Consider the following 41,105-nt stretch of genomic DNA (forward strand, 5'->3'; position numbering starts at 1 on the left):
TGCGGAGGACGGCGGGCTCGGCGCGTCCCTTGTGGACGCCGTGCGGATCCACCGCCTGCTCGGCGTGCACTCGCCATCGCTGGCCATCGCGGTCAACATGCACACCTGCACCGTCGCCGCCATCCCACCCGGCCCGACGACGGAGGACCTGCTGAGAACGGTGGCCAAGGGCGGTCTGTTCATGGCCTCCGCCTTCGCCGAGGGCAGACCGGGCACCACGGTGCTGGAACCGGCAGTGCGTGGTGAACGTGTCGATGGCGGCTGGCGGCTGAGCGGCAGCAAGAAACCGTGCAGCCTGTCGAACTCGATGGACATCCTCACCGCCAGCGTGCTGCTCGCGCGGCGTGCCGGGGACGAACGGGAGCTGGCGCTGGCGGTGATTCCCGCGTCGGCACCCGGGATCGAGGTGCTGCCGCTCGGCAACGGGCTGGTCTTCCCGGGCTCGGAGACCAACGAGGTCAGGCTGACCGACGTCGACGTACCCGAGGAGGCCGTGACGTTCTTCGGCCAGACCGAGGAGCTCAACGCCGCACTGTCCTCGGTCTGGCTCGTCTTCGAACTGCTGGTCTCGGCGTGCTATCTCGGCATGGCGAGCGGTCTGGTGCGGCGGGTGCTCGACGCGCACCGCGGTACCAGCTCCGACCGGACGCTGCTGGTCGGTGAGCTGGAGGCGGCCATGGCGGCGATCGAGGCGGTGGCGGCCGAGATCACCGGCGGCGCCGCCGACCCGGCGACCGTGGCCCGCACACTGCACGTGCGGTTCGCCGCGCAGCGCTCGGTCGAACGCACGTCGGCGCTGGCCACCGAACTGCTCGGCGGTGTCGGTTTCATGATCGGATCGACCGCGCAGCGGTACGCGGCGTGCCGTGCCCTCGCCTTCCACCCGCCGTCGCGGATCGCGGTCGCGGACCCACTGGACCGGTTCGTCGCCGGCGAGCCACTGATCGTCGCGTGACGCCATGACCATCGAGAGCACAGGACCGGTCGTCGTCCAGATCGGCCGAGGACCGACCGGAACGGCACTGGCGAGGCACCTGCTGCCCGCACTGCCCCCGGGTGCGCGATACCTGGTGATCGACCGGGACCCCGGCGCCGCCCGGCTCGCGTTCGGCACCCCGGAGCCGACCCACCTGCTCAACACCAGAGCCGGGAATTCGAGCCTGAACCGCGACGACCCCGACGAGTTCCAGCGTTGGCTGACCACGCGGGCCGAGTCGGACCCCGCACCCGAGTTCCCGCCCCGCGCGCTCTACGGCCGGTATGTGCGCGATGTCTTCGACCACGCGGTGCGCGAGGCGCGGGCGGCAGGAGTCGTGGTCGAGCTGGTGTCCGACTCCGCCGTCCGGATCGGCCGGGACGGTGCCCGCACCCAGGTGCACTGCGCCAGTGGCAGGGTGCTCGACGCCGACCGTGTGGTCACCTGCCTCGGCATGATGGCGGCATCCGAGCCCTACCCCGAGCTCGTCGGCCATCCCTCCTACTTCGCCAACGCCTGGCCACTGCCCGCGCTGCCGAAGGGCGCGACGGTCGCGGTGATCGGCACGCGGCTCACCGCGGTCGACGTCCACCTGACCCTGGCCGCCCGCTGGCACACCGGCCGGGTGCTGTTGGCGTCGCGTTCCGGTCGGCTGCCGAGGGTCCGTGGCGCCGAAACCACCGCCGCCGTGCCGCACCTGCAGCGGTGCGTACAGCTGGCGGTCGCGGCCGGCACGCTGTCACTGGCCGACTTCGGCCGGGCCCTGGTGGCCGACGTCGAGGCCGCCTCCGTGGCGCCGCCGGACTGGGAGCGGATCCTCGCGGGCGGTCCCACCACCCGGGGGATGCTGGCCGCCGATCTGGCCGAGGTCGACACCGGCGTCAAACGCGGCTGGCAGCAGGTGCTCAACGCGGCCGGGCCGCTGTGCGCACTGGCATGGCAGCTACTGGGCGACCGCGACCGCGACGAGGTCCTCACGAGATGGATGACCCCGATTCTCGTGCACGGCGCACCCATGCCGCCGCCCACCGCACGGCGGGTGCTGGCCGGCATGGACTCCGGGCGGCTCGGTGTGCTCGCGGGACTGCGTTCGGTGCGGCCGCTCGGCAGGAGGTTCGAGCTGGTGACCGGCCACGGCAGGCAGGAGGTCGACGTGGTGGTCAACGCGACGGGTGGGGGTACCGACGTCGCGGCCATGCGTTCCCAGCCGCTGGTGGCCGCCATGCTCGACGACGGCCTGCTCACCGCCCACCCGCTCGGTGGGGCCCGCATCGACGTCGGCACGTTCGAACCGCTGGACGCCTCGGGTGCGCCGGTGCGCGGGATCCACCTGGTCGGCGACCTCGCCCGCGGCGCGATGTTGATCACCAACGACGTCGGCGCGCTGGTCGCTCAGGCCGCTCAGGCCGCGGGCGCGATCCGGGCCGGGATGGCAGCAACCGTACTCAGCCGAACAGGACGACCATGACGAGCTCGAAGAAGAGGCACCGGCCGCTGCTCTACAGCACGTGTGACGAGGACTCCCGGTCGGAGGCCCGGGCCATGGGCATCACCGAGGGCGACGACGTGCTCAGCGTCACCGGCAGCGCCTGCCGCACGCTGAGCCTGCTGGTGAACAACCCGCGCTCGGTGACGTCCGTGGACAGCTCCGCCGGGCAGAACCACCTGCTGGAGCTGAAACTCGCCGCGATCCGCCATTTCTCCTACGACACCCTGCTCGAATTCCTCGGCGTCGACCATTCCAGTGACCGGTTGGCGTTGTTCGAGGAACTGGTCCCGGCACTCTCACCCGGGGCCGTCGGGTACTTCAGGCACTACCGGCGAGCGGTCCGGAACGGTGTGATCCTCGCCGGGCGCCATGAGCGGCTGTACCGCGGGATCGTCGCACCGGTGTTGCGCGTGTTGTACGGGTCCGCGATCCGCGAGCTGTTCGCCGCCCGGGACCTGGACCGCCAGCGCTCGGTCTACCGGCAGCGGATCGACGGTCCGCTGTGGCGGTCGCTGGTCCGCAACGGGTTCTCCGAGCGAGCGCTGCGACTCGTGCTCAACGACCACTCCTACAACGTGGTCGTCGACGTGGGGCACTGTGGCGAGTACGTGCTCGACCGCCTCGACCACACCCTCACCAACCACCTGGTGAGCGACAACGACTGGGTCTCGTTCATGTTCCACGGCAGGTACCCGGACCGGGAGGTGCTGCCACATTACCTGCGGCGCGAGAACGTCACGGCCATCCGCGCGGCGACGACCCTGGTCACCCCGGTCCACGCCGATCTGACCGGCTACCTGCGCGGCCTGCCCGACAGGTCCCTCGACAAGTTCTCCCTGTCCGATGTCACCAGCTGCATCGACCACGGGCAGTTCACGACCCTGATGTCGGAGGTCGTCCGGACGGCACGCCCCGGCGCGCGCATCTGCTACCGCAACTGCTTCGCCCGCCACCGGCCGGGCCCCGAACTGCTCGACACGCTCGAACGCGACGACGAACTGTGCGCCGCACTGGATTTCGACGACTACGCCTTCGTCTACGTGTTCGAGATCTTCAGCGTGCGGGACAGGGCCGGCCCGGTCGCCGACGGACAGGAGGCGGTCGCGTGTGAGCCGGCGACCTGAGCGACGTTCGTCGCACGAGGACAAGGAGAGTCATGGACAGGTACGGCGGCAGGAAGGCCGTGATCGTCGGTGGCACCCACGGTGTGGGGCTGGCCATCGTCAAGGCGTTGCTCGATGGGGGCGCCGAAGTGGTCCTCACCGGCAACAACGAGCACAATGCCGACGCCGCGCGGCGGGGGCTGGGGCGTGGGGCGCACGTGCTCCGCTCGGACGCCACTGATCCGGCCGACATCGAGGCGCTGGGCACGTTCGTCGAGGAGGAACTGGGGCAGGTCGACTACGTCCACGTCAACGCCGGGTTCTCGGAGCTGGCGCCGTTCGGCACGGTCACCGAGGCCGGCTATGACAGGACCTTCGCGGTGAACACCAAGGGCGCCTTCTTCACGGTGCAGCGGTTGCTGCCGCTGATCGCGGTGGGCGGGTCCGTGTTGTTCACCGCCGCAGCGGGCGCCGGGGTTCCCGGGCTGGCCGCCTTCGCGGGCGCCAAGGCGGCGCTCCGGGCGTTCGCCCAGGTGCTGGCCGTGGAACTGCTGCCAAGGCAGGTGCGGGTCAACGTGGTCAGCCCCGGCTTCATCGCGACCCCCACCCTGGGCGAGGGGAACGCCAGCCCGGAGTACCGGGAGCGGTTCGAAGCCCACGGCGCGGCGCTCACCCCGCTCGGCCGCGTCGGAACCGCCGAGGAGGTGGCCCGTGCCGCGCTCTTCCTGGCGTTCGACGCGACGTTCACCACCGCGGTCGAGGTGCCCGTCGACGGCGGTCTCGCGCAGCGCCTGATCCCGGTCGACCGATGAGCGGGCCGAGGTGGTCGTGACAGCACGGAGACGACAACGCAACGTCGCGTTGCGCGCGCTGATCGAGGAGGCGGGCTGGACGAACCACAGCTTCGCGAGCGCGGTCAACCGGGTGGGGGCGGAGGCCGGCGTCGCCCTCCACTACGACCGGACCACCGTGTCGCACTGGCTGGCGGGCAGCCGCCCACGGCCCCCGGTTCGCGGTTTCATCGCCGAGGCCCTGTCGCGCCGGCTCGGACGACCCGTTCTCGTCGCGGACGCCGGGCTCGGGGACACCTCGGCGGCGGCACCGCCGCACCCCGATGAGGACGGCGCCTCGGCATTGCTGCTGCTGGCCAAGGCAGACCTCGACCCCACCCGGCAGAGCGACCTGCGCAGGCAGCCCTACCAGCTGGACTGGACCGTGATGTTCGGGCCACCGGCCTCCCGCGACGGCTCGCCCGTGCCCGCCGGCCACGGTCAGCTCGACGCGATCAGGATGATGACCACCGCGTTCGCCACGGCCTTCGGGCTGTTCGGGGGCGGGCACGCCCGGTCCGCGCTCACCGCTTATCTCGCTGTGGACCTTCCCACCTGGCTGTACACCAGGACGGCCATGAGACGGGCGGTGCTCGGGGAGGCGGCGGTCCTGACCCACCTCGACGGCCTCATGTGCCTGGACAGCCTGCACCACAGTCTCGCGCAGCGTTACTTCCAGGTGGCGCGGCGACTCGCCGTGGAGGCGGGCGATCCCACCGCGCACGCGACCGTCCTGCGTTCGATGAGCGCGCAGGCCTGCTTCCTCGGCCATCATCAGTACGCCATCAGCATGGCCGAGCACGCGGTGGCCCAGGCCGGTGCCGCGACCTCGCCCGCGACCAGGGCGGCGCTGCTGGGACAGGCCGCCGTCGCGCACGGTGCCGTTGCCCACCGGCGCGCGGCCATGTCCTGCCTGCACGAGGCCGAGAAGTGTCTCGACGGCGCGGCCACGGCGAGCGCGAACGGGGAGCTGGCCGACCTCGCCGACCACACCGGCCGGGTACTCACCGACCTCGGTGACCTCGCGGGCGCCGAGACCGCGCTGCGCGACTCGTTGCGGCTGCGGCCTGGCACGGGCCGCCGGTCCAGGATGCTGACCACCCATCGACTGGCCGAAGTGCAACTGCGCCGGGGACAGCTGGACGCCGCGTGCGCGAGCTGGCAGCGGTTTCTCACCGACTATCCCGCCGTCTCCTCCGCCCGTCTGGAAGCCGCCGTGGCCGCCATGCGCAGACGGCTCCTGCCGTACTCGCGGAACCCGATCGTCCGAGCGACACTGCGGCAGGTCGGCCACAACACTGCCGACCTCCCGGAAACCGAGGCGCACCAACAGATGTGGCCAGACGGTATCGCCACGGCACGGGCGGACCAGGACGAATGCCTCGCCTCGAGCGAGGCTGGTTAGCTGCTGGCCGATACTGGACATGGCGACAACGCGCCATCACATAGCCGTTCCGCTCACCCGCCACTGTCCAGTAGGAACAGTACAACGCGGACAACGACCGGCCTCGGCACCGGACAGGCGCAAGGGAGACGAATGCGACGGCCATTGGCGATCGTGGCGGCCATCACGGCCGTGGCGCTCACGACAACCGTAGGAGCGACGAGCGCACCCATCTCGGCCGCTCCCCGGCACCAGCAGGAGGCGCCGGCATCCGACACGGTGACCCTGCTGACCGGCGACGTGGTGACCGTCACGAACGGACCCGGCGGCGGCGCCCAGATCGACGTCGAGCCAGGGCCGGGGCGCGACGGGGTGCGGTTCTCGACCACGCGGCACGACGGGCAGCTGTCCGTCCTCCCGTCGGACGTCGAGGCCATGGTCGTGGACGGTGGGCTGGATCCCCGGCTCTTCAACGTGACCCAGCTGATCGAGTGGGGTTACGACGACGCCGGGACGAACGAGATCCCCCTGATCGTCCGGCAGGCGGACGCGGGAAGGCGCATCGCGGCGACCGAGTCGGCCCGGCCGCTGGCGGGTCTCGGGATGACGGCGATGCGGGTGCCCAAGGACACGGCCACCACCGCGTGGCGTGACATGACCGGCCCGAGCACGCTCAGCAGCGGCATCTCCCGCGTCTGGCTCGACGGCAGGGTCGAGGCGAGTCTCGACCGCAGCACCGCGCAGATCGGGGCGCCCGCCGCGTGGCGGCACGGCTACGACGGCAGCGGCGTGACCGTCGCCGTCCTCGACACCGGGTACGACCCCGGCCACCCGGACATCAGGAACGCGGTCACCGCCGCGAAGAGCTTCACCGGCACCACCTCGGCGTCGGACGGGCACGGGCACGGCACGCACGTCGCGTCGATCATCGCGGGCTCCGGCGAAGCCTCCGGGGGCCGGTACCGGGGCGTGGCTCCCGGCGCCCGGCTCGCGGTCGGCAAGGTGCTCGACGACGGCGGCTCCGGCGCCGAGTCCTGGGTTCTGCAGGGCATGGAGTGGGCCGCGAGGCAGACCGGGGCGGAGATCGTCAACATGAGCCTCGGTATCGCGGACGGTCCCGGCACCGACCCGATCGAGGAAGCCGTCAACCGGCTCACCGAGGAGACCGGGACGCTGTTCGTCGTGGCCGCTGGCAACGACGGCGACCAGCCGGGCAGTGTCGACTCGCCGGGAACCGCCGACGCGGCACTGACCGTCGGGGCCGTCGACCGGTCCGACCAGCTCGCGGACTTCTCCTCCCGCGGCCCGCGCCAGGACGACAACGCGATCAAGCCGGACATCACCGCGCCGGGGGTGTCCATCGTGGCGGCCCGCGCCGAGGGCACCGAAATGGGGCAGCCCACCGACGAGAGCTACACGGCCGCCAGCGGCACGTCCATGGCGACCCCGCACGTCGCGGGGGCGGCCGCCGTGCTCGCACAGCGGTACGAGTCACGGCGCGAGACGCTGTCGCCGGACGAGCTGAAGGCCGCGCTGATGAGCACCGCGGAGCCGACGGACGGCGCAGGCGTGCACGACCAGGGAACCGGCCGGGTCGACCTCGGCAGGGCGATCCGGGGAGTCCGCTCGGACACCGGGAGCATCTCCGAGTTCCTGGAGTGGCCGCACGGCCCCCGGCAGCGGGTCACCCGGACGGTCACCTACCACAACGACACGGACCGGCCGGTCTTCCTGCGGCTCCGGACCGAACTGACCGCGGCGGACGGCGGACGGGCCCCCGGCAGGCTGCTCGACGTGCGACACCGGGACCTGGTCGTGCCGCCGCGCCGCCATCGGGAGGTGCCGGTCACCATCAACGGCGACGTCCCGCCCGGCGCGTACACCGGTGCTCTCACCGCCACCTCACGCGACGGCCGGACCAAGCTGCGCACCGCGATCGCCGTCACCGTGGACACCGAACGCTACCGGGTCACCGTCGACCTGATCGACCGCGACGGCAAGCCGTCGTCCACGAGCAACGTGGTCTCCTTCAACAACCTCGCCACCGGGGAGTTCGTGCAGGCCCGCTCCAACCAGGGGGCCGCGGTCCTGCGGCTGCCGCCGGGGGACTGGCACCTGCAGACCCAGCTCCTCACCCCTGGCGACGGGCCGAGCGCGTTGACCATCGCTTCCGCCACCGTCAAGGTGGCCGGGGCGGCGCAGACGGTCACCGTCGACGCGCGACAGGCAAAGCACCTCAGGGTCGACGTCGGTGAGCCGGACGCCAAGCACCGCGGTCACTGGATCGTCTACAAGTTCCCGGCAGGCGAGAGCGACTTCAGCTACGGCTATCTCGGCTACAACTGGGACGAGGGCTCCGTCCCGGAGGAGCTTCCCTACGTGCTGCCGATCAAGCGCGACGGGCTCACGTTCTTCCACCAGTCGGTCTGGGTCAAGGCGGACACCGAACCGACCCCGTACGCCTACCAGGTCGTCCGGAACAACTCCGACGGCGTGCCGGACGACCCGTCCGTCCGGGCCGACCGGGCCGAGATGGCCAAGATCAGGGCGACCTACCGAGCGGGCAACACCGACATCCCGTGGTACTCCTACTTCGGCATGGGACCACTCGTCCCGGGGCTGGACACCGCCACTCCGCAGTTCCACTTCGCCACACCCGCGGTGATCGACCAGTACGTCACGGCGGGGTACACGTGGCGGCGCTCGATGACCGCGCCGTACCCGGCGGACTTCGGTGGCAGCGCGACCATCGGCCCCGACATCACCCTGGCGGCCGGTGACGAACGGGAGGAGGTGTGGAACGGCGGCGTGATCGGGCCTTCGCTGCAGAACCCCGAAAAGGTCGCCACCCGTGACGGGAACGGCCTGAGCTACTCGCCGATGGACTACTTCGCGGACTCGACGCGAGGCCACTGGGGCAACGCGCACGCCAACGGCACGGTGACGCTCACCCGCGGCGACGCACGCGGCGAGGAGATCGCCAGCGCCGCCTACAACCGGTTCCTGAACCTCGGTGCCGAGCTGCCGCCGGAGGACGGGGAGTACACGCTCACCGTGCACGCCGACCGGTCCGGCTCCTTCCCCGCCGGGGCCACCGGCAACAGAGTGGACACCGAGTGGCGCTTCCGGTCCGCGCGGACGGAGGAGGCGACCGCCCTGCCACTGCTCGCCGTACGGCTGGTGCCACGCGGGCTGGACCCGATGAACCGTGCCGAGGCCGGGACCACCACCGAGATCCCGGTCCGGATCGAAGGCACCCCGGCAGGCAAGGAGCTCACGTCGGTCGAGGCGTCGTTCGACGACGGCCGGACCTGGCAGGAGATCCCGGTCCGGGCCGACGGCGACGGCTGGCTCGCGACCGTGGACAACCCCGGTTCCGGGTTCGTCTCGTTGCGTGCCAAGGCCACCGCGGCCGGCGGCAGCGCGGTCACCCACACCTTCGTCCGCGCCTACGCCGTGGTCGGCTGATCACCGCGGCGGTGGGCCGTTGTCGGCCCACCGCCGCCGGTCGTCGGTGCGGCGAGCGCGGCGAGGTGGTGCAGCGAGTTGACGAGATGCTTCGGGCCGAACGGCGGGAACTGGAGGTACTCCCGGATGTACCCCGGCACGGCCGACCAGTCGTAGGTGAGCGTGACCTCGGTCCCGGACCGACCGAGCGGCACCAGGTCGTACCGCCATACCCAGCCGCCGAACTCCAGCCGGCCGTCGTCCTTCTCCTGCCCCGTCAGCCAGCCGATGGCATGAGGCGGGTCGAGCACCTCGACCTTGTTGACGACCTGGTAGTCACCGTCGGGGTGGTCGGGGTGATGCATGTCCATCCGGAAGATCTGCCCCGCCTCGGTCAGCGGTACCCGGTCGGGAGATTCCTGGACCCAGCCGGTGCCGTCGATCGCGGCGTGGGTCGTCGGGTCGGCCAGCACCTCGAACAACCGCGCGGCGGTCGCGGCCACGGTCAGGGTGGCGCTCACGTTCTCCTTGGCCACCGCGGGAGCGGTAGTGGTGTCGGACATCATGATCCTCCGGTGAGCTGCGACCGGCGCATCGCCGGTCTCTCACCTTGGCCACGAACGCGTCCGCCGTCATTCGACACCATCGCGGAACCGGTTCTGGTCCTGTGGGTTCGTCCTCGCCGGACGGACAGGTCTCCCGGGGCGATGCGGTGAAAGGCGCGTTCACGGCACAACCGGTGCCGTCAATGGCACATTGACGGCGCTGAGTGCTGTGAATGGCCCATTGACGGCATCCCGAATGCCGTCAACGCGCCTTTCACAGCACCAAAAGCCGGGCGCGCAGCGCCCAGCCCGCGAACGGGCCCTGCGGAGCAGGGCATTGCCAAAGTACCCCTGACGGTGGCGCAAGCCCACCCCCAAAGGGGCTCCCTGCCATCCCGTCGACCTGGCGAAGCCCGATCACGCCGTGTCAAGGGGGCCAGAAGCCCGAATCACAACATGCGGAAATCGGCCCCCTTGGCGCGGTGTGATAGCCCCTGGGAGGTCGACGGGATGGCAGGCAGACCCGAACCCAACCGCAGCCAACCTCCCCCTCCGCCACCCCCGAGACCTGCCCGTCCGGCGAGGACAACCCACAACGCGAACCGGAACCAGGCAACGCACCCGACCGAAAACCGATCCGACGCGACCAGCACACGACGACCGACCGCCCACTCACACCGACTTCACGGAATGACAGTGCGGCGCGCATCCTTCTGGTGTCTCACCGTGCCGTGCTCCGGTGCGAGGGGCGGCCATCTGCCGACCGGTGGCCACTGAATCGGACTACTCGGGCAGACTCTGACCGGCCTATCGACGTTGCTCGGTTCGTCCTGAAGTGTCCGTGCTCGACCCCGCCGGCAGGCAACCTGTGCGACCTTGGTGGCCACCTCGCCGTCGAGCCCACCGGGAGCGCCGTTGACAGGCCCGCCACGCAACTTCCTGGTGCTGGTGTTCGGCTACTCGTGCTCCGCCTACGGCAACTACCTCAACCTCGTCGCTCTGAGCCTGTACACGCTGGCCGTGACCGGTGGCCCGCTCGGTGTCGGCATCGTCATGGCCCTGCGGCTGGGCGCCGGGTTCGGCGCCGGTCTCGTCGCCGGCCGGCTGGTGAACCGGTTCGACCGCAGGCGTCTGATGATCGGCACGGACCTCGTCCAGGCCACCGCCATGGTGGTCCTCGCGGCTGGCCAGGGGAACGTCCCCCTCCTGGTCGCCGCCGCCGTCGTGCTCGGCGCGGGCAACACCCTCTTCACCGTCGCGCTGCGCAGCAGCGTGCCGGCGATGGTCGGGCAGGAGCAGCGGGTCAAGGCCAACGGCAGGCTCGTCACCGGCCGCTCCCTCGGCACCGTCCTCGGCTTCGCGAGCGCCGGGATCGTCGTGGCGGCAGGCGGGTTCGACGCCGCCTTCTACGTCAATGCCGCGTCGTTCGTGGTCTCCGCGGCGGCGCTGGCCGCGCTCCGCCTGCCCACCCGCACCGAGGACCACCCGGCCACCACGCAGGCACATCCGGTGAAGGGCAGGCTCCTGGCGATCGCCGGTCCGGTCATCGTGCTGATGGTCGCCGTGCGCGGCGCCGACGCGTTCGGGTCCGCGTCGCACAACATGGCCATCCCGCTGTACGCGAACCAGCTCGATCCCGCCGACCCGGCGTTCGTGATGAGCCAGTTCTGGGCGTCCTGGGCGATCGGCACGCTGCTCGCGCACCAGGTCGTCCGCCGCGTGGCGCTGGGGGAGCGGGCGTTCGCGCTCGGAACGTGCCTGATGGCGGTGAGCTTCGTGCTCGCCTTCGCCGTGCCGGCCGGGCCCGCGCTGATCGGGGTGGCGCTGCTGGCCGGTCTCGCCGACGGCTTCACCGAGATCGTCTACACCTCCCGGCTGCAGGAGGCCCCCGACGAGCAGCGCGGCCGCCTGTTCGGCATGTCCGCGACCGCGGAGACCGCGGGCTTCGCGGTCGGGATGGTGACCAGTTCCGCCGTGCTGGAGGTCGCCCCCGCCCTGACCGTCGTCACGATGTTCCACGGCGTGGCGGTGCTCGCCGCGATCGGCCTGCTGGCCGTCACGTTCACCCGACGCCGCACCGCGGCACCCGTCGTCCAGGAGTCGTGATGTCCGCAAGACCGATGGCGTTGTCCGTCGGCGCCCCGTTGACCCACACCGACGACGACCCGCCGGACGCCTGCGCCGCGTTGCTGCTGGCCGCCGCACGCCACCCGGACAGCGCGGTGATCACGGTGACCGCGGCCGGCCACCCGGACCGCGTCGCCTACCCGGAGCTGCTGCGGCGGGCACGGCACCTGCTCGGCGGCCTGCGTGCCCGCGGCTGCCGCCCCGGGGACGCGGTGGTGCTGCACGGGCTGGCACTGCCGGACTTCTTCCCCGCACTGTGGGCGTGTCTGCTCGGCGGCCTCACCCCGGCCGTGATCGCCGAGCCGATGCCCGAGGACCCGCCGCCCGCCGCGGTCGAGCGGTTCGCGCACCTCCTCGGGCTGCTCGGCGGCCCCCTCGTGCTCACCGGTCCGGACGCCGTGACCCGGCTGCGCGCGCTGACCGGCGAGGACGGCACGGTCGTCGGCGTCGGCGAGTGCGCGGCGGCGGAACCCGCCGACCCGCACCGGCCGGACCAGGACGACGTCGCACTGCTCATGCTGTCCTCCGGCAGCACCGGCCCGCCGAAGGCGGTGCGGCTGACCCACCGCGGGCTGGCCGAGTTCGCAGCCGCCACCCGCCGCGTGTTCGACGTGCGGCCAGAACACACCAGCGTCAACTGGATGCCGCTCGACCACAGCGGCGCGCTGCTGATCTACCACGTGCTGGAGGTGTTCGTCGGGGCCACGAACGTGCACGCCCCCACCGACCTCGTCCTCGGCGACCCGCTGCTGTGGCTGGACCTGCTCGCCGAGTACCGCGCGCAGCACAGTTGGGCACCCAACTTCGCCTACCAGCTGATCGCCGACGCGCTCGACGGCGTACCCGTCGACGGGGACCGCACATGGGACCTGACGCCGGTGCGCACCCTGCTCAACGGCGGCGAACAGGTGACCGTGGCGGTCGTGTCCCGTTTCCTCGACGCGACGCGGAGGTTCGGCATCCGCGACGACTGCGTGCGGCCCGCGTGGGGGATGGCCGAGACCACCACCGCGATCACCCTCGGCCGGTACACCCCGGCCGCGGTGCACCGGGTGCTGAAGTCGAGCATGCGGGGCGAGTTGGTGTGGCCGGGTGAGGACACGCCGGACCGGGACTGCGTCACCCTCGTCGCGGTCGGGCCGCCCGCGCCGGGTGCGGAGCTGCGGGTGGTGGACGAGCACGGCGAGGTGCTGCCGGAAGGCCGCATCGGCAGGCTGCAGGTGCGGTCGTGCCGGGTCACGCCCGGCTACCTCGGCGACGAGGACGGCACGCGCGCGTTGTTCCCCGACCACGAACGCACCGGCCGGGCCTGGCTCGACTCCGGCGACCTCGCGTTCATCGCGGATGGCGAGGTGGTGATCACCGGGCGCGCGAAGGAGGTGATCGTCCTCAACGGCCACAACTACTTCTGCCACGAGATCGAGGACGTCGCCGCGGGCGTGACCGGTGTCGTGACGGGGTGGGTCGGCGCGTGCGGTGTGCCCGACGACCGCACCGGCAGCGAACGGCTGCACGTGTTCGTCGGCACCGACGAGCCCGGCCCAGGCCGGCTGGTCGCCGAGGTCCGCGCGGCGCTGTTCGAACGGTTGCGCCTGACCGGCGAGGTCGTGGTGGTGCCGAGGCGGGACTTCCCGAGGACACCGAGTGGCAAGGTGCGCAGGACGGCGCTGCGCGACCTGGCCCGCACCGAACCACCGGTGTCCGACGAGGGACTGGTCGCCCGGGTGGCCGCGGCGTTCGGGTCCGTCCTCGGTCGCGAGGTCGACGCCGACACCCCGTTCTACGAGCTGGGGCTGACGTCGGTGACGTTGATGCGGGCACGTGCCGTGCTGTCCCGCGAGCTGGACCGCGAGATCGAGCAGACCGCGTTGTTCCGCCACCCGACCGTGGCCGCGCTCGCCGCCCACCTCGCGGGCAGGCCGGTCGCGGCACCGGCGACCGGCGGTGCCGCGGCGGCCAGTGGCCGCATCGCGATCATCGGGATGGCGCTGCGGTTCCCCGGCGCGCGGACACCGGAGGAGTACTGGGGCAACCTGCGCGACGGTGTGGACAGCGTGCGGCGCTTCACGCGGGAGGAGGTCGCCGCCGCCGGGGTGCCTGCCAGGATCGCGCACGCCGCGACGTTCCAGCCGGTCGCGGGCGCGCTCGAGGACGTGGCGGGGTTCGACCCCGCGTTCTTCGGGATCAGTCCGCGCGAGGCCGAGCTGACCGACCCGGCGCACCGGCTGTTCCTCCAGTGCTGCTACGAGGCGCTCGAGCAATCCGGGTACGCGGCGCCGGGGCAGCGGGTCGGGGTGTTCGCCGGTGACGGCATGAACCTGTACGGCCACCAGGACAGCCCGGGCGGCACCGGCGCCGAGGACGGCACCACGGCCCTGCAGCGGACGATCGGTGGCGAGCCGGACTTCCTCGCGTCGCGGGTCGCGTACCGCCTCGGGCTGACCGGGCCCGCGGTGGGCGTGCGCACGGCCTGTTCGACGTCGCTGGTGGCGGTGCACCTCGCGGCGCGGGCCGTGTTGTCGGGGGACGCCGACATGGCCGTCGCGGGTGCGGCCGCGGTCCGCCTGCCGCAGGAGGCCGGCTACCGCCACCACCCGGGGTCGATCCTGTCGCCGACCGGGCGGTGCCGCGCGTTCGACGCGGCCGCGGACGGCACCGTCGGCGGGAACGGGGTGGCCGCGGTGGTGCTGAAGCCGCTCGAAGCGGCCTTGGCGGACGGTGACACGGTGCACGCGGTGATCCTGGGCTCCGCGATCAACAACGACGGGACGAGCAAGGTCGGGTTCACGGCGCCGAGCGTGTCCGGTCAGGTGGCGGTGATCCGGGAGGCGCTGCGCCGCGCCGGGGCGCCCGCGGCGACGGTGTCGTACGTGGAGGCGCACGGCACGGGCACCGCCGTCGGCGACCCGGTGGAGTTCGACGCGCTGTGCGAGGCGTTCGCGGGCGCACCACCCGGTTCGTGCGCGGTCGGTTCGGTGAAGCCGAACATCGGGCACCTGGACAGCTGCGCGGGCATGGCCGGGCTGCTGAAGGTCGTGCTGATGCTGCGGCACCGGGAGCTGGTGCCGACCGTCCACCTGCGCACCCCGAACCCCGCGCTGCGGCTGGCGGACAGCCCGTTCACGCTGGCGACCGAACGTCGCGAATGGACGGTCGAGGGCAGGCCGCGCCGGGCCGGGGTGACCGCGCTCGGGGTGGGCGGCACGAACGCGCACGTCGTGCTGGAGGAGCCGCCGAGAGTGCCGGAACGCGAACCGTCGCGGGAGGCCGTCCTGGTACCGGTGTCGGCACCGGACCACGAGTCGCTGACGGTGCTCGCGGGCAGGCTGGCCGAGCACCTGCGGGCGCACCCGGGACTGTCCCCTGTGGACGTGGCGACGACGCTCGCTCTGGGGCGCAGGCATTTCCCGCACCGGATGGCGGTGGCCGGTCGTTCGGCCGCGGAACTGGCGGACGCGCTGGACCGGGTGCGGGCGCCCGCCGACGCCCTCGGCCCGCTGGTGTTCGCGTTCTCCGGTCAGGACGGCGTGCGCACCGGCATGGCGACCGAGCTGTACGAGGCGTTCCCGGTGGTGCGCCGGGTGCTGGACGAGTGCGAACGGGTGCGGCCGGGACTGTTGGCGCAGCTGTGCGGGGGTGAGGTGCGCGAGACGCAGCCGGTGCTGTTCGCGTTCCAGGCGGCGCTGGTGGAGCTGTGGCGGTCGCTCGGGGTGACACCCGCGCTGGTGGCGGGGCACAGCCAGGGCGAGTACGCGGCGATGTACGCGGCGGGCGCACTGTCCCTTGTGGACGGGGTGCGGCTGACGGCGGCCCGCGGCGAGGCGATGGCGGCGACGGAGCCGGGCTCGATGCTGGTGGTCAACGCGGACGGGGTGGTCGCGGCTGAGCTGGCGGCGGGGAGCGGCACGGAGATCGCCGCGGTGAACGGCGCCGGGGTGCACGTGCTGAGCGGCCCGCCGGACCCGGTGGCGGTGGCCGCCGGCCTGGCGCGGCGGCGGCGGATCGCGTGCGTGCGGCTCGACGTGGACACGGCGTTCCACTCGCGGCTCGTGGAGCCCGCGCTGGAGAAGCTCGCCCGGCACGCCGCCTCGGTCGAATGGCGGCCGCTGCGGGTGCCGATGGTGAGCGGTCTGGACGGGCACGTGCTGCCCGCGGGACACGTGGTGGACGGCGACTACCTGTGCCGCCACGCCCGGGGCGCGGTCCGTTTCGACCTGGTGCTGTCCGCCGTGGCGGGCCGGGACGTGCTGGAGGTCGGCCCTGGTGCGGCGCTGTCCCGGCTGGCCAGGCGCGCGGGCGGGCGGTGGCTGTCCACCCTGCCGGGAAACCGGGACCTGCCGGTGGCGTTCCTGCACACGGTGGGCGAGACGTACCGGCGGGGCCAGAAGATCGAGTGGAGTGCGATGACGACATCAGGGCGCCGGATCCCCTTGCCCGGCCACCCGTTCGGCACGAACGGCGCGGCCCCCGCGGCGGGCCGCCTCCCGCGGGTACGGGCGCTGACCGCGCGGACGCTCGGCATGGCCACCGAGGAGGTGGACCCGGACAGGACGTTCGTCGAACTGGGCGGCGACTCCCTGTCGTTGATGAACCTGACCAGGGACCTGGACGAGCAGTTCGGGGTGCGGGTCCCGATCAGAGCGCTGTTCGGGGACGCGGACACACCACGCAAACTGGCGGACCTGCTCGGCCCTGGCCCGGCGGCGGAGCCGGTAGCGGCCAACGGAAGCCAACCGCCACCGGCGACCGGGGCACCGGCCGCCGAACCGGAGCCGGAACCGGTCGACCGAAGCGAACCGCCACCGGCGATCGAGGCACCGGCCGCCGAACCGGAGCCGGTGACCGGCGGCGCCGCCGCTGCCGACCTGCGGGCGCTGGTCGAGCGGCAGCTGGCCGTTGCCGAGCAGATGGTGGACCGGGTCACCGCACTGATGTCCGAACAGCTCGCCGCGCTCAGCCCCCACCCGGCCACGACACCCGCGCCGCCGCGGCAGACCGCCCCGCCGGCAACGGCCCCGGCGGCCCGGCCGGCACCGCCGCCTTCGGCCGCTCCGCCGCCGCACACGCGGCGACCGGGCCCGGCGGCGCCGGGCCGGGCCGCGGCGAGCACACGGCGGCCGAACACCGCCGATTTCAGCCTCTACTTCTTCGGGGACTACCCCGACGAGCAGCAGACCGACAAGTACGCGCTCATCACCGCCGCCGCGCGGTTCGCCGACCAGCGCGGGTTTCACGCGCTCTGGTTACCCGAACGGCACTTCCACTCCTTCGGTGCGCTCTTCCCCAACCCGTCCGTGCTCGCCGCGGCGCTCGCCGCGCAGACCGAGCGCATCCGGTTGCACGCCGGTTCGGTGGTACTCCCGTTGCACCACCCCGTTCGCGTCGCCGAGGAGTGGTCCGTCGTGGACAACCTCTCCGGCGGCCGGGCCGGGCTCTGCGTGGCGAGCGGCTGGCACGCCACCGACTTCGCGCTCGCGCCGGACAACTTCGGCAGGCACCGCGACCTCATGTACACCCACCTCGACACCGTCCGCAGGCTGTGGGCGGGGGAGGCCGTCGAGGCCACCTCCGGTTCCGGTGAGCCCGTCGAGGTCCGCGCCCACCCACGCCCCGTCCAGGCCATGCCGCCGATGTTCGTCGCGGTCGTCGGCAACCCCGACAGCTACCGGCGGGCCGCGGCCGAGAACCTCGGCGTGGTCACCAACCTCATGTCCCAGAGCGTCGACGACCTCGCCGCCAACGTGGCGCTCTACCGCCGCACCCGCGCCGAGCACGGGCTCGACCCCGACGCGGGCCGGGTGGTCGTCCTCGTGCACACCTACCTCGGTGCCGACCTCGACCGCGTGCGCACGGCGGCCTTCGCACCCTTCTGCGCCTACCTGCGCTCCTCCCTCTCGCTGTTCGACCAGGTCACGACGAGCCTCGGCGTCGACATCGACCTCGCGGCCACGCCGGAGGACGACGTCGAGTTCCTCCTCGGCCAGGCCTACCAGCGGTACTGCGAGTCCCGCGCGCTCATCGGCACCGTCGACAGCTGCGCCGGTGTCGTCGCCGACCTCATCGCCGCAGGAGCCGACGAGATCGCCTGCTTCGTCGACTTCGGCGTGGACAAGGACAGCGTGCTCGCCGCACTGCCCGCGCTGGACACGCTGCGTGCCGCGTTCCTGCCGGGGCAGCGCCCGCTCACCGCTGCGCAGCGGCGGATCTGGTTCCTCGACCGGCTCTACCCCCACCAGCGGATCTACCACGAGCCCAAGGCGATCCGCCTCACCGGACCGCTCGACGCGGCCGCTCTCCAGCAGGCGCTGCGGCGCGTCGTCGACCGCCAGCCCGCCCTCCGCACGGTGTTCCGCGAGGACGGTGGCGAGCCGCGGCACGTCGTGCTCCCACACGCCACAGTGGACTGTCCGCTCGTCGAACTCCCCGGCTCGGCCGAGGAGGAGGCGCTGCGCGACGCGTTGCACACCACCGGCCGTGCCGTGTTCGACCTCGCCGAAGGCCCGCTGATCGCCGCCCGGCTCGTGCGCCTCGCCGCCGACCACCACCTGCTCTTCCTGTCCGCGCACCACATCGTGTTCGACTCCGCGTCCACCGCGGTGCTCGTCCGCGACCTCGCCGCCTACTACCGGCCCGGCGGGGACCTCCCCGCGCTGCCCCCGCTCGACCCCCGCGAGGACGCCGCGACCCCGGAGGACGTCGAGTACTGGCGCGCCCGCCTCGACGGGGCGCCGGAGCTGCGCCTGCCTGCCGACCACCCGCGCCCGGCGACCCGCTCCGGCGACGGCGCCGCGCTCACCCGCGAACTCGACGGCACGCTCGTCGACCGTCTCGCGGCGCTCACCCAGGCAAGCGGCAGCACCCTGTTCATGGCCGTGCTCGGCGGTGTCGCCGCCGTCCTCGGGCGGTTCGCCGACCAGGACGACGTGGTCCTCGGCACCGCCGTCGACAACCGGCCCCGGGACGCCGCCGACCACGTCGGCCTGTTCCTCGACACCGTCCCACTGCGTGTCGACCTGTCCGGCGACCCCGCGTTCACCGAGCTGACCCACCGCGTCCGCGAGACCACCATCGACGCCTACGACCACCGCGTGCCGTTCGACGACCTCGTCGGCATCCTCAACCCGGTCCGCGACCCCGGCCGCAACCCGCTGTTCACCGTGATGATCGAGTACGAGAACGAGTCCACTGTGGACTTCACGCCGGAGGTCGCGGCCACGATCCTCGACGTGCCAGCCGACCGGGCGCCGTTCGACCTCTCGCTCTACCTCACCCGGCACGCGCACGGGCTGCGGATCTCCGTCGAGTACGACACCGACCTGTTCACCGCGGACACCGTGCACGGCCTGCTCACCCACCTCGAGACCACGCTGCGGCGCGCGGTCGACGACCCGGCGGCGCCGCTGTCGGCCCTCACCGCCGCCACCGGCGCCGAACAGGCGCGCCTGGCCGCCTGGCAGGGCGAGCCACTGCCCGCGCCACCGTGCCTGCACCACCTCGTCGAGCAGCAGACCGACCGCGGCCCGGACGCCACCGCCCTGATCGAGGGCGACCGCGAGCTGACCTTCCGCGAGCTGGACGAACGGGCCAACCGGCTCGCCAACTGGCTGGCTGCGCAGGGCATCGGCCGGGGAGACCTCGTCGCCGTGCGGCTCGACCGGGGCCCGGATCTCATCGCCGCCCTGCTCGCCGTGCTGAAGTCCGGCGCCGCCTACCTCCCACTCGACCCGTCCCTGCCCCAGGCACGGGTCGACCTCGTCATGGCCGACAGCGCGGCCGCGTTGCTGCTGACCGGGCAGGGCCTGCCCGCCGACGCCGACCTCGGCCCCGCGACCCGGCCGTCGGTTCAGCTCGACGCCGACGACATCGCCTACTGCATCTACACGTCCGGCTCGTCCGGCAGACCCAAGGGTGTGCTCGTGCCGCACCGGGGGCCTGCGAACGTGGTCCGCTGGCAGCTCCGGCACCATCCGCCACTGCGGACACTCCAGTGGACATCACCCGCGTTCGACGTGAGCGTGCAGGAGATCGTCGGGACGCTCGCCGCGGGCGCCTGTCTCGTGCTCGTCGACGACGCGACCCGCCAGGACCCCGCTGCGCTGGCCGCGGTCGCACGCACCCACCGGGTGGAGCGGCTGTTCATGCCGTACACGCCGCTGCGGTACCTGTTGGAGACCCGGCCGAACCTGCCGGACCTGCGGGCCGTGATCTCCGCGGGCGAGCCGATGGTGCTGAGCCAGGGCGTGCGCCGGTTCTTCGCCGAGCACCCGGACTGCCTGCTGTACAACCAGTACGGTCCGACCGAGGGGTCGATCATCGTCACCTCCCACCGAGTGGACCCGGCGCGGGACACCACGCCACCCGTCGGCGCGCCCATCGACGGGGTGACCGTCGACGTGCTCGGCCGCGGAGGCGAACCGGTGCCGGTCGGCGCCGTCGGCGAGATCACCATCGGCGGCCTCGCCGTCGCCGCCGGATACCTGGGCCGGGACGACGAGACCGCCGCGGTGTTCGTCGACGGCCGCTACCGCACCGGCGACCTCGGCCGCTGGCGTGCCGACGGAACCGTCGAGTTCCTCGGCAGGCGCGACGACCAGGTCAAGGTCCGCGGCTTCCGCGTGGAACCGGGGGAGACCCAGCGGGTCCTCGCCGACCTGCCCGGCGTGCGGAACGCGGCCGTCGTCACCAGGTCGGGGCCCTCCGGCGAGCCAGAGCTCGTCGCCTACGTGGTGCTCGACGCGGGCCGCACGCCCGACTCGCTCGCACCCCGCCTCGGCGCCCTGCTGCCGCACTACCTCGTGCCGCACCACTGGGTCGCCATGGACCGGCTTCCGGTCAGCCCCAACGGAAAGCTCGACCGCCGCCGGTTGCCGGACCCCGGTACCGCCGACCAGGCCGGCGCCGCGCCGGACACCGCGACCGAGCGGGCGCTGCACGAGCTGTGGTGCGCTGAGCTGGGGCGCGACGCCGTACCGGCCGACCGGTCGTTCTTCGCGCTCGGCGGGCATTCGCTGTCCGCGGTGCGCCTGCTCAACCGCGTCGGCGAGCGGTTCGGCGCGGCCCCGTCGATGACCGAGTTCTTCCGCGAGCCCACGATCCGCGCGCTCGCCCTGCGGCTCGACACGGCGGCCGTGGTCGACACCGCCCCGCTCGTCACGGTGCAGCGCAGGCTGTGGCGACGGCACCATCAGCGCGTGAACCCGGCCGTCTACAACGTCGCGCACCGGGTCGACCTGACCGGCGACCTCGACGAGGCCGCGCTTCGTCTGGCGGTCGAGGCACTCGTGCACCGGCACGCCGCGCTGCGGACACGCGTCGCCGAACACGACGGCACGCTGGTGCAGGAGGTCCTCGCGCCAACACCGGTCCCGCTCCCGGCCGACGACCTCGACGAACCCGAAGCCGACCGGTGGTGTGCTGACCTCGCCGCGGCACCGTTCGCGCTGGAAGCCGCACCCCTGCACCGGTTCCGGCTCGGCAGGCTGGGCGGGAACCGGTGGGTGCTGGCCGTCGTGCTGCACCACATGGTGTGCGACGGCGTGTCGCTGGGAATCCTGTGGGAGGAGCTCGCCGAGCTGTACGCGGCGGCACGGCAGGGGAGAGACCCGGACCTGCCACCTGCCGTGCCGCACACCGGCTACGCGCGGTGGGAGCACACCGGGCCGTCGCCAGAGCGGCGGGCGGAGCTGGTGCGGTACTGGCGAACCGCACTGTCCGATGTGGACATAGTGTCGTCGCTGCCGGTCGACCGGCAGCGATCGCCGGCCGTGTCCGGTCGTGGCGCGCTGCACGAGTCGGTGCTGCCACGCGAGATCGTCGCGGGCGTCGAGGCCGTCGCCGCCGAGCGGGGCGCCACCCCGTACGCGGTGCTGGCGACGGCGTTCGCGACGTGGCTCGCCGGGGTGTGCGGGACCGAGGCGGTGGTGCTCGCGACGTCCAGCGCGAACCGGGCAGGACCCGAACACGAACGCGTGGTGGGGATGGTCGGCGACGCGGTGCTGGTGCGGGTCCGGCCGGGGCCGGACGCGCTGGAGGAGTTCTCGGCCGCCCTGTTCGGCGGACTGGACCACCAGGACCTGCCGCTGGAGGAGGTGGTCGCGGCCGTGGCACCGGACCACGTCGACCGCCAGTTCCCGACAGTGCTGTTCACCGTGGTCACCACGCCGCCACCCCGGCTGGCGCTGCCCGGCGTCGAGTCGCGGACCACCGGGCTCGTCGTGCCTGGCGTGGCACGCACCGAGCTGTACGTGCGGATCGCCGAGGACCGGATCTACTGGGAGTACTCCACGGACCTGTTCACCGAGGCCACCGTCGTCGGCTGGGACGCCGACCTGCACGCCGTGCTGGCAGGGCTCGTCACGCCGCTGTGAGGGGAACGTGTCAGCTTCAGGGGTACGGAGAGGAAACCGCGGTCCGAGCGCGACCATGCGCCACCCAGCGCCTTGGCGTCCTGCATCTCTGTTCGTTGCCGCAGGCGTTGGCAGGACTCGATCAACATCCGCTGATCGTGACGAAGCTCTGCGGCACAAGGAAATGGGTGGCACGGTCACGCACGTCGAGGTGTGTGCGATGGTTGGCTGCCCCGGAAACGCAGGCGCTGACTCGAACCGAGGAGAACCGGCGAGCCGCGGAAGCTCCACGAGAGTCCAGGGCTGGAAATCGTCCATCACGCCGGCGAAGGTAAACCTTGCGATTTCCTGACGATCCGGATCGGTGAACTCTGCCAGGCGACCGGCAGACGGGCAGATCGGGGCCGGCAAAGCGCTTCGGGCGAGCGCTCGGACCGAGAGATCAGATCGTGTCGTATCCGTGATCGACGTGACCGGGCCGGGTGGCGGGCCGACCGGCCCGCGTCCCGCGTCACCTGGCAATACCCCCGGTACGCAGGTTGTTCTTGCTTACGGGCGGACCTCCGGAGCGCGGGATCCCTCCCTCACTCAGTGAGATCCCCTGACGACCAGGGGTGGTGACACGGGACCCGGACCGGTCCGCGTCCACATCGCACACCCGGGTGTGGGTCCGCCGACTCCGGACTTGTTAGGTTGCGGGACGCGGTTCGCGCCCTCCGGCGCACTCCGACGCCGGTGTGGACCGCGGACAAGGACGCCGGCGTCCGAGGCGGCGTCAACACCGAGAGGTCATTCTGCCTGTGTCATTGATCGAGCTGTCCGAGATCTACAAGGTCTTCGGCCGTCGCCCGCAACGCGCGGTAGCCCGGTTGAGAGAGGGGACCAGTCGCGAGGAGTTGCGCGCGGACGGCCTGACCCCGGCGGTCATCGACGCGTCCTTCTCGGTCGATCCCGGCCAGATCTTCGTCGTGATGGGCCTGTCGGGATCGGGCAAGTCCACCCTGATCCGCATGGTGAACGGTCTGTTGGAGCCCACCTCCGGGGCGGTGCTCATCGACGGCGAGGACATCACGAAGCTCGAGGGGCGCGGTCTGCGGCGCGTCCGGCGCGAGCGGATCAGCATGGTCTTCCAGCACTTCGCACTGCTTCCGCACCGCACCGTCGGTGAGAACGCGGCCTACGGCCTCAAGGTCCGGGGGCTCAACCGCGCGGACCGCGAACAGCGGGCCGACCACGCCCTGGAACTGGTCGGTCTCGGCGGCTGGGGCGGTTCGTACCCGGGTGAGCTCTCCGGCGGCATGCGGCAGCGGGTCGGCCTGGCCCGCGCGCTCGCGGCGGAGACCGACATCATGCTGATGGACGAGGCGTTCAGCGCGCTGGACCCGCTCATCCGGCGCGAGATGCAGGACCAGCTCATCAAGCTCCAGCACGACCTGGGCAAGACCATCCTGTTCATCACCCACGATCTCAACGAGGCGATGCGCCTCGGCGACCGCATCGCGATGATGCGCGACGGCCGGATCGTGCAGCAGGGCACGGCCGAGGAGATCCTCAACGACCCGGCCAACGACTACGTCGCCCAGTTCGTCCAGGACGTCGACCGCACCCGCATCCTCACGGCGGCCTCGGTGATGGAGAACCCGGTCGCGGTGCTCGGCGCGGGCCAGGGGCCGCGCGCGGCCCACAAGCTGATGCGCGAGAACCAGCTCAACGGCATCATGGTGGTGGACCGCAACCACCGGTTGCACGGTGTGGTGAGCGAGTCGGCCGCCGCGGACGCCGTCGCCGCGGGCCGGGACGACCTCGCCGGCGTGCTGGAGCAGCCGGCCAAGGTCACTCCCGACACCGCGGTCGCCGACCTGTTCGCCGCATCGGCGCACAGTGCCACCCCCATCGCCGTCGTCGACGCCGACCAGACCCTGCTCGGCGTCATCGCCCGCGTCACGCTGCTCAGCGCCCTGGGCAGTGTCGCCAGGTCCGCTGCTTCCGATCCCGACATCGGCTCCCCACCCGCTCCCGACTCCGAACTGGTGCACGACGCCACTGTGAAGGGAGCCCGGTGATGGGCGCGGCGAGCGGTTGGGTGCGGGACATGTGGGACGAGCGCGTCGACGGTCTCCCGAGGATCCCCGTCGGGGACTGGATCGACAACGCCTTCGACTGGGTCAAGGACAATCTCGACGCTTTCTTCGACGAGGTCGCCGATCTGTTGCGGGACGCGGTGACCGGCATCGCCGACCTGCTGAACTCGCCCGCGCCACTCGTGCTGGCGTTCGTGTTCGCACTGCTCGCTCTCGCTGTCCGGGACTGGAAGGTCGCCGCAGGCACACTGGTCGGGATGGCGCTGATCATCTCGATGGACCAGTGGGAGAACGCGATGGACACCCTGGCGCTCATCGTGGTCGCCACGTTCGTGGCGCTGGTGATAGCCATCCCCCTCGGTATCCTCGCGGCTCGTTCCGACCGGTTCAGCAGGGTGATCCGTCCGATCATGGACCTGATGCAGACGATGCCTGCCTTCGTGTGGCTCGTCCCGGTGGTCACGCTGTTCAGCATCGGTGTTCCCGCCGGGCTGGTGGCCACCATCATCTTCGCGCTGCCGCCCGGTGTCCGGCTGACCGAGCTGGGCATCCGCCAGGTGGACGCGGAGGTCGTCGAGGCAGGGCACGCGTTCGGCGCGACACCGCGGCAGATCCTCCGGGAGGTCCAGCTTCCGCTCGCCCTGCCGACCGTGATGGCGGGCGTCAACCAGGTGATCATGCTGGCGCTCTCGATGGCGGTCATCGCCGGGCTCGTCGGCGGTGGCGGGCTCGGCAGCGAGGTGACGTCGTCGATCTCGCGGCTGGACATCGGACTCGGGTTCGAGGCAGGCATCTCCGTGGTGATCCTCGCGATCTTCCTCGACCGCGTCACCGCGTCCGCCGGGCAGCGTGGTCCGCGGCGTGGTCTGCTCCGCGGCCTGCGTGCCCGCGTGAGCAGGCCGGCGAGGCCGAAGTCCGCCGGGCGGGCCGACACCACGGCGGCTGCCACCGAGCAGCAGAACGTTCCCGCCGGGACCGGCTGACGGGTGTCGGCCGGACTGACACACCCATCCCCGACCGGGTGGACGCACAGCGTCGGTGCTGTCGCCCACGAACGAGAAGGAGAGGCGCCACGTCCGTCCGCGAACCATCGGAACGGATCGGCGGCGTCGTGATGCCCGCACGAAGAGAGGACGACGAATGACGAGGAAGATGACAGGGAAGCGAGTCGGTGCGGCATTGGCGGCGCTCGGCCTGAGCCTCGGGCTGGTGGCGTGCGGTTCCGACGACGGCGGCGACGGCGGTGACAGCGGTGACAGTGGCGGCGACGGCGGCGACAAGCAGATCACGCTCGGGATCATCCCGTCGTGGACCGACGGCCTGAGCACCGCGTACCTGTGGAAGAACATCCTGGAGGACAGGGGTTTCCAGGTCGACATCCAGGAGCTGTCCGAGGCCGCGCCGCTCTACACCGGCCTTGCCGAGGGTGACGTGGACGTCTACCCGTCCGCGTGGCCGGAGGTCACCCACAAGTCCTACATGGAGAAGTACGGCGACGAGATCGAGGACCTCGGCGCGTACTACGACAACGCGAAGCTCACCATGGCGGTGCCGGAGTACACCGAGATCAGCTCCATCGAGGAGCTCACCGGCAACGCCGACAAGTTCGGCGGCAAGATCATCGGCATCGAGCCGGGAGCCGGTCTCACCGAGGTCACCAAGACGTCCGTGATGCCGGAGTACGGTCTTGACGGCGACTACGAGCTGGTCACCTCGTCGACGACCTCGATGCTCGCCGAGCTGAAGAACGCCGTCGACAGCAATCAGGACATCGTGGTCACCCTGTGGCGCCCGTTCTGGGCCAACAACGCCTTCCCGGTGAAGGACCTGGAGGACCCCAAGGGCGCGCTGGGCGAGGCCGAGGGGCTGCACGAGCTGGCCCGTATGGGCTTCAGCGACGAGTTCCCCGAGGTGGCCGCGATGATGTCGAAGGCCAAGCTCGACGACGAGCAGTACGGCACGCTCGAGGACCTGGTGGTCAACGAGTACGGCGAGGGCAAGGAAGACGAAGCCGTCACCCAGTGGCTCAAGGACAACCCGGACTGGGTGGCGACGCTCAGCTGACCGGAACGGTCAGCCGCCGCGTTCGTCCTCAGTGGAACGGCGGCTGACCACACGACGGTGCTGCGACGAACATCGGCCTCGGCGACTCCGCCGGGGCCGATGTCGCATGTCCGCACCGGGTCGCCACCCCACGGGCGGTCGCCGGAGCGACCCGCGGTCGTGGGCGCCGGTTCCAGGTGGGGTCAGGCGGTGGGTTCGGCCGCGTAGGCGGCGAGGAAGACCCGCACCGCTTCGTCCGCGTAGTGGTTCAGCTCGCGGCGGGGGAACCTGTGGTCGGGGTGGAACATGGCCTTGTTGAGCGGGATCGAGAGAACCAGCCAGTTGAGGTGTTGCGCGGCGAGCACGGGGTCGGGCACCGTGAGCAGGCCGCGGCGGCCGAGTTCCCGGAGCTGTGCCGCGATGGTGGTGTGTGCGCGCTCCAGCGCGTTGGCGAACCAGGTCTTGGCCAGGTCGGGGAATCGCTCCGCCTCGGCGATGATGATGCGGCGGAGCCGGATCAGGTGCGGCTGGGTGACCTCGTCGATGTGCCTGCGCGCGAACTGACGGAGGTCGTGCTCCAGATTGTCCGTTGTGGACAGCGAGGTGAGCATGTCGTGGGTCAGTGACTCGGTCGTGCTGATGTCGCCGGTGATGATCGCCTCGAACAACCGGCGCTTGTCCGAGAACTGCTTGTAGACGGTCTGCTTGGACACGGCGGCCAGTGCGGCCACCTCGTCCATGCTGGCCCCGCCGTATCCCTTGCGCAGGAACACCGACCGCGCCGCGTCCAGGATCGCCTGGCGTTTGCGGGCCGACTGGCTCATCTCGTCCATGACCGCCGATAGTACTGGACCGCCCAGTACCGAGTACTGTACCGTCCAGTTCCGAGTGGAGGGGGACGACATGAAAGCCGTGTCTCGGGACGGGACCATGATTGCCTACGACCAGGTGGGGACCGGTGTGCCAGTGGTCATCGTCGGCGCCGCCCTGCAGGGGCGCGCCTCCTACCAGCCGCTCGCCGAGGCGCTCGCCGCGCGGTTCACCGTGTTCAACTACGACCGCCGCGGGCGGGGCGATTCCGGTGACACCGCGCCCTACGCGGTGGAGCGGGAGATCGAGGACCTCGCAGCCGTCATCGTGGCCGCCGGCGGGCCCGCCGCCGTGTACGGCCACTCTTCGGGTGCCGGTCTGGTGCTCCACGCCGCGGCGCATGGCCTGCCGATCGACAAGATCGTGTTGCACGAGTTGCCATTCGATCCCGACGAGGACGAGAGCGCGACACGGGAGGAGGCGGCCAGGTACCGGTCGCTGATCGAGGAGAACCGCCCCGGCGACGCGGTCGAGCTGTTCCTCGCTTCGGCCGGCATGCCACCGGAGCTCGTCGCCCACGTTCGGAACGACCCCGCCATGGTGGCGAACGCACCCACCCTTCTGTACGACCCCTTCGAGATCATGAGCACGGACAGCAGAAATGGCCGCACGCCCGCCGAGCAGGCCACCGCGGTGACCACCGAGGCGCTCGTGCTTGCCGGCACCGAGGGTCCGCCGTGGATGGCGGTCACAGCGCGGGAACTCGCCGATGCCCTGCCGCAGGGGCAACTCCGTGTCATGCCAGGGCAGGGGCATGTCGTGCCGCCCGAAGTGCTCGCGCCGGTGCTGATCGAATTCCTCATGGTGAGTCCACGCCGCTGAACCGAACCGTGGCACGGGCCCTGGCTTTGTGCTCTGTCCACGGCGATACCAAACGACCGACCTGAACCAGTTCCCGCCGGCGGATCATGAATTAGGACCGGCGGCGAATCATTTCAGCGGCGGTAGTCATTCTTTTGGCCGCTCCAGGAATCCGCCGAACGCGAACGAGATACGCCAGTCAGTGCTACGAGCCGGTCGTGCCATCTGCCGAATGATGCAATTTCTGACCGGAAGCTTGTGCGCTCCGAGAACGGCGAGCTACTTTCTGTAGTCGGTCCTGCCCCTGTCTTTGGGACCGTCATCCAGGAAAGGAATCGGCAACGATGAGGTTGCGTTCACTGGCTGCTGCCCTGCTCACGGTCACCGCATTCGCTTTCGCCTCGATGGCCGCACCGGCGACGGCCGCCGCGGATACGCCCCCCGACGGGGGCGTGCTGCAACCCAACGTGGTGGGCGGCAGTCCTGCTCCCGCCTACTCGTTCATGGGCTCCCTGCAGACCACCACGGGTGGCCATTTCTGTGGCGCCTCGGTCGTGCACCGGAACTGGGCCGTCACCGCGCGGCACTGCGTGCAGGGCAGCGCGCCCTCGAGCATGCAACTGCGCGTGGGTAGCAGCAACCGGACCTCCGGCGGCGTTGTGGTCGGGGTCACCTCGGTGACCATGCACTCGACCAACGATCTGGCGATGATCGGGCTGACCACGGTCCCGTCCGCCTACTTGCCGATCAGGATCGCGGAGAACTCCGGTCCGGTCGGCACCTTCACCCGGATCATGGGGTGGGGGCAGACCTGCCCGTCACCGGGCGGCTGTGGCGCGCCGATCCAGTTGCAGCAGCTGAACACCTCGATCGTGGCCGACGGTTCCTGCGGCGGGATCCTGGGCGCCACCGAGATCTGCACCAGCAACCCGGGCGGCGTCGCGGGGGCGTGCTATGGCGACTCCGGCGGCCCGCAGGTCAAAACGGTGGGCGCCACGTGGCAGCTCATCGGGGCAACCAGTCGCTCCGGTGGCGGCTCGATGTGCGCGGTGAGCCCGTCGATCTACGTCGACGTGCCCGCGCTGCGTCCGTGGATTCAGGCCGTTACCGGTCTGCCGCTCTGAACGTTCGCCTGTTCGCGTCGAACCCATTTCCAGTGCACGGAAGGAATCCCATGACACGTATTCAACGGCGGCCGCGTCGCACCCGGCCGGGACGGATCTTCGGTCTGACGGTCACCGCGGTGACGGCCCTCGTCGTCTCGTTGCTCTCGACCGCCTCCTCGGCGGTGGCGGCGGCCCCGGGTTTCGGCACCACCGCCGACACCGACGTCTACATCCGGGACTACGTCGGCGATGCCGGTGCCGAACCGCATTCGAACGCGGTGTGGACCAGCCCGGACATCAAGGTGTGCCCGACCACGGTCGAGTGCAGCGAGAGCCAGAACCCCGAGGTCGGCTCGATCAACTACATCTTCGTCAAGCTGCACAACCCCGGGCCCTACGGTTCCGGCGCCGACATCGGCAACCTGGACATCTACCGTTCCTCGCCGGGCGGCGGCACCGGCTGGAGCGCGGACTGGACCAGCATCGGCGGCATCCTCGGTCTCTCGGTCGCCGCGTCGGGCGTCACCACCGCGATGATCCCCTGGCCGGACGTCCCCGGCCCCGGCCACTTCTGCCTGCTGGCGCGCTGGGAGTCGGCCGACGATCCGATGTCGTACGCCGAAGGTCCGAACACCGTGCTCAACACCCAGCAGAACAACAACATCGCCTGGCGCAACGTCGACTCGGTCGACCTGTTCGCGGGCAGGGCCGCGGAGCGGCCGTACGCGCTGGGCAACCCCGGCCGGACGCAGATCGCGACCGACCTGGCGTTCACCGACGTCCGCAACGGCTTCCTCGCCGCGGGTGGCCGGCTCAGCGTCGACCTCGGCCCCGACCTGTACAACCGGTGGCGTGAGGGCGGCGGCCGGGCGACCGGCGTCAAGCAGATCGGCACCTACAGGTTCGAGATCAGCGACTTCCGGCAGGCCAGGTTCTACGGGATCCTGCTCTCACCACGCACGAGACCGGAGCTGAAGCTCCAGTTCAGTCTGGGAGCCGAGGGTCGCAAGGGAACGCACGTGGTCCGCGTGAACCAGTTCGCCCCGCTCGATGATGGCCAGTCGGGCAAGGCGCTGACCGACGTGGGTGGTGTCGAGTACAAGATCACCATTCACTAATTGGTCGCCACCGACCGGGTTGCGCCCGGCCCGTCAGGGTGCAACCCGGTCCAGGCCGCTGTATCCTCCCGCCGATGCCCCGAAAGAGCTTTCGGGGTGTTGTGCGTCCCGAAAGCATCGTTAGAGACAGGGCACCCGCCAGAGCAGCGACTTCCCGGTGCTGTCGGTGACCTTGTCATTTCGCCCGGTCGATGGGTGTTTCATATTTCTGGGGCCGTGATCGCAATGTCGACGGTCACCCTGTGGAACTGTCCGGCGCGATGGGGTGAATGTGCACACCTTTCGTATTGCACGACAATTCCTTCCTGGGCATTCGGCAGTAACGTGCGAAGACGTCCGAGATCGTTCATCGATCACTTCGTAAGGAGACAGCAATGCCCGAATTGGCTGGCCGTCGTGTGTTTTACGCGGCCCTTGCCGTGCCGATCGCCATGGTGATCGCGCCGCTGACCGCGTCCGCGGGGGAGGCGGGCGAGACAGTGGTGACCGAGCAGGCGCAGCCGGGTGCGGTCGCGACGGAGAACGAGACCGCGGTCGCCTCGAACGCCACCGACGTCGGCGGGTTCTCGCCCGGACCCGGCTGGTACGCGTCGGGTGACGTCGTGCACAGCGAGTCCGAGGACACGCAGGTCACCTACGTGGTCAACGGCATCCACGACGACACCGTCATCGGCAACTCGTCCGAGGAGACCACCGTCGTCGAGAACGACGGGTTCTCACCCGGACCGGACTGGTACGTGTCGGATGACGCGGATGTCGTGCACAACGAGTCCGAGGACACGCAGGTCACCTATGTGATCAACGGCATCTACAACGACAGCGTGGTCGGCAACTCGTCCGAGGACACCACGGTTGTCACGTCCGACGATTCCCACGACGGGTTCTCGCCGGGGCCAGGCTGGTACGAGTCGGACGGTGTCGACGTCGTGCACAACGAGTCCGAGGACACGCAGGTCACCTACGTGGTCAACGGCATCCACGACGACACCGTCATCGGCAACTCGTCCGAGGACACGTACGTCAGCGACGGGGTCGACGAGCACATGGCCGTCCACGACGACGATGGCGTCGACCTCGATGTCGGCTTCGACGCCGACGACGCGTTCGACGACGACGACGTCACGGCGGCCTCCTTCGAGGAACTGAGCGCCGGTGCCGGCGCAGACGGCGCGTACGTCCACTCCATCGAGAGCAGCGCGTTCAACCTGGACTGACCCGCACGACACGCTGCCGGCTCCCGCATCCCAGGAGCCGGCAGCCTCTCGTTCCGGCCCGCGCGGCGGGGGCCCTCAACCCCACGCAACGCCGACGTTGGCGCAAGCCCGCCCCGATCCCCGATCGGGCTTCGCCAGGTCGACGGGAATGCCCTGAAAGGCGCGTTCAGGGCGCTGGGCGCCCTGAACGGCCCATTGACGGCACTTTGTTGTGCCGCGAACTCGCCGGTCCAGCCCCGCCGGGCGCCCGCAGGGGGTGTGAGTGTCGTGCCTGATGACGGGTTCGTACGCCATGCCACTTCACATGATCTTCACGGAATCAATCGGCTAGATCACGCCGTGGTCGCGGGCGTAGAGCGCGGCCTGGGTCCGGTCCCGGAGCCCGAGGCGGCCGAGGATGCGGGAGATGTGGTTCTTCACGGTGCCCTCGCTGAGGTGGAGGCGCGTGGCGATCTCCCGGTTCGTGGCACCCATCGCGATGAGCCGGAGCACCGAGGTCTCCCGGTCGGTCAGCGCGCCCGCGGTGCGGATGGTCAGTGCGGCCGCCACGTGTTTCGCCGCCGTGTGGTCGAGTTGCGTGACGCCGGCGTGTGCGAGCCGCACCGCCTCGGCGAGTTCGGCGGCGGGCAGATCCTTCAGCAGGTAACCGGCCGCGCCCGCGCGGAGCGCCTGGACGACGTACTCCTCGTCGTCGAACGTCGTCAGCATGACGATCCGGCAGTCCGGTGCCCGGGTCGCGAGGACGGCGGCCGCCTCCACACCGTCCATTCCGGGCATCCGGACATCCATCAGCGCCACGTCCGGGGCGAGGGCCAGCACCTGCTCGACCGCCTCCCGGCCGTCGGCCGCGGTGCCGACCACCTCGACGCCGGGCTGGATGCCCAGGAGCGACGCGATGCCCTCCCGCACCAGCCGCTGGTCGTCGACCACCAGCACCCGGACCGGGGTCACGACCCCACCACCGCCCTGCGCGCCGGGATCGTCACCGTGACCCGCGTGCCCGCCCCCGGTGCACTGTCCACCTTGCACACACCCTCGACCAGCGCGACTCGTTCCCGCAGCCCCGGCAACCCGAACCCGGTGCTGTTCGCGGACGGGTCGAAGCCGAGGCCGTCGTCCCTGACGACCAGGCGGGTGCCGGTCGCGTCGAAGGTCACCGACACCGTCACCTCGTTCGCCCTGCCGTGCCGGCGGGCGTTGGTGACCGCCTCCTGCGCGGCCCGGTGCAGTGTGGTCACAGTGGCCTGGTCGAGGTCGCGCTCGTCGCCTTCGATGCACACCGTGACCCGGTCGTCCGGTCCGGCCAGTTCGGTGAGCGCCGTCCGCAGGGACACCGGGCCGGCGCGCAGGGCGCCGACCGAGGTGCGGACGTCCCGCAGCGCACGCTGGGCCGAGTCGCGGGCGTCGGCGAGTGCCTGTTCCGCGGCCGCCGGGTCGCGTTCCCGGAACGCCGACGCCTTCTCCAGCTGGATGGCGATCGCGGTGAGGTGGTGGCCGAGGCTGTCGTGGATGTCGCGGGCCATCCGGTTGCGTTCGGTGGCCGCGGACAGGTCCGCGATCCGGGCCGTCGCGCGTCGTTCGCGGGTCGCGACCTCGGCCATCGCGACCGCGAGCACGAGTCCCATGCCGAACATCAGCAGGTCCGACAGGTACGTCGCGTCCCGGTACCAGCCGGGCACCCACACCACGTAGCCCGCGACGAGCAGCCCCAGGCACAGTGCGCCGAGGACCAGGCCCGCGGCCCGCCCGAACGTCAGGTACGCCGTGAACGGCACCAGCACGAACAACGCCCGCGACAGGCCGGACTCGTCCAGCGCGGCGACCGCGAAGAACAACGCCAGCCGCGCCACGAGGAACACGGCAGGCGCCCGGTCGAGGCGCCGCTCCGCCACGTCGAGCGCGGCCAGCGCCGCCATGCCCGCCACGAAACCGCCCAGCCGCGCCGGGTTGCCGCCGCCGAGCCCGGCCAGCGGGTAGTAGAGGCCGGCCAGCAGCACGATCCCGTAGACCGCGCCGGAGATCCAGCCGACCCGGAATCCAGTCACGTGAGGAGGCTACGTCGCGGCCCGGGCCGCTGTCATGAGCCGGAGGGCACATGACTTCCGGCCGGCCGGTCCTGGCCGCGCGGCACTTCCGCCCACCCGGCCGCCGTTCGTAACGTGCCCGCCGAACCTGTTGTCTCCCAAGGAGTTCTCATGATCCCATCGACGATGACCCGGTTCGCCGCGTGGAGCGGTGTGCTCGCGGGACTGTGCATCGGCCTGCCCGGCGTGGTGGAGGTGTTCACGGGCGAGACCGCGCTGACAAGCCTCGTGCTCGGTGTGGCGCCCGCACTGGCGGTCCCGCTGCTCGTGGTGCTCCACCTGCGGCAAAGCGACACGGCGGGCCGGCTCGGCGCCGTCGGCTACGCCATGAACATCATCGGTCTCGGCCTGTTCGGCGGGGCGGGGTTCAGCCTCAACGTGGTGCTGTTCCACCTCGACACGCCGGTCGTCAAGGAACTGCTCAGCGGTCCGCCCCGGTTCGCGTTGCTTGGCAGCGCGGTGGTCTTCGCCGCCGGCACGATCCTGTTCGGGATCGCCATGGCGCGGGCGGGAGTCCACCCTCGGGTCCCCGCGGTGGCGTACGCGGTGGCGCTGCCGGTGCTCGCGCTCGCCGCACCGCTGCCGGACTCGCCGTTCATCAGCGCCATCCACGGCGTGGCGGGTGCTGCGGTGGCGTGGCTCGCGGTCTCGCTCGGCGCCCGGGTGCCCGCCCTTTCCGGAAGATGAGTCCCCACGATGCCAGGCGGTGGTCAGGCTGGGGCTGGGCACCGCGGGTCTTCGTCGCTCCCGTGCGCGAGCAGGTCCGCGACGCCCAGCCCGGTGACTACGGTCGCGCTCTTCTCCGCGTCGAGGAAACGCAGGCCCATGAAGTTGTCGCCGACGGTGAAGCCCGGCAGCGCCCACACGTGCTCGTACGGAATCGCCACCGGGCGGTAGGCGCGGAAGGTGTAGACGTTGCGCCACAGGCAGCGGGCCGGGTCCGGGTTCCACAACCGGCGGGCCAGCTCGTCGTTGCGCAGGCGGCAGCCGACCGCCCCGACCGCGCGCACGTGCTTCTGCCCGGTGAGGAGTACGACGTCGCCCGTGTCGAGGACGTCCATCCTCCTGTCGTGCTGCGCGGTCGCACCCCAGAAGCGGGCCTGTCCGTCCGGGTGCACGGCGACCAGTTCGGCACGCTCCGCCGCGCTCAGCGCCTCGGTGTACGGCGGCCGCAGGAACGGCACCGGCCGGTCCAGCGTCTCCGCCCAGTGCCGCCGCGCCTCCTTCGTGCCGTACGACGGCTGGATGATCACCCGCATGGCCACGGCTGCCCGCTTCGTGCCCCGCCGAAACCGGCACTGTCAGGGAAGGGCGGCTCGGCGGCACGCCTCGCGGCCGATGTCGTCCGGCACCCCGGCGATGCGCAACGAGCCCTCGCAGATCACCTGGTCTCCCTGTGCGCCGAAGTTGCAGCCGATGTCCACGATCTTGCCGCTGTAGCCCTGGAAGGCAAGGTAGAACGAGCAGTCGAGCTGGTCGGCAGCGGCCGGTGTGTGCCCGGCCACCGCCGACGCGACCGACAGTCCGGCGGCCAGCGCGGCACCTGTGACGATCCGACGAATCCGCATGGTTCGAGCCTCGCAAAGTTGGTGGATGGTCAGCAGGACATGGGCGCCTTCCGAGTATCGCGCCGAAAGCGGGCGTCACCATCCGCTGAGCGGTCCAAGGGAGGGCATGACAAACGCACGGACGCCGGTGCGGCCCGGGTGACCGGCCCGGCACTGCGTGTAACGGAAGGGCCGGTTCGGGAGAAACCAGTCGTGGTGCCACAGCGACGAGAGGTTGTGCCGGTGAAGATCGACCTGTTCAACGAGATCCAGAATCCGCGACCCTGGCCCGCCGGTCACGAGCAGCAGCGGTTCCGGAAGGCCATCGAGCAGGCGAAGCTGGCCGACGAGCTGGGGTACGGCTGCTGGTGGCAGGTCGAGCACCACGGGGCCGGCGAGTTCAGCCTGTCCTCGGCTCCGGAGCTGCTGCTCGCGGCGATCTCCCAGCACACCAGCCGGATCCGGCTCGGGCACGCGGCCGTGCTCGCCCCCGGCCGGTTCAACCACCCGATCCGGATCGCGGAGCGGGCCGCCACGCTCGACCACCTCAGTGGCGGTCGCGTCGAGCTGGGGATGACGCGGTCGACCATCCCCGAGTGGCGGCTGTTCGGGATCGACCCGGAGCAGGCCCGCGCGCAGACCCGGCAGGCGTTCGAGATGGTGCCCGGGATGTGGACGTCGGACCGGTTCTCCTACCACAGCGACCCCTACCGGATCGACGACGTCTCGGTCGTCCCCAAGCCGCTCCAGCAACCGCATCCGCCGCTGTGGCAGGCCGCGGCCAGCCCTTCCTCGTTCGAGGACGCCGGGCGCCGCGGGGTCGGGGTGCTGGGCACCACGCTGTGGGAGCCGCTCGAGCGGGTCGGCAGGATGATCGGGCTGTACCGGGCCGCGGCAACCGCGTGCACCGAGCCGGTCGGGTCGTTCGTGAACGACCAGGTCGCCTACTTCACGTTCGTGCACTGTGCCGAGACCGACGAGCAGGCCATGCGCAACGGCGCCGCTGCGGCCGCGGCCTGGTACACGGTCACCGCGCTGACGTTCTTCGAGGCCGCGACCGAGTTCGCCGCCACCATGCGGCGCCACCAGGACCTGCTCGGCGCGCCCGGCGGCGGCGGTCTGACCGGCCGGTTCCTGCGCGGCGAGGCCGGCAACGCGCCGACGGACGCCCAGTTGCTGATCGGCAGGGTGCTGCAGGGCGAGGAGGTGCCCGACGACGAACTCTTCACCGTCCTGGCCGCCCAGCAGTCGCTGATCGTCGGCAGCCCCGACACCTGCCGCGAGAAGCTGCGTGCCTATGCCGACCTCGGCATCGACCGCCTCATGTGCCTGCAGCAGATCGGCAGCATCCCCGACGACGCGGTGACCACCAGCATCCGCCTGATCGGCGACCTCATCCCCGAGTTCGACCGGGCACCGGCCGCCTGACCGCGCATCCGGTCGTACCGTTCATCATCGGATCCGACTAACGTAGGCAGGATCCGTCCGGGTACGACGTCGGGGGTCGCGGTGAAGAACGTGCGGGGGCTGCTCGCCACGCTGTTGCTGGTGCTCGCTTCGGTGACCTGGCCGGGCACCGGCCACGCGGCGGCGCAGACGTGGACCCTGACCACGGTGCAGCGGCAGGCCTACCTGTCCCACTACGCCCCGGTGATCCTCAAGCGCGGAGACGAGAACAACGGCCGGGAGGGCAGCGACTGGCTGACCAACTACGACTTCGACCGCGACGGCGACTTCAGTGACAACCGGGTGAACTGGCGCACCGTCGGCCGGTTCGCGACGGCGGGAGCCAACCCCCACTGGCGGATCCGGCCCACCCTCTACACGGGCCTGATCGAGTACACGGAGAACAGGGTGAAGAACCTCGTCCTGCTGTACCACGTGTACAACGCGGCCGACAAGGACTTCGCCGAGATCCACGACTGGGAGCGCATCGAGATCGTCCTGCGTGGCGTCACCGGCACACCCGGGGCAGGGGAGACCGTCGGTCACGTGACCGTCACCAGCCACAAGGACCACGTCATGCGGCGCGGCACCGACAGCGCCGTGAAGTTCATGCCCACCGCGACCGGCAGGCACCTGCTGCTGTGGCAGGCCGACGGCAGCAACTTCGACCTGCCCAGCATCAACCCGCACGGCCACGAGCTGCGCTTCGCCACGACCTCGTGGACCACCATCGCCGCGCGGATGCAGAGCACGAGCACGGCCGAGGTCGACATCAACAACGACAACGAGAAGAACGTGCACTACGCGTTCGTGCCGGAGGACTCGGCCGCCGCGGTCGCGACCTGGCACGCTCAGCCGGTGACCGCGGCGACGGCGAACGCGCTGGCGAGCAAGGTCGACAACGGCACGGCCGTGCCGTGGCGGGCGACCAAGCGCATCACCTACGAGCTGCAGGACCTCGCCGACGTCGTGCCGACCCACTGGCAGCACGCGAGCTGGCGGACGCACTGGCTCGCCGGCAAGTCGAGCGACGTGCTGCTGGAAAGCCCGGTGACCGGGGAGACCGGTGCCGTGGAGGTCAGCGCCGGCCTCCAGCGCTTCTACACGGCGTCCCGGGACAGCGGCGCGTCCGACCTCACCGACGGCCGCGAGGGCATCCTGTCCAAGAACTGGTTCTACGGCGCCTACTCCGGCGAGGAGAACGCCGACGAGATCTCCGGTTCCGACGACTTCGGCGGCTACGAGGGCCTGGGCCTCGACAGCGCGGGCCGCAGCCGCGGCGCCGCCAGCGGGGACCCGGCCTCGCACGGCGCCTACTGGCGCCAGCACGACTTCTTCGTCCACACCGGCGCCGTCGACAGCGCCGACCGCCGGGAGTCCGGCACCTGGCTCACGGGCGACTGGTACACCCCCGCGCGTGGTGGCTTCGACGGCCGCTGGACCCAGCTCTTCGCCGACCGGCCCTGACCACGGAGAGTCCACACAGGACGTTCCGGTCCCGCGGCCACGGCATCCGGCGTGCGGGGTCGGCCGAACGTGGGAGGCTGACGGATATGAAGTTCTTCTTGCCCGTGACGTCCGAGGATGTGTACGAGCAGCGGTACGCGGATCTGGCCCGGTTCGCAGGAGCGTCCGTGCCGGTGCCGGAAGCCCGGTTGTGGGCGGTCCAGTGGGAGCACGGCGGTGAGGTGTGGGAAGCCACTGTCGGTGAGCTGCTCGTCCGCGTCAGGCCGACACCGAGGGTGCAGGACAGCGCGGCGGTCATGGCGATCTTCCCCGGCAACCCGTACCTGATAGTGACGTCCGCGCAGCCGCTCACCTCGCTGCGCAGCAGCTGGAACAACCCGATCAGCGCCGGCGTGCCCCCACAGGTCAGGAAGAGGGTCCCCTTCGACCTCCCATGAGGCGGTCGACCTGCCCGGACTGCCATCACTGACGACAGCCCCTTCCGCCGCCAGTGGCCTGTGGATGGACATGTCGGTTTCGTCATGCGCCGACGCCCGTGTTTTGCCCGGCTTGGTCTGGGCATGCCGTCGGGGTGCGTCGAGAGGTTCCGCTACGAGGGGGTGGTCTGCCATGCCAGAGCTCGTGATTCTCAACCCGGACCAACCGAGGACTTTCGCGCTCGTGCTCGGCGAGGGCGAGTCGGTGACCGACGCGCTGGACGCGTTCGCCGCCGCTCAGCGGGTGACCGCGGCCGCGGTGACGGCCATCGGCGGGTTCAGTGCCGCCACCCTCGGCTTCTTCGACCTCGCGGAGCGGACGTATGCGGAGATTCCGGTGCGGGAGCAGGCCGAGGTGCTGTCCCTGGTCGGCGACATCGGCCGCCACGACGACGGCCGGGTGGCGCTGCACGCGCACGCCGTCCTCGGCCTGCGCGACGGCAGCACCCGAGGCGGGCACCTGCTGGCCGCGACGGTGCGCCCCACGCTCGAGGTGATGGTCACCGAATCCCCTGGCGAGCTGCGCAGGCGGTACCGGGAGGACCTCGGCCTCGCGCTCATCGACCCGGGGGAAAGCCGGGCGCCGCGCACCCCCGGGTTCACCCCCGACGACCCGCTGCGGCACGGCCTCGCGCCGTGACCCCCGCCCCAGGTCCATCAGCCCAGTCAGCAGCAAGGAGGCAGACATGACGGAGACTGTCGGCGACTACCTCGTTAGCCGGCTCCGGGACTGGAACGTCCACCAGGTGTTCGGTTACCCCGGTGACGGCATCAACGGCATCGTGGCCGCGCTGGGCCGCGCGGACAACGTGCCCCGGTTCGTCCAGTCCCGCCACGAGGAGATGTCGGCCTTCGAGGCGGTCGGCTACGCGAAGTTCGCCGGCACGGTCGGCGTGTGCCTCGCGACCTCGGGCCCCGGCGCGATCCACCTGCTGAACGGGCTGTACGACGCGAAGCTCGACCACGTGCCGGTGGTGGCGATCGTCGGCCAGACGGCGCGCAGCGCGATGGGCGGCAGCTACCAGCAGGAGGTCGACCTGCAGACGCTGTTCAAGGACGTGGCGAGCGAGTACCTGGTCGAGGTGAACGTCGCCGAGCAGTTGCCCAACGCCCTGGACCGGGCCATCCGCACCGCGGAGGCCGAGCGGGCGCCGACCGCCCTCATCATCCCGGCGGACCTGCAGGAGGAGGAGTACACGCCACCGCAGCACGAGTTCAAGCAGGTGCCCTCCAGCAGGCCGAGCCGGGTGCTGGCCACCACCGTGCCGGACGAGGATGAGATCCGGCGGGCGGCCGAGGTGCTCAACGCCGGTGAGAAGGTCGCGATCCTCGTGGGGCAGGGCGCTCGGGGCGCGGCCGACGAGGTGCGGCAGGTGGCCGAGCTGAACGGAGCCGGGGTGGCGAAGGCGTTGCTGGGCAAGGACGTCCTGCCCGACGACCTGCCGTGGGTGACGGGCGCGATCGGGCTGCTGGGCACCAGGCCGAGCTATGAGTTGATGCGGGACTGCGACACCCTGCTCATCGTCGGGTCGAACTTCCCGTACACCCAGTTCATGCCGGAGTTCGGGCAGGCCAAGGGCATCCAGATCGACATCGACGGCGGCATGATCGGCATGCGGTACCCGACCGAGGTGAACCTCGTCGGCGACGCGGCCCAGACCCTCCGCGCCCTGGTGCCGATGCTCACCCGCAAGGACGACCGGTCCTGGCGGGAGACGGTCGAGGACAACGTGGCCTCGTGGTGGGAGACCATGGAGCGGCAGTCGATGCTCGACGCCAAGCCGGTCAACCCCATGCGGGTGGTCTGGGAGCTGTCCTCGCGCATCCCCGAGGACGCGATCGTCACCGCCGACTCCGGTTCCTCCACGAACTGGTACGCCCGGTTGTTGAAGATGCGCGGCCGCATGCGGGGCTCGCTGTCCGGCACCCTCGCCACCATGGGCCCTGGCGTGCCGTACGCGATCGGGGCCAAGTTCGCCCACCCGGACCGGCCGGTGATCGCCCTCGTCGGGGACGGCTCGATGCAGATGAACGGCCTCGCCGAGCTGATCACCATCGCCAAGTACCGCGAGCTGTGGTCGGACCCGCGCTGCGTGATCTGCGTGTTCCACAACAACGACCTGAACCAGGTCACGTGGGAGCTGCGAGCCATGGGTGGCGCCCCGAAGTTCGAGGAGTCCCAGGTCATCCCGGACATCGACTACGCGAGCCTGGCCAGGGGACTGGGGCTGGCCGCGGAGAACGTCGACACCCCGGAGGAGATCGGGCCCGCGTGGGACCGGGCCCTGAGCGCCGACCGGCCGGTCCTGATCGACGTGCGCTGCGACCCCGAGGTGCCGCCGATCCCGCCGCACGCCACCTTCGAGCAGGCCAAGTCGGCCGCGGAAGCGGTGGTCAGGGGCGACCCGAACGCGTGGCACCTGGTGGTGCAGGGCGCCAGGACCAAGGCACAGGAGTTCCTGCCCGGCCGGTGAGCAGCCCAAAGGTACGGAGACATGGGCCCCGGACCCGCGGCGGGCCGGACCGATGCCATGAAAGGCGGGTGGATTCACTCGGTCGTTGCAACACCCTCTGTGAGCTGGGAGTTTGTGATGGCTGCTGGGTT

27 protein-coding genes (1 of these 27 cut by a window edge) are annotated in these 41,105 nt (G+C 71.2%); 21 read left to right on the forward strand and 6 right to left on the reverse strand.

Translation table 11 applies throughout. The annotated features are described in order from the left end of the window. The 6 genes from ACFPCV_RS30835 to ACFPCV_RS30860 form a co-directional block, all read left to right on the forward strand. Positions 1–955: the 3' portion of an acyl-CoA dehydrogenase gene (locus tag ACFPCV_RS30835; RefSeq protein ID WP_378059985.1), read on the forward strand. It extends 155 nt beyond the left edge of the window; 955 of the gene's 1,110 nt are visible here — the last part of the coding sequence; its start codon lies beyond the left edge, outside the window; the stop codon is at positions 953–955. 4 nt (positions 956–959) lie between these two features. Continuing rightward, a complete protein-coding gene (locus tag ACFPCV_RS30840) occupies positions 960–2,444 on the forward strand; it encodes an FAD/NAD(P)-binding protein (RefSeq protein ID WP_378059987.1) in 1,485 nt (494 codons plus the stop codon). Then, positions 2,441–3,589 (forward strand): DUF3419 family protein, encoded by a 1,149-nt coding sequence (locus ACFPCV_RS30845; protein ID WP_378059988.1) that lies wholly within the window; start codon positions 2,441–2,443, stop codon positions 3,587–3,589. The genes ACFPCV_RS30840 and ACFPCV_RS30845 overlap by 4 nt, the downstream gene beginning before the upstream one ends. Positions 3,590–3,621: 32 nt before the next feature. Continuing rightward, a complete protein-coding gene (locus ACFPCV_RS30850; protein WP_378059990.1) occupies positions 3,622–4,380 on the forward strand; it encodes an SDR family oxidoreductase in 759 nt (252 codons plus the stop codon). Positions 4,381–4,396: 16 nt separating this feature from the next. Then, positions 4,397–5,803, forward strand: coding sequence for a tetratricopeptide repeat protein (locus ACFPCV_RS30855; RefSeq protein WP_378059992.1), 1,407 nt, complete (start codon positions 4,397–4,399; stop codon positions 5,801–5,803). A gap of 132 nt (positions 5,804–5,935) precedes the next feature. Further along, positions 5,936–9,250 (forward strand): S8 family peptidase, encoded by a 3,315-nt coding sequence (locus ACFPCV_RS30860; RefSeq protein WP_378059993.1) that lies wholly within the window; start codon positions 5,936–5,938, stop codon positions 9,248–9,250. Here the strand turns inward: ACFPCV_RS30860 and ACFPCV_RS30865 are convergent. Beyond that, entirely contained in the window at positions 9,232–9,792 is a 561-nt protein-coding gene (locus ACFPCV_RS30865; RefSeq protein ID WP_378059994.1) for an SRPBCC family protein, read from the reverse strand. The genes ACFPCV_RS30860 and ACFPCV_RS30865 overlap by 19 nt on opposite strands. Before the next feature lie 897 nt (positions 9,793–10,689). On the opposite strand from ACFPCV_RS30865, the gene ACFPCV_RS30870 reads away from it, so the two are divergent. The 5 genes from ACFPCV_RS30870 to ACFPCV_RS30890 all read left to right on the forward strand — a co-directional run bounded on the left by ACFPCV_RS30870 (position 10,690) and on the right by ACFPCV_RS30890 (position 26,392). Continuing rightward, entirely contained in the window at positions 10,690–11,880 is a 1,191-nt protein-coding gene (locus tag ACFPCV_RS30870) for an MFS transporter (protein WP_378059995.1), read from the forward strand. Then, positions 11,880–22,268 (forward strand): MupA/Atu3671 family FMN-dependent luciferase-like monooxygenase, encoded by a 10,389-nt coding sequence (locus tag ACFPCV_RS30875; RefSeq protein ID WP_378059997.1) that lies wholly within the window; start codon positions 11,880–11,882, stop codon positions 22,266–22,268. Before ACFPCV_RS30870 ends, ACFPCV_RS30875 begins: the two co-directional genes overlap by 1 nt. A 779-nt stretch (positions 22,269–23,047) precedes the next feature. Beyond that, a complete protein-coding gene (locus tag ACFPCV_RS30880) occupies positions 23,048–24,310 on the forward strand; it encodes a quaternary amine ABC transporter ATP-binding protein (RefSeq protein ID WP_378059999.1) in 1,263 nt (420 codons plus the stop codon). Next, entirely contained in the window at positions 24,310–25,311 is a 1,002-nt protein-coding gene (locus tag ACFPCV_RS30885; RefSeq protein WP_378060000.1) for an ABC transporter permease, read from the forward strand. Before ACFPCV_RS30880 ends, ACFPCV_RS30885 begins: the two co-directional genes overlap by 1 nt. Before the next feature lie 169 nt (positions 25,312–25,480). After that, complete coding sequence (locus ACFPCV_RS30890) at positions 25,481–26,392, forward strand: glycine betaine ABC transporter substrate-binding protein (RefSeq protein WP_378060002.1); 912 nt, start codon at positions 25,481–25,483, stop codon at positions 26,390–26,392. A 182-nt stretch (positions 26,393–26,574) separates the two neighbouring features. Here ACFPCV_RS30890 and ACFPCV_RS30895 read toward each other — a convergent pair whose 3' ends face one another. Continuing rightward, a complete protein-coding gene (locus ACFPCV_RS30895) occupies positions 26,575–27,204 on the reverse strand; it encodes a TetR/AcrR family transcriptional regulator (protein ID WP_378060003.1) in 630 nt (209 codons plus the stop codon). Positions 27,205–27,274: 70 nt separating this feature from the next. Here ACFPCV_RS30895 and ACFPCV_RS30900 point away from each other — a divergent pair, with 70 nt between their 5' ends. From ACFPCV_RS30900 to ACFPCV_RS30915, 4 genes are all read left to right on the forward strand, one after another. Next, positions 27,275–28,063, forward strand: a complete 789-nt coding sequence (locus ACFPCV_RS30900; RefSeq protein WP_378060004.1) for an alpha/beta fold hydrolase — start codon at positions 27,275–27,277, stop codon at positions 28,061–28,063. A 323-nt stretch (positions 28,064–28,386) separates the two neighbouring features. Continuing rightward, positions 28,387–29,166, forward strand: coding sequence for a S1 family peptidase (locus ACFPCV_RS30905; protein WP_378060006.1), 780 nt, complete (start codon positions 28,387–28,389; stop codon positions 29,164–29,166). A 50-nt stretch (positions 29,167–29,216) separates the two neighbouring features. Beyond that, positions 29,217–30,266 carry a hypothetical protein gene (locus tag ACFPCV_RS30910; RefSeq protein WP_378060007.1) on the forward strand — a complete coding sequence of 350 codons (1,050 nt, stop codon included), beginning with the start codon at positions 29,217–29,219 and terminating at the stop codon, positions 30,264–30,266. Positions 30,267–30,640: 374 nt separating this feature from the next. After that, positions 30,641–31,480 (forward strand): hypothetical protein, encoded by an 840-nt coding sequence (locus ACFPCV_RS30915; protein ID WP_378060009.1) that lies wholly within the window; start codon positions 30,641–30,643, stop codon positions 31,478–31,480. A gap of 327 nt (positions 31,481–31,807) precedes the next feature. On the opposite strand, the gene ACFPCV_RS30920 is transcribed toward ACFPCV_RS30915, so the two are convergent. Beyond that, positions 31,808–32,431: a response regulator gene (locus ACFPCV_RS30920; RefSeq protein WP_378060011.1), complete on the reverse strand. Its 624-nt coding sequence runs from the start codon at positions 32,429–32,431 to the stop codon at positions 31,808–31,810. Continuing rightward, positions 32,428–33,525, reverse strand: a complete 1,098-nt coding sequence (locus ACFPCV_RS30925) for a sensor histidine kinase (protein WP_378060012.1) — start codon at positions 33,523–33,525, stop codon at positions 32,428–32,430. Before ACFPCV_RS30925 ends, ACFPCV_RS30920 begins: the two co-directional genes overlap by 4 nt. Positions 33,526–33,675: 150 nt before the next feature. Between ACFPCV_RS30925 and ACFPCV_RS30930 the strand changes: the two genes are divergently transcribed. Continuing rightward, positions 33,676–34,251, forward strand: coding sequence for a hypothetical protein (locus tag ACFPCV_RS30930; RefSeq protein WP_378060014.1), 576 nt, complete (start codon positions 33,676–33,678; stop codon positions 34,249–34,251). Positions 34,252–34,274: 23 nt separating this feature from the next. Here the strand turns inward: ACFPCV_RS30930 and ACFPCV_RS30935 are convergent, their stop codons facing one another. Together ACFPCV_RS30935 and ACFPCV_RS30940 are read right to left on the reverse strand one after the other, a co-directional pair. Further along, positions 34,275–34,823, reverse strand: a complete 549-nt coding sequence (locus ACFPCV_RS30935; RefSeq protein WP_378060016.1) for a hypothetical protein — start codon at positions 34,821–34,823, stop codon at positions 34,275–34,277. Positions 34,824–34,865: 42 nt separating this feature from the next. After that, the gene (locus tag ACFPCV_RS30940) at positions 34,866–35,132 is read right to left on the reverse strand and encodes a hypothetical protein (RefSeq protein ID WP_378060018.1); all 267 of its coding nucleotides are present in this window, start codon (positions 35,130–35,132) and stop codon (positions 34,866–34,868) included. 222 nt (positions 35,133–35,354) lie between these two features. Between ACFPCV_RS30940 and ACFPCV_RS30945 the strand changes: the two genes are divergently transcribed. The 5 genes from ACFPCV_RS30945 to ACFPCV_RS30965 all read left to right on the forward strand — a co-directional run bounded on the left by ACFPCV_RS30945 (position 35,355) and on the right by ACFPCV_RS30965 (position 40,974). Further along, complete coding sequence (locus ACFPCV_RS30945; RefSeq protein WP_378060020.1) at positions 35,355–36,539, forward strand: LLM class flavin-dependent oxidoreductase; 1,185 nt, start codon at positions 35,355–35,357, stop codon at positions 36,537–36,539. 81 nt (positions 36,540–36,620) lie between these two features. Further along, positions 36,621–38,024, forward strand: coding sequence for a hypothetical protein (locus ACFPCV_RS30950; protein ID WP_378060022.1), 1,404 nt, complete (start codon positions 36,621–36,623; stop codon positions 38,022–38,024). A gap of 86 nt (positions 38,025–38,110) precedes the next feature. Then, positions 38,111–38,461 (forward strand): hypothetical protein, encoded by a 351-nt coding sequence (locus tag ACFPCV_RS30955; RefSeq protein WP_378060024.1) that lies wholly within the window; start codon positions 38,111–38,113, stop codon positions 38,459–38,461. 172 nt (positions 38,462–38,633) lie between these two features. Continuing rightward, the gene (locus ACFPCV_RS30960) at positions 38,634–39,140 is read left to right on the forward strand and encodes a PPC domain-containing DNA-binding protein (protein WP_378060026.1); all 507 of its coding nucleotides are present in this window, start codon (positions 38,634–38,636) and stop codon (positions 39,138–39,140) included. 46 nt (positions 39,141–39,186) lie between these two features. Beyond that, positions 39,187–40,974: a thiamine pyrophosphate-requiring protein gene (locus tag ACFPCV_RS30965; protein ID WP_378060028.1), complete on the forward strand. Its 1,788-nt coding sequence runs from the start codon at positions 39,187–39,189 to the stop codon at positions 40,972–40,974. The last annotated feature ends 131 nt before the right edge of the window (positions 40,975–41,105 follow it).

Source organism: Actinophytocola glycyrrhizae (assembly GCF_042653545.1).
GTDB lineage: Bacteria > Actinomycetota > Actinomycetes > Mycobacteriales > Pseudonocardiaceae > Actinophytocola > Actinophytocola glycyrrhizae.

Excerpts from the sequence above, each read along its gene's own strand:
- ACFPCV_RS30875 (WP_378059997.1), top strand. The coding sequence starts at position 11,880 with ATGTCCGCAAGACCGATGGCGTTGTCCGTCGGCGCCCCGTTGACCCAC.
- ACFPCV_RS30895 (WP_378060003.1), bottom strand. The coding sequence starts at position 27,204 with ATGGACGAGATGAGCCAGTCGGCCCGCAAACGCCAGGCGATCCTGGAC.
- ACFPCV_RS30845 (WP_378059988.1), top strand. The coding sequence starts at position 2,441 with ATGACGAGCTCGAAGAAGAGGCACCGGCCGCTGCTCTACAGCACGTGT.
- ACFPCV_RS30865 (WP_378059994.1), bottom strand. The coding sequence starts at position 9,792 with ATGTCCGACACCACTACCGCTCCCGCGGTGGCCAAGGAGAACGTGAGC.
- ACFPCV_RS30860 (WP_378059993.1), top strand. The coding sequence starts at position 5,936 with ATGCGACGGCCATTGGCGATCGTGGCGGCCATCACGGCCGTGGCGCTC.
- ACFPCV_RS30930 (WP_378060014.1), top strand. The coding sequence starts at position 33,676 with ATGATCCCATCGACGATGACCCGGTTCGCCGCGTGGAGCGGTGTGCTC.
- ACFPCV_RS30935 (WP_378060016.1), bottom strand. The coding sequence starts at position 34,823 with ATGCGGGTGATCATCCAGCCGTCGTACGGCACGAAGGAGGCGCGGCGG.
- ACFPCV_RS30840 (WP_378059987.1), top strand. The coding sequence starts at position 960 with ATGACCATCGAGAGCACAGGACCGGTCGTCGTCCAGATCGGCCGAGGA.
- ACFPCV_RS30910 (WP_378060007.1), top strand. The coding sequence starts at position 29,217 with ATGACACGTATTCAACGGCGGCCGCGTCGCACCCGGCCGGGACGGATC.
- ACFPCV_RS30885 (WP_378060000.1), top strand. The coding sequence starts at position 24,310 with ATGGGCGCGGCGAGCGGTTGGGTGCGGGACATGTGGGACGAGCGCGTC.
- ACFPCV_RS30965 (WP_378060028.1), top strand. The coding sequence starts at position 39,187 with ATGACGGAGACTGTCGGCGACTACCTCGTTAGCCGGCTCCGGGACTGG.
- ACFPCV_RS30915 (WP_378060009.1), top strand. The coding sequence starts at position 30,641 with ATGCCCGAATTGGCTGGCCGTCGTGTGTTTTACGCGGCCCTTGCCGTG.
- ACFPCV_RS30905 (WP_378060006.1), top strand. The coding sequence starts at position 28,387 with ATGAGGTTGCGTTCACTGGCTGCTGCCCTGCTCACGGTCACCGCATTC.
- ACFPCV_RS30900 (WP_378060004.1), top strand. The coding sequence starts at position 27,275 with ATGAAAGCCGTGTCTCGGGACGGGACCATGATTGCCTACGACCAGGTG.
- ACFPCV_RS30850 (WP_378059990.1), top strand. The coding sequence starts at position 3,622 with ATGGACAGGTACGGCGGCAGGAAGGCCGTGATCGTCGGTGGCACCCAC.
- ACFPCV_RS30955 (WP_378060024.1), top strand. The coding sequence starts at position 38,111 with ATGAAGTTCTTCTTGCCCGTGACGTCCGAGGATGTGTACGAGCAGCGG.
- ACFPCV_RS30890 (WP_378060002.1), top strand. The coding sequence starts at position 25,481 with ATGACAGGGAAGCGAGTCGGTGCGGCATTGGCGGCGCTCGGCCTGAGC.
- ACFPCV_RS30960 (WP_378060026.1), top strand. The coding sequence starts at position 38,634 with ATGCCAGAGCTCGTGATTCTCAACCCGGACCAACCGAGGACTTTCGCG.
- ACFPCV_RS30940 (WP_378060018.1), bottom strand. The coding sequence starts at position 35,132 with ATGCGGATTCGTCGGATCGTCACAGGTGCCGCGCTGGCCGCCGGACTG.